We start from the raw sequence: 57,671 nt of genomic DNA, 5'->3' as shown, positions 1-57,671 counted from the left end.
GCCTTGTGGGGCGGTCTGGATCCGGTAAATCTACCATTACGCGCCTGTTGCAGGGGGTGAGTCGTAATTATCAAGGGTATCTCCGTCTCGATGGGGTCGATTTGCGCGAGATTAACTTGCATTATTTGCGGCGGTCTTTTGGTGTTGTGTTGCAGGATAACTTCCTCTTTCGCGGCACGATTCACGATAATATCACCGCCGGGCGACCGGGTTTGACGTTGGATGATGTTATCCGTGCAGCCCGCCTAGCTGGAGCGGAGGAGTTTATTGAGCGTATGCCTGCGGGCTATGAGACGTGGATTGAGGAAGGCTCTACCAATATTTCCGGTGGGCAGCGGCAGCGTTTGGCGATTGCGCGTGCTGTGATTTCCGACCCTAAATTGATGATTTTGGATGAAGCAACCTCCGCTCTGGACCCGGAATCAGAAGCTTTGGTGAATGCGAATTTGCAAAATCTGGCAAAGGGGCGGACGATGGTGATTGTTTCCCATCGCCTCTCCTCTTTGGTGAAATGTGACCAAATTGCTGTTCTTGACCAAGGGCGTGTTGTGGATATTGCTCCACATGAAACCTTGTTGGAGCGTTGTGATGTGTATCGAACACTCTGGTTACAGCAAAATCGGCATTTAGAAGCAGCAGAATCGTCCCCCTCACGCGGGGCGGCGCGAGACGATAATCACCCCGCAGGAGGGCAGGACTGATGAGTAATCATAAATCGACCAGCCCCGCCCCCCAGCGCGATGGAGGCACGCGGGAAGATGTGTCTGATACCTCTATGGAGGCAGTAAGCGTAAAGGGCCCGCGTAAGGCAGATGATCCGTACGCTCCGCATGACATGCCCGTTGCGTTGTTGGAGTTCCACTCCCCAACGCTAGGGCTTGTTAATATGCCCATGACGGCTTCGGCTCGTTATATCATTTGGATTGTTGGCTCGTTGGTCTTGGCCTCTATTGCAGCGATGGGGTTGTTCCCGGTTAATAAGGTGGTTACGGCGACTGGGCGGCTTATTTCGACAGAGCCTATTGCGATTATTCAGCCCTCAGCTATGGGGCGTGTAAAGACGATCAATGTCAGTGTGGGGCAATATGTCCGTAAAGGGCAGGTTATGGCGCGGCTGGACCCTACATTGAGCGATGCGGATATGGAGAATCTTTCCGCTCAGATGCTCTCTCTCCAAGCAGAGGTGGTACGGCTTAAAGCGCAGGCGAGCAATCAGACATATCATGTGGATATGAATGTCCCTGCCTCCCTCCAGCAGCAGGAAGTCTTCCTTAAAATGCAGGCTGATTATCAAGCGCATTTGCAGGATTATGATCGCCGCATTGCAGGGATGCAGAATGATTTGCAGGCCGCTAAGGGCAATGTCGCGATGTATAGCAGCAAGCTGCGTGTAACGCGTGCTGTGCTGGATATGCGCCAACGTGAACAGAAGGAGGCTGTAGGCTCTCGCTTATCTACCCTTGGGGCGCAAGATGCTGTGATGGATACAGAGCGGCTTCTCATTGCTGCTCAGCAGGAAGTGGGGGGAACACAAAACCGCCTTATAGCTCTCCAAGCTCAGCGTGATAGCTATGTCCACTCATGGATGGTGAGCATTTATAACCAGCTTGTGACAGATGAGCGAAAACTGGACCAGTTGAGAAGCCAATATCGTAAGGGCCGTGAAGCCCAAAAGGATATTGACCTTCGTGCGCCAGCAAATGGAATTGTCCTTACCATTGCGCCGATTTCTGTTGGGTCTATGGTTTCGCCCACTGTGCGGGTGATGACGTTGGAGCCAACCGATACAGGGATGGAAGTTGAGGCGATTATGAGCCCGCAGGATAGTGCCTATGTGCGGGAGGGGCATCATGCGATTATTAAATTCGCGAGCTTTCCTTATGTGCAATATGGCGGGGCTAAAGGGACGGTTCGGCTTATTAGTGCCGATACGTTCTTGCCGCCGGAGATGGTGGAGGGGAATATCCGCGCAGGGATAGACCCATCTGCGTTGATGAAGTCAGGCGGAGCAGCGATTTTCTATCGTGTTCGGTTGAAGATTGATAAATATACGTTGCATGGTCAGCCGTCCTTCTTCCATCCAAGCCCTGGTATGCCCATTACGGCGGATATTGATGTTGGTAAGCGGACGATTCTGGAATATCTGTTTAGTCGTGCTGTGCCGATTGCAACAGATGGTATGAAGGAACCCTCATAAAGGGAGGGTATAGTCATGGCGGGCCGTTTTGAATTTTTTAACTCCGTTCCCCGTAAGCTGAATCGTGCTCAGCGGTTGCAAGAGCGGGGGAAGGCCACGCAAGCCTTCTCCCTCCTAGCGCGGCTGGCAGGCTCTGGTGTGCCAGAGGCAGCGTATAAGGTCGGGCAATGCTATCTTGCTGGGCAAGGCACGCCGCCTTCGTTGGAGGAAGGAGCCCGATGGACGTATCGCGCGGCAGCAGCAGGGTTGGTAGAGGCCTGCTTTACCTTGGCGACCTTATGCGCCATGGGGTTACCGTCTGATTTTGACCCTACAACCCCTGCTGCTGTGGAGAGAGGGCTTTATGACCCCGCTCAGGAAGGTGAGGAGGAAGGATACGCGCCTAACTTTACGCAGGCCCGTTTTTGGGCGGAGCGTGGGGCTGAGGCAGGGCATGTCGAATCCCAAGCTTTATTAGGGCATATTTTTAATCATGGCCCTGAAGATGTGCGGGATAATGAGGCTGCACGGCATTGGTATGGGCAAGCTGTGCGGGGCGGGTCCTTACAAGCAGCTTTGGGGCTAGGGCTTATCCTGCTGGATGAAGCTGTAGATGATGCTCAGCGTGCTTATGCGATGGCTTTGGTGCAGCGGGCAGCAGATGGTGGTGTGGGAATCGCCAATGCGGCGATGGGCTGGCTGTATGAGCATGGTGTTGGCGGGCAGAAGCGTGATGCCGAAAAAGCAGCAGCCTATTATAAGCAAGCCGCAGAGTTAGAGATTCCGTCAGCCCAAGCACGTTATGGCTTGATGTTGCTGAAAGGTGTTGGGGTTACGCCTAACCCTGTGCAAGCGGAAACATGGTTGCGCCGGGCTGCTTATGGGGGAGACCCGGAGGCCGCGGCCTTATTAGGGGATTTATATATCCGTGGGGAGGATTTTCTTCATCGCCCTATGGAGGCCGCCCGGTGGTATGAGCTTGCTGCTGAGCAAAATCATACATCAGCGGCGCGTGTTCTAGCGGTGTTATATCTTACCGGGACAGGCGTTGTGCGGGATGAGGCCAAAGCGGCGCATTGGTTTAATTTTGCGGCCATGCGGGGTGATAAGCATGCCGATGCAGATTTTGGGAATCTTGTACTCGCAGGTGTTGTGCGTCCTGATGAGGAGCGAGCGGACCTTCATAAACGGTTGCGGCAGCAAGCAGAGGGGGGTGACCTTTTAGGGGCGTTTAATTTGGGCGTCTGTTTAGCCCAAGGGATTGGGGCGACAGCGGATGAGCGGCATGCCTTCCATTGGTTTGGGCTTGCGCGGGAAGGTGTGGTGAATGCTCAATATTGGTATGGCCGTATGTTATTTGAGGGGCGCGGTGTAACCAAAAATCAGCGTTATGGGCTGATGTGGATGGAGAAAGCCGCGCGGCAGGGTATGCCAGAAGCTTGCGCGAGTGTGGCGCAGATTTTTGTGACGGGGCAGGTGAATGGCATAAAGGATCATGCCCGCGCGTTGGAGCTGTATCATCAAGCGGCAGAGGGTGGCTTGGTAGAGGCGTATTTCTCCCTTGGGGCGATGTATGGGGGTGGGCATAATGTCCCTGCCGACCTGCCCCGTGCGCGGCATTATTTTGAGGAAGCCGCACAACGGGGTCATGGTTTAGGGCAGATGATGTTGGGGCGTTATTGGCTTAAAGGCCTAGGCGGTGAGCAAGATGTAGAGCAAGCCCGCTACTGGTTGACACAGGCCGCTCAACAAGGGGTTGAACGTGCGAAAGCCTTGTTGGAGGAGATGCCGTCATCGTCTTCTGCCCCCGCGGTATCGTGAAGACACCTGTTACGTTTATTCCCGGTTATGGGCGGTTTTGTACCCCGCAGGAGGAAGCGCGTTGGGAGGCGCAGCATCTCCAAGAGTTGCACAAGATGTTCACCAAAGGGATGGCGTGCATCAAGCAGGGGGAGTTGGAGGATGGGTTATTCTGGCTAGGGCGGGCTGAGCGTCTCTCTGGTCGGGCTGCTACGCTTAGCTTCACATACGCTATGGCGTTATGGGAGGGAGGGTTTTTGGCCAAGGCCCTTCCTCGGTTAGAGGATTTATGGGGTCAATCTGGGGTGAGAGAAACGGGATTGGCCCTTGCAGGCGTGTTATCGCAGCAAGGACGTGCGGTGGATGCTGCGCGCGTTATGGCGCAGCTTTTAGCGCGTAATAGCCTTGGGGACGGGCATGATGTGCTCATGGATGGCATTGTAGCCTCTATAAAGGCTGTTGGATGGGCATCATTGTCGTGCGCGGGGGTGTTATGGCTGCGCGTTAGAAAACTGGTGACGGTGTTTTTAGATGATGTCCCTTTAGGGCCGTTCTCTAGTGGTATGTATGACCTCGCAGAGCATGTCCCTCAACAGAAAGGCCCGTGGTGGCGTGGGGAACGCCTCCGTATTATTTGTGATGGCCATACTATGTTAGGAGGCCAGATTGACCTTCAGGCCGTGATACGCTGCCATTCCCTCATCACGCCAGAGGCCCAAGGGGTACGCGGATGGTTATGGTACCCCGGAGAGCCGGGGGCTGTGCCCACTATTAGGGTGGATGGTCATGAAGTACCGATAAAGATAGAGGGGCTAGCGGAGGGCTTTAGCAGCACGGCTCTTTTGCAGCGTCCTTATGGGTTTTACCTTCCCTATGAAGCATGGCCAGATTTAGCGGTAAAGCGGACGGGCTTTTATGATGGTTATGGCAGGTTGTTACAGGGCGCGCCGTTAGACCCGGCCCTTGTGCAGTTGATGCAATCGCCCTCATCTACCGGGAATAAGCGGAAAGGCTGGACGCGGGAAGGTTGCCGGAAGGCGCGTAAGTATGTGGGCAAGGGGCAGCAAAGCACGGTAGCAGCGGGATGCGCGGTGATTATCCCTGTTTATCGGGATAAAGCTATGGTGCAAGCTTGTGTAGAAAGCGTGTTAGCGACCATTCCCCCTTCATGCCGGGTTATTATTATTGATGATGCGTCCCCAGAGGTAGCTTTGCGTACGTATCTCCTCTCTCTCGCACAAGAGGGGCGTGTGCGGATTAAGCGTCATGAGCGTAATCAAGGGTTTGTGGAGAGCATTAATACCGGCCTTGCTTTGGTGCCAGAGGGGTGGGATGTCATTTGGCTTAATAGCGATACGCTTGTCTTTGGCCCGTGGGTAGAACGATTGCGCCGTTGGTTGGGCCAAGCGGGGGTGGGGACGGTCACGCCGCTCTCTAATGCAGGCGGGTTGACCTCTTACCCGGTGCCGAATCGTGACAATCCCGCTCCATCTGTGCAAGAAGCCGCCGCGCTAGATGCGCTGTGCCAACAACAAGCGGAGGCCATGCCACTTCATGTGAGCTTACCGACAGCAAATGGGTTTTGCATGGCTGTTTCGGCTGCGTGTCTTAAAGCGGTAGGACGATTACGAGGGGCGTATTTTGCGCAAGGTTATGGGGAGGAAAATGATTTCTGCCTAAGGGCTAGTGAGGCAGGTTTTACGCATCTTGTGGGGGCGGATGTGTATGTTCTGCATTATGGTCATGGCTCTTTCGGGGCCGAAGGCAGCCCGCTTTTGCAGCGGAATCTTACGATTCTGAATCGCCTTTATCCCGGTTATGATGCCGCGATCCAGCGGTGGAAGCAGGCGGAGCCGCTGCGTGTTTTCTGGCGGCAGTTGGATTGGCAGCGCATGGCCCAGCATCGGGTGCGTTTCTCCAGCGCGGTGGTGTTGCTCCAACATCGGGGCGGTGGGGGTGTCGCGCGCGCCGTGCGTGAACATGCGGTGCGTTTATGTAAAGCGGGGCTTTTACCGTTCATTATCGAGCCTACGATGGAGGGGTGCCGGGTTGTAAGCCCGGTTGAGGGGCTTGTGGTCCCTAATCTTCGTTTCGCTTTGCCAGAGGACTATCCCATTTTGGTGGCCTTTTTGCAGGAGATGGGGGTGGAATGTGTCATTTGGCATCATTTATTAGGGCATGAGCCGGGGATGCGGCAGCTGCATCATAAATTGGGTGTGCCATATGAGGTCTATGTGCATGATCATATATGGTTCTGCCCCCGTATCGCTTTGTGTAATGAGGAAGGGCGTTATTGTGGGGAGCCGTCTCTCACCGGGTGTGAGGCGTGCTTGGCAGAGGGCAATGTCCCGTTGGATGAGGCGATAAGTCTGCCCGCTTTAATTGCTCGCTCAACAAAGGAATTAAACGCAGCGCGCCGGATTGTAGCCCCTAGTGAGGATGCAGCAAAACGCTTGGCACGTCATGTGTCGCTTACAAGGTCCATTATCTGTGAAGCTTTGGAGGATGACCAAACGATACATGCTCGCTCCGCGCTGTTAGTAAAGGATTACTTTTTAGTACGGGGGCGGCCAAGACGGATTGTGATTCTCGGCGGTATTAGCCGGTGGAAAGGATATGACGTTATTTTGACATTAGGGCAGTATATCCAAAAGCATGCTTTGCCTCTGCATTTGATATTGATTGGGGGCACACATGATGACGATGCTCTTTTGCAAGCGGGGGTAAGCGTGACAGGTGCGTATGAGGAAGCTGATACAATGGCGTTGTTGCGAGATGCGGATGCAGATATCGGCTTTATTGCCTCAATCGCGCCAGAAACATGGTGTTATACGTTGGGATGGTTATGGCAGGCTGGTTTGGCTGTGGTGGGGTTTGATATTGGGGCTTCTGCTGCGCGGATTAAGCAAGCTGGGCCGCAATGGGGGCAGATCATCCCTTTGGGGATGCCAGTGGAGCGGTTAGCAGCGTTTTTTATGACGCACGGATAGCATAACAACCTTTTGAAATATAATGATTTTGCAGAAAGGGTTAAAATAAGGTATTCTGGAGGTGACATACCAACTTGTTCTGTGCGAATAAAGATTTCGTATTTTGTAGTCTCGGCCTATTGGAGAAAACATGCCCGACAAAGAGAAAGACCAACCCCGTCATCATATTACGGACCTCAAGGCCGGTGCGCATGTGATGACGTTGGATGCGGGGGTGTTTTGCGTGTTCCATGCGCCGGGGCAGACAGAGGCCGGACCAAGCGGTCTGCCGGGGATTCGCATCTCCCGTGCGCCGGGCTCCCCGGCTGATGCTGTAGAGGTTGTCACCTTTGCAGAGGATGGCTGGATGGGAGCGGCTAATAGTGCGGCATTGGTGCGCATCCGCCGTGGTCCAGCGGGGATTATGGTCACAACATATCAAGATGGTCAGGCAGGTGGGGAGGCCCCGCGCTTGCAGGTGATTCGTTTGATTGGTGGTGTACCAGCTGGGCAAGTGAGTGGTGAGGCTGTTGCTCCCGTTGCTGGGGAAGGGGGGCAGAGCCAAGCGTCTGTCTCTGGTGCAGCCGGGGCGAGTAAGCATGAGGTTGTAGCTCATGTGCAGCGGCATGGTGATGTTGGCTGTGCCGTGGGGGAATGGGTTGGTAAAAAAGGCAGCAAACGGTGGATTGAGGGCTTCTCCATCACTCCATCTGAGGAAGGGGTTGCTGCAGAAGATATAGAATATCAGGCTGTTCTTGGGCGTGGCTGGTTGTCGCCATGGGCTGAAGGCGGGCAGTTTTGTGGCTCTCGTGGGATGTCCTTGCCGATTCTAGGGTTGCGTGTACGCTTAAAGGGTGAGGCTGCACAAAAATGGTCGCTTGATCTTGTAGCGTGCTTTACCGATGGAACAGAAGTAAGCCTCGCAGATAGTGATGATGATGCCCTCCAGGCAGAGAGCCTTGCTCCGCTGGAGGCTTTTTGTGTCAAGTTGGTGCCTGCGCGGCGGCGGTCTGCTAAAGCAAGCGGTACGCAGGGTCGGGCGCGGTCTGCTAAAGCGTGATGGCCTAAGGTTGGCTGGGGGAACGGGTGCGTTTTCTTTTTGTTCATCAGAGTTTCCCCGCGCAATATGCTCATATTGTCGCACGGCTAGGGCGTAACCCTGAGCATGATGTCGTGTTTCTTACCGCTGGTAAAGGGCCAGACATTCCCGGTGTCAGGCGGGTTTTGTACCGCCTACCGGAGTTGGAGCGCGGTAAGAGCCATCCTTTTGTAGGGGAGTTTGATTACGCGATTCGCCGTGCTGAGGCAGTGGCGGCGGTAGCACGCTCCTTAAAGACGCTTGGTTTCCAGCCTGATATTATCATCGGTCATCATGGCTGGGGTGAGTTGTTGAATCTAGAGTCTGTGTTTCCAGACGTGCCCTTGTTGGGATATTTTGAGTTCTATTATGGTCTGACAGGGCGGGATACGGGGTTTGACCCTGAGTTCCCTCCTCCAGAGAATGTAGAGCTGCTGATTCGCTGTAAGAATACGGTCAATCTTCAGGCTTTAGCAGGGCCAGGATTAGGGCAAACGCCAACGCGTTTTCAGCGGGATACTTATCCGCAATGGGCGCATGATAAGCTTACTTTGTTAGATGAAGGGGTGGACCTTACGCGCTATCGTCCGGACCCTATGATAAAGCGGGAGCCTTTTCAGCTTGGTGAGATAGTGGTCGCGCCTTATGAAACATTGGTGACGTACGCCGCGCGCAATTTGGAGCCTTATCGTGGCTTTCATAGTATGATGCGCGCCTTGCCTGCTTTGTTAAAGGCTCGGCCTGATTGCCGGGTCATCCTCATGGGGGGGGATGATGTAAGTTATGGTGTGCCCCCTGTAGGTGGCGGGACGTGGCGTGAGCAGATGTTAAAGGAGCTTGAGGGCCAGCTAGACCTCTCACGGATTCATTTTGTAGGGTGGTTGGAGCGTGAGCAGATGATTCGTGTGTTGCAACGCTCTGATGCTCATATTTATCTAACATATCCTTTTGTTCTATCATGGTCTTTGCGAGAGGCTATGGCGTTAGGGTGCCCTCTGGTTGTGAGTGATACAGCCCCCGTGCAAGAATATCTTACCCATGGGGAAACGGCTCTGATGGTACCTTTTTTAAAACCGCATGCTTTAAGCGAGGCTATTTTGAATCTTTTGGAACATCGTACATTAGGGGCGCAGTTGAGCCATAATGTGCGCCAAAGAGCCGAGAAGACCTTGGATATGCAGCAGTATCTGGCCCAATATGAGGCCCTGATAAGTAAAATGACAGGCCGGGAGGCGATATAAGATGCCAGAGATGGATAAAGCGGCTTTAATAGGGTTGGTAGGGGGATGGATTGTTAAAAAATCGCCATCATCCCCGCCGCAGAAACTTACTGAGGATGATTGTACCCAATTAGCAGAGGCTGCTTATGCGAGTTGGTCAGATGCACATGGGCCGGGGAAAGATACTCTTAGGGAGCTAACGCGAGAGTGGATTGCACAGCGTGAGCGTGGGACTGTTCCCGGCCGTTTGTTAGAGAATGATTTTCGCGCGATTATGGCGTCTCTAGGGCTTGATAAGCCAAAAGCCTCTCCTCAAGCTGCTTCCCCAGAGCCAGAGCCAGAGCCAGAGCCAGAGCCAGAGCCAGAGCCAGAGCCACTTTTCCCAAGCTTATTAGCCGAGACAACGGTGAGTGAATGGCGTAAGGATTTCATGCCCGCGGATTCGGTGCAGGAGAATGAGGTGTTGCCTGATGGCCGGCGTGTGCGGGATGTTTTGCAGGAAGATCCCTTCTATTTTGCGCGACTCCATTTAGCGTTATCGTTGTAAAGCGGAAGGTAAAGAAAAAGGCGTGTCCTCCGTGGGGGGCACGCCTTTTTTATAAAAGAGGGAGCTAGCTTGACGAGCGGCTCCCTCTTTTTATACGCCTTAGGAGCGCGGGCCAGCTTCAGCCTGAAGATGAGCCTCTAGGAACCAGAGGTTCTTATCCAAACCGCGGGAAATCTCTGTAAAGAGGTCCGCTGTATCATCATCGCCAGCCTCGGCCGTTGTTTTAATGGCCTCACGGATTTTGTTGGCCACTACGCCATAGCGTTCTGCCAAGGCTTTGATGTGGTCGAGAACAGTGAAGATGTTTGTGGGGTAAGGGGCGCAGTTTGTGTGGTCATGCACTGTCTGCACTGTGCCGAGGGCAACGCCACCAAGCTGTACCGCACGTTCAGCAGCGGTGTCGATAAAGCCATCAAGCCCGCCACGGAAGCCATCGAGCATTTCATGTACGCCGATGAAGTTTGTCCCCTTGAGGTTCCAATGGGCCTGCTTGGTGACCAACGCGAGGTCGATCAGGTCTGCCAGACGGGCATTAAGTGTCTCGATAGAGACGCTCTTTGTGTTGTCTGGGGTGTTGTTGCTTGTGTGAAAATGGTGAATCTTGCTCATTATATCGCTCCTCTATGATATTGGCCTCCCCCCTTAAATGGGGGAAGGCACTCAGAAACCGGGCGGGACGTCTCCCAGGCTTCTTCCTCACGCCCTTGGATTATATATCCTCAGGGTTGCGGAGGTCAAAGAAGGTCCGCAGGTCCTGTCTGAAGTAATGTGGGTATGCTGGATCATTTTTAAAGAGTAAATTTTCTTTCCATCGTTCAAACATGACTTGTTTTTCGTGAAAGAAGCGCGCCTCATGTTCGGGGCGATCATCGCTCCCGCGGGAGTAACTCTCATGATGGATGGCTTCGGCTGTGGCACAATAGATGATGGTATGTCCGCTTGAGCGGATTTTTAAGCAGAGATCGACATCATTATAAGCCACAGCGAGGGAGGTTTCATCAAACCCGCCGATTTCATCAAACAGGGTCCGTGGGACCATGAGAGCTGCACCGGTTACCGCTGTGACCTCATGGGTGAGGCGAATACGCCCAATATAGCCGAAATCCGTATTGGGTTGGAGGCGATGAACATGTACCCCAATGACCTCCGGCCCGACAGCGACCCCAGCATGTTGAATTGTTCCGTTAGGGTATAAAAGCCGTGCCCCTACAGCCCCAATTTTTGGTGAGGCGAGGGCCTCATGAACCATATTTGTGAGGAAGTCTGGCTGAGTGATGATAACATCATTATTGAGGAAAAGGAGCTGGTCACTTGTGCTTTGAGAGGCTGCACGGTTGTTGAGACGTGCATAATTGAAAGGTTCCTCCACCCGCAGGACAGAGACCTTTTTATGATTCTGGACGCTCTCCAACCAAGCGAGTGTATCTTTTTCTACAGAGAAATTATCGACCAAAATAATTTCAAATTGCCGATATTTTTGCGAGGCGAGCAAAGACTCGACACAATTACGCGTCATCTCTAGCTGATCACGGAAGGGGATGATGATGCTCACAGAGGGCTGCTTGCGGAAGGGCCATTGGATGGCATATAGGCTTAGCCGATCGATAGAGCTAACAGTGGCTTTAATCTTTTGGCGGTGGAGATGGGCTGTCACACACTCAACCCCCGCTTTTACAGCATAGCTCTTATTGCCGATATTGCTGGCGGTGGAGTTAGGCGTTTTGCGCCAATGATACAAAATCTCCGGTACATGATGGATGGCCTCGCGCGAGATGAGTTCCACCGCGCGGAGGAGGAAGTCATGGTCTTGTGCGCCATTATACTGCCCTTCTAGCGGGCCAATTTTGCGGACAAGATCGGCCTCCATAACAGTGAGATGGCAAATATAGTTACAGCCTAACAAATAGCGGTAATCGTAATCGGGCTTGAGGTTAGGCTCTAGGAAATGGCCTGCGGCATCCACTTTATCTTCATCACAATAAAGCAGTTTAGCCCCTGTTGTTAGGGCAGCGCGGACCATGCGCTCCAAAGCGACATCAACAAGGAGGTCGTCATGGTCAAAAAAGGCGATATATGCCCCACGGGCCGCTTTGATGGCCGCATTGGTAGCCCCAGCAATGCCTTGATTCTTCGGCAGGACGACAGAGCGAATGCGTTTATCGCTCTTGCAATAATCTTGGATGAGCTTTGTCGTGCGGGGGCATTCGCTGCCATCATCAACAAGGATGAGTTCCCAATGGGGGTAGGTTTGCCCAATAACGGACTCTACCGCAGCCCGGAAATCATCTTCATCAGGCCGCCATGTGGGGCAGAGGACGGAGATAAGAGGAGTTTCTTTGAGGGGATGAGCTTGCCGTTGGAGGGCGGTTTGCTCGCTAAGATGGGCATAATAACGGCGCGCCCAACGGTCATAATGTTGGAGGTTGAGAGGCCGTTTGGGGATGAGGTTATGTGTCTCTCGCCGTAAGGTAGTGAGTTGGCGATGGAGGTTAGCGATGGTGTTCTCAATCTGTACCAACTTGGCGGTGAGCTGGTCATCCACTAAGGCTGTGATAAAGGGGCTGCCTGCAAGGGGGGTGTGGTCTGGCAGGGTGGTAACGGTGAATGTGTGGGGGATACCATCGTGGAATTGTTGAGGGATGGGTACCTCAAAACCGCAATTTGGCTCACAATGAAGGGCTTCTGTAACATCGCCACGATAATGATTGGCGCGGAATGTTCCTAGAGAGATGCCATCTGCCTGAACAGAGATAACAACATTGCCCTCCCATGCTTCAGTGGGGCGATGTTGGGCAATGACCCAGCCGCGCAAAAACCCTTCATGCAACCCATCAATACAACTTTTGTAATCTGTACGGGGGCATTGGGTAAAGGTGATGACCTCATGAGGGGTTAGGGGGTCCTCCTCATTAGGGAAGGGCAGAGCCGAGCGGTCCTCAAAGCGGATAGAGATTTCATGCGGCTCTTCATCAAAAGCGGCCTGAGGGAGTGTGAATTGAAAGCCCAGCTTCTCGCTCGGTGTGTGTAATGTCATGCGGACATCTTCGCGCGGGAGGTCGCATAATACTTGCATGACTTCCTGACCATCCATGATGACATGGATCTGAGCAGGTCGGAATGGGTTGCGTAAATTGATGGCCCATCCGCGGATAATGCCGCTATGGGTGTCTATGACGTCAACATAACCTCGGAATTGGCTGACAGGCAAAGACCCCTCCTATTTAAAGGTGTAAAACACAAAGTTTGTCATCAAGTTGCAATATAAGTGTGGCAGATGGATGACCGTCTCACCTAAATTATAGGGAAGTTAATAAAAAAACCAGCCATGATGCGTGAAACTGGCTTAATTGCTGCTCAGAGCGGTTGTTCTTTGCCAATGAGGGCGTTAATGCACGAAATGGGGCGGCACTAATGGTGGTGGTCGCCGTTGATGTTAAAATGGCCAAGGCTTCAGATAGATGCGCATGACGCCTGTAACGCGTTCCTCTCACCATAGAGTTGGGTTTGACACGGTCTTCCACGGGTTGCTCTGGCTATGTGCGATGCTTGTATTAGCCTCGCTAGGGGGTCTCATCCTGTTGATGGCAACAGGGGGATGGCAGGCTTTCACCGCTTTTGGGCTTGATTTCTTTACACGAACGTCTTGGAATCCCGTTAAGGATATATATGGGGTTCTAGCCCCGTTATTGGGCACTGTTGTTAGTACAGTCATTGCGATGTTAATTGCCGTCCCTCTGGCGTTTGGGACGGCTTTTTGGTTGGTTTATATTGCCTCCTCACGTTTTGCCTCAATTGTTGGGACAACCATCCAGCTTTTGGCGGCTGTGCCATCTATTATCTTCGGCATGTGGGGCTTCCAGACGATTGTCCCCTTCATTGCGCGTGATGTTCAGCCTTTTTTAAATCATCATTTTCGCCATACATCCATATTAGGGCCGATTCTCTCAGGCCCGCCCGTGGGGACGGGGCTTGTCACAGCGGGTATTATCCTTGCGATGATGATTGCGCCTTTCATCACCGCTGTGATGGTGGATGTGTTTGGGGCTGTACCGCCCATGCTGCGGGAGAGTGCTTATGGTCTTGGGGCCACACGCTGGGAGATGATGCGCAAGATTGTCGTGCCATGGTCGCGTAATGGGATGATTGGCGCGATTGTGCTGGGGATGGGGCGTGCCTTAGGTGAAACGATGGCGGTGACCTTCATCATCGGTAATGTGACGAGTGTTGGCTGGTCGCTCTTTGCCCCACGCAGTACGGTGGCCTCTTTGATTGCCCTACAGTTCCCAGAAAGTCCGGCGGGGTCTTTACGGCTTTCCTCACTGATGGCGTTGGGATTCATTCTTATGGTTTTGTCCTGTGTTAGCCTCGTGTTGGCGCGCTTGCTACGGGGGAAACGCTCATGAAGACGGGGAAGTCCGCTCTTATGCCCGCGCGTGATGATTGGCGGCCTAGTCGCAAGGCTGTGCGGCGGCGTGTTTGTAATAATCTCGCTACAGGGGCGAGTGTTATGGCAGGGTGTATCCTGCTCTTGGTGCTGGTCTCTATTTTATGGACGCTCTTACGCCATGGGCTAGAGGGTCTCTCTTGGGCGACATTGACGCGTACAATGGGACCGCCCGGATCTGGCGGGGGGTTAGCCAATGCGATTATCGGCAGCGTGATCCAAACGGGCTTGGCCTTATTGATGGCGGCCCCTGTTGGGTTGATGTGTGGGATTTACCTCTCCGAATATGGGCGGAAGGGGAATTATTTCGCCAGTGGGGTGCGGTTTGTAGCGGATGTGTTGATGTCTGCCCCGTCCATTTTGATAGGCTTGTTCATCTATCAGCTCTTGGTCGTGCCGATGGGCCATTTCTCTGGCCTAGCAGGGGCATTAGCCTTGGCGGTTTTGGCTCTGCCCCTGATTGTACGCACGACAGAAGATATGCTCCGACTCGTCCCTACAGCGATGAGGGAAGCTGGAGCGGCCTTAGGGGCGGCACGGTGGCGTGTTATTATCTTCCTTTGTTTACGCTCCGCGCGGAAGGGTGTGCTGACGGGGATTCTTCTCGCACTTGCGCGGATGGGTGGGGAGACGGCACCGCTTTTATTTACATCCTTGGGCAATCAAACCATGTCCACAGCGATGAATCGCCCTATGGCGAGCTTGCCAATAGCTATCTACCAATATGCTGGGGCCTCTTATGAAGACTGGGTGCAGCTGGCATGGACGGGGGCTTTGTTGGTGACCTTTGGCGTGCTTCTTATCAATATCACTGTGCGGCTTTCATCCCGTCACTGATGTCTAGGAGAGAGAGTTTCATGATGTCTGCTTCGATGCCATTTACCGAGCATCTCACCGGGTCATCAGGCGATGGGCCTGTTCAGGAGGTCGCCCTTTCTGTGCGGGGGGTTAATTTTTATTACGGCTCCCACCATGCTTTGCATGATATTTCGTTAGACTTCCCCGCACGTTGCGTTACCGCCATGATAGGCCCGAGCGGCTGCGGAAAATCCACCTTGTTGCGGATTTTTAACAAGATGTACGATCTCTATCCCGGCCAACGGGCAACGGGGGAGGTGATGTTTGATGGGCGCAATATCTTAGACGATTCGATTAGTCTTGATATGTTGCGTGCGCGTATTGGGATGGTCTTTCAAAAACCCACGCCTTTTCCGATGTCGATTTACGAGAACATTGCCTTTGGTGTGCGTCTGCATGAAAAATTGAGCCGTACGGAGATGGATGCGCGCGTGCAGGATGTTCTTACACGCGTGGCCTTGTGGAATGAGGTGCGTGATCGCCTCCATGCGCCAGCAACGGGGTTATCAGGCGGGCAGCAGCAGCGTTTATGCATTGCGCGTAGTATTGCCACCCGGCCTGAGGTTCTTTTGTTAGATGAGCCAACCTCTGCCTTGGACCCTATCTCCACCGCCCGGATTGAAGAATTGCTGGATGAGCTTAAAGAGGAGTTCACGATTGTTATTGTGACGCACAATATGCAGCAAGCAGCACGCTGTGCGGACCAAGTGGCATTCTTTTATCTAGGCCGTTTGATTGAGATGGACACGGCGGATCGTATTTTCACCAACCCGCGTCAGAAGCAGACGCAGGATTATATTACCGGTCGATTCGGTTAAGCGGGGAAGGGAGAAAGATTATGCCACATGAGCGTTCTCACATTGTTTCAAGCTACGAGCAGGAGCTAGACCAGCTGCGTACTATGATGGGGCAGATGGGACATATTGTGGAGGAACAAGTTACGCTTGCTCTCTCTGCCATAGCCGAGCATGACGAAGCCGCCGCTGACGAGGCAACGCGCCGCGACCCGGAGGTGGATGAGCTAGAGCGTGAGGTAGAAAGCCTTGTGATTCGCCTCTTAGCGTTGCGTAGTCCTATGGGGGCGGATTTGCGCGAGATTGTCGCCGCGTTGAAAATCACCGGAGATTTGGAGCGCATTGGTGATTATGCGGCCTCTATTGCGCGGAAGGCGATTAAAGCGGCTTCTAGTGAGGCGCAGATTTCATTTTCTGGCTTGCGGAGTATGTGCCGCCTTGTGCGGGATAATCTGAGCCGCACGGTAGAGGCTGTCATCCAACATGACCCGATTATGGCGATGGAGGTGTGGCACGCGGACCGTGGGGTGGATGAGCATTATGTGGCTCTTTTTCGTGAGCTTGTCACATATATGATGGAAGATGCGCGCAATATTCGCGCCTGCACGGAGCTGCTCTTTATTGCTAAAAATCTGGAGCGCATTGGTGACCACGCAACCAATGTAGCAGAGCGTGTTTTCTATGCTGTCACAGGGGAGAATTTACCACCAGAGCGGCCCCGTGGGGAAAACCCAATCCGTGCTGTGAGCAAAGAGGTGTAAGCTTTTCTCTTTAAGTTTTGTATCACGTTATGAAAATCCCCGGTCAGCTTATGGGCTAACCGGGGATTTTTTAATTAAAATGGTATGGCGGCCTCGTTAGGAGGGCTCTGTAGAGCCATCCTCCTCGTCTTCATCTGTCTGGTTGCGTTTGAGCAAGACCCACCCGCCATAGAAAATGAGAGCGAGAATGGGGATAGAGCCAACAGTGATGGTGCCAGAGGGATAATCAAATGCCATCATCACCAGTACGAGCAAGAGAAAGGCGAGTGTAAGCCAACCTGTATAAGGGGCACCGGGCATAGAGAAGCTGGTAGTGGCAATCCGTCCCCGTTTAATGGCCCGATGCAGGCGGAGTTGGCAGAGCAGAATGGTCGCCCATGTACCCAAAATACCAAGAGAGGAGATGCTCAATACAATCTCAAAGATTTGCGTGGGGTATAGGTAGTTCATCAAAACACCCACGAGATAGATAAAGAGCGTCACACCAATGCCGACATAAGGCACAGCATTACGGTTGAGCTTGCTCATGGCACTAGGGGCAGACCCGCCGAGGGCTAAGGCGCGTAAAATGCGGCCTGTAGAATATAAGCCGGAATTAAGGCTGGAAAGAGCTGCCGTGAGGACCACAAAGTTCATGATGCTGTCAGAGGCAGGTAGGCCAAGCTTGTGGAAGAAGGTCACAAAAGGGCTTTCCCCAGCATGATAGGCTGACCAAGGCATGAGGCAGACGAGCAGGGTGACAGAGCCTACATAGAAGAAAATAATACGCCAAATGACGCTGTTCACAGCATTGGGGACGACCTTGCGGGGGTTATCGCACTCCCCAGCAGCAATGCCGATGAGTTCTGTTGCGGCATAAGCGAAGATCACACCTTGGATGAGCATTAATGAGGCGACAACCCCATGGGGGAATAACCCGCCGGACTGTGTGATGAGGTGAATCCCCGGGGTGTAAGGCCCAACATGGGTGCCGCTAAGAAGGATGTAGCCGCCTACTGTGAGGAAGATGACTAAGGTGAGAACTTTAACAAGAGAGAACCAGAACTCAATCTCACCAAAATAACGCACACCGGTAAGGTTTACCGCCCCGACAACAACAAGCGCACCGAGGGCAATCAACCATTGAGGGATGGCCCCAAAAATGGGCCAGTAATGGATGTAAAGCGCAATGGCGGTAATATCGACAATGCCCGTCATCGCCCAGTTGAGGAAGAAGAACCACCCCGCAGCATAGGCGGCTCCTTCCCCAAGGAACTCACGAGCATAGGTGACAAAACTCCCACTGCTTGGGCGGTACATTACAAGCTCGCCCATAGCGCGGAGAATCATAAAGGCGCAGAGACCGCAAATAGCATATGTGATGGCCAAAGATGGACCAGCGACCTGAAGGCGCGAGCCTGCCCCAAGGAACAAGCCTGTACCAATCGCCCCCCCAATGGCGATCATTTGGACATGCCGCCGGCTTAAATCTTTTTGATACCCCTCATCACTGGTGGAGGCTGGGTCTGGGGTGGTTTGATCAGAGGAGGGTGTAGTCATGCGTTCATCCTGCGATAGGGCTGTGTGCGGAGAAGGGCGCGGGTTAGTATTTCGCTCCTGTATGGTCTGCTATGTGTTATACGAATAGATTCTATAACTAACCCTTGGGACTTTGCCAATGGATGATGAGTTTAAAGCGAGATTTTAATAACCAATTACAGAGGCGTAATAATAAGCTGTTTTTATGACAGGGGGAGAGGGGTGCAGCCATGTAGGAAAATGCGTAATCCTTCTTCTAAATAACGCTGCAAATCGGCCTTGTTGCGTGCTGCTCCGCAATGGGCAAGGCGGGAGAGCATTGGCCCGCCAATGGTCAAGCCAAAGAGATGATCGGCGGCATCGGTGGCATTAGCGAAGGTGAGGGTGCCTGCCTCCTTTTGGGCTTGTAGCCAGTTTTGTACGTTCGTTTTACTGCCTGCGAGGTGAAAAAGCTCTGTCATGAGTTGTTGGATGGAGGGGGAGCGGTTTGTCTCCCCAATAATCGTGCGGAGAAGGCTGAGGCGTTTTTCACAGAGGAAAATATCAGCCATCTGAAAAATCATAAGGCGTAATTGGGATTCAAGGCTCTCATGAGGGTGAGGGGCAGGTGTAAAGGGGGGAAATAATTCTTCCAGAATGAGTTGTTCTATGAGATTCCGTTTGGACGGGAAAAAGAGATAGAGTGTTTTTTTAGACATGCCCGCTTGGTGGGCAATATGGTCCATTGTGGTATGGTGATAGCCTTGCTCCTGTAATAGAGTGCAGGCCACTTTGAGGATGGTGCTACGGCGGTCTAAATCCTGAGGGGTAGAAATGGCACCATACTCCTATTGACAGATGAGATAGAGGCTATAGTGGTCCTTTCATTATAGGAAAAGAGCTTGACCTGACAGATGGAAACTTATTAGTTTCCTCGCACTGCATGGTTTGTGTATAAAAGTATGAGAGACCCTGATGCAGGTAGCGTTATTTGCCTGTAGGTATAGTTTTCGGTTTTGCTAATCCTAAGAGAGCCAGTGTCATTTATGTCCATATGTCGCGTGTTTCCGGCTGTTTGTTTGTCCCGTATGGCTCTTTTGGGCGGGACAATGTTACTAGGCACCACCTTTTTAGCGGGCTGTCAGAAAAAGGCCCCGCATAAGGCTGCCGTGCAAGAGGTCGCTGTGGTGACCTTGCATAAGCAAAATGTCCCGATGGAGACCTCCCTCCCCGGCCGTGTGGAAGCTTATGAGCAAGCACAGATTCGCCCGCAGGTTGGTGGCGTGTTGGTCGAGCGTATGTTTGAGGAGGGGAAAGACGTTAAAGCTGGGCAGCAATTATTCCAGATTTACATTGCTCCCTTCCAAGCGGCGTATGACCAAGCGCGTGGACGGTTGATGGAAGCGCAGGCGAGTGCCATTCGTGCCCATGCGCAGTTGCGGCGGTATAAATCCCTTGTGGGCGCGCGGGCGGTAAGTCGGCAGGAATATGATGATGCCTTGGCGACAGCACGGCAAGCGGATGCAGAGGTTGTGCAGAGCCAAGCTGCGGTGGAGAGTGCGCAGGTTAATCTTAACTATACGCATGTTTATGCCCCGATTGATGGGCGCATTGGTCGGACGCTTTACACAGCAGGGATGCTGGTAACGGCGAATCAGAGTGATGCGATTGCGGTTGTGACCCGGTTAGACCCTATCTATGTGGATGTGAATCTCGCTGCAGAAGATATGATACGTCTGCGGCGGGAGCTGGCCTCTGGTCAGTTAGAGCGTAAAGGTAATGATGCTGCTGTAACGGTAGAGCTGCCTGATGGCTCCCTTTATGGGCATACAGGCCAGCTAGAACTTTCTGAAGTCACGGTGGACCCAGCAACAGGGACATTGGTCCTACGCGGGGTGATGCCTAACCCTGATAAATTGCTTTTGCCGGGGATGTTTGTGCATGCCCATATTAAGGAGGGCAGCGACCCTAACGCGCTCCTTGTGCCTCAATTAGCAGTGCAGAGGACCCATAAAGCAGAGCCTTATGTCATGGTGGTGGATAAACAAAATCATGTTCATTTGCGGATGGTGACGGTGGGGCAGACCATAGGGGCTAATTGGCACGTTTTACATGGGCTGAGTGAGGGAGAGGCTGTGGTTATCTCTGGGCTACAGAAGATACGGGCCGAAGGTACAGTAAAGCCTCATGAAGCCGATAAAGCCGAGTTGGGGCTGGAGTAAGAGCGTATGTCTTTATCGCGTTTCTTTATCGACCGCCCTGTTTTTGCGTGGGTGGTTGGGCTGATTATTATGCTTGTGGGTGGTGTCTCCATCACCCGTATGCCGATTGCCCAATATCCTACGATTGCCCCACCGCAAATTGCCGTTGCGGTGGACGACCCCGGGGCCTCTGCCGATACGGTGAATAACACGGTGGTGCAGCCGATTCTCCAACAAATGTCCGGGTTGGACCATTTGGAGTATCTATCGGCACAGTCTTACGGCAATGGGCATATGGAAATTGACCTAACCTTTGAGCAAGGGACAAACCCCGATATTGCTCAGGTGCAGGTGCAAAATAAATTACAGCTTGCCCAACCGCGCCTTCCGCCGGAAGTGGTCAATCAAGGTTTGAGTGTCACAAAGGCTGCCAAGAACTTTATGATGGTGATTGGCTTTATCTCCACTGATGGCAGCATGAGCGGGAAGGATCTTTCCGATTACGTGGCCTCTAACGTGATGGACCCTCTCTCGCGTATTTCTGGGGTGGGGGACCATACGCTCTTTGGCTCCGAATATGCCATGCGTATTTGGATGGACCCTGATAAGCTGTATAAATATGGCCTGACAGTTGCTGATGTACAGCATGCGGTGCAGAATCAGAATATTCAGGTTGCCTCAGGGGAGCTAGGCGGCTTACCAGCACAAAAATCTGTAGGGTTTGATGCCACTATCATCGGTCCTGTCCGCCTGACAGACCCGGCGCAATTTAGCGATATGCTGCTGAAGGTCCAACAAGATGGCAGCCAAGTGCGGATGCGCGATATTGGGCGTGTGGAGCTAGGCTCACAGAGCTATAATTTCACATCCCGGTATAATAATGAACCCGCCACAGCCCTAGCCCTCAAGCTCGCCCCCGGGGCGAACCAGATGGTGACAGAAGATGCCGTGCGCGCGGAGATTAATCATCTCTCCCAGTTCTTTCCTAAAGGGGTGAAGGTGGTTTACCCGCTGGATACGGAGCCTTTCATCACGCACTCGATTGAGGAAGTGATTGAGACATTGGTGGAAGCCATCATTCTGGTTTTTGTCGTGATGCTCGTCTTTCTTCAAAATTTCCGCGCGACATTAATCCCGACCATCGCCGTGCCGGTGGTGTTGCTGGGGACGTTTGGGTTGCTGTCCATCATGGGGTACAGCATCAACACCTTGACGATGTTGGCTATGGTCCTCGCAGTGGGGCTATTGGTGGATGATGCCATCGTGGTGGTGGAGAATGTCGAACGTGTGATGAGCGAGAAGCATCTCCCCCCGCGTGAGGCTGCGCGTGAATCGATGGATGAAATCTCTGGCGCGTTGGTGGGGATTGTGTTGGTCCTTACAGCGGTCTTTTTACCTATGGCCGCTTTTGGTGGGTCCACCGGGGTGATTTACCGGCAATTCTCTATCACGGTTGTGGCGGCTATGTGGTTGTCCGTCCTCGTAGCGATGATTATGACACCCTCGCTTTGCGCTACGATGTTAAAGCCAACCAATCATGAGGTCCATTTTCGCCCAGCGATCTGGTTTAATAATGGCTTTGAGTGGCTAACGCATCGCTATATAGGCGGGGTGCGGCATTTATTGCGTTTACGGCTCCCGGCGATGTTAGTGTTTTTAGGCCTGACGCTGCTTGTGGGCTATATGTTCCTCAAGGTTCCAACAGGCTTCTTACCTGATGAAGACCAAGCCCTTATTTTTGGGCAGATTAGCACGCCGCCGGGGGCTACTGATGCACAGATGGGGGTGATTAACCATCGCATCACCGATTATGTGATGAAGACGTATAGCCATGATGTCGAATCTGTTTTTACGATGAATGGCTTTAGCTTTGCAGGGCAGGGGCAAAATGCTGGGGCGTTCTTTATCCGGCTGAAGCCATGGGATAAGCGACCGGGCTATAAACATTCCAGTATGGCGATTGCTAGTGAGATCATGAAGCATTTTGCTGGTGACCCTGCGGCGCAGATTTATGCTCTTAATCCTCCTGCGGTGATGGAGCTTGGTAATGCGACTGGCTTTGACTTAGAGCTTGAGGATAATGGTCATATTGGCCATCAAGCCTTCCTTGCGGCGCGTAATAAATTGCTTGATGAAGCGAAGAAGAACCCGTTGCTTGTGGCTGTGCGCCCAATGGGGTTGGAAGATGCGCCGCAATTTGTGTTGGACTTAAACCGTGAGAAAGCTAACGCGCAGGGCATTACCAACGAGGATATTAATACGACCATTCAAGGGGCTTTAGGCTCGATTTATGTGAATCAATTCACCCGGAATGACCGTGTAAAACAGGTATATATCCAAGGTGAATCTTTTGCCCGCATGAGGCCAGAAGACCTCAATCGCTGGTATATCCGCAATAATCTTGGCGAGTTAGTGCCCTTTAATGCTTTTGCCTCTGGCCATTGGATTGTAGGGCCGCAGAAGGTGGAGAATTATAACGGCCTTAATTCTTACGAGATTCAGGGTGTACCTGCGGCAGGGGTAAGTGCTGGTCGTGCCGTTGCGGAGATAGAGGCCATCCTAAAAACGCTGCCCCCCGGCGTCGGGCATGAATGGACAGGTCTCACTTTTGAGCAATTAGCCTCTGGCAATGCTACAGGGCCGCTTTACGCGCTGGCAGTGATTGTGATTTTGCTCTGCCTTGCTGCTTTGTATGAAAGTTGGGCGATTCCTTTCTCCGTATTGCTGGTGCTGCCTTTGGGTGTCTTAGGGGCGATTGCCTCCACCCTATGGCGAGGGCTGAGCAATGATGTGTATTTCCAAGTCGGGTTGCTGACCACTGTTGGGTTGGCTGTCAAAAACGCCATTCTGATTGTTGAATTCGCCAAGGCCTTTTATGAAAGCGGCGATACGTTAGAAGAGGCTGTGTTGAAAGCGGGGCAAGAGCGTTTACGCCCTATTTTGATGACCTCTATCGCCTTTGTATGCGGTGTGTTTCCTTTGGCGATTGCCACCGGGGCCGGGGCTGCGGCGCGTGTAGCGATTGGGACCTGCGTTGTCGGGGGGATGATTACGGCAACGGTGTTGGCTGTGTATTTCGTCCCCATCTTTTTTGTCGTGGTGCTGCGGCTTTTTCGCGTCAAACGTCTTTCAGAGCGGCATGAAGCTGGGCAGGAAGGAGGCCAAGCATGAGCCTTTATAGCACAAAACGGAGCCTCACTTACGGGGTGATGGCTGTGGGCAGTATGCTGCTTGCCTCGTGCAATTTATCCCCGAAATATCACCGCCCAGACCCCGCCGTTGCGCAGAAATACCCAGCCGATGCGGAGTTAAAGCCTGGCCAGCCGGTACATCAGCGTGTCTCCGACCTTGGGTGGGAGGATTTCTTTACAGACCCCCGCTTAAAGGCCCTTATCACTCTGGCTTTGACCAATAACCGAGACCTCGCCGCGCAGATGGCGGCAGTCGCGGCAGAGCGTGGGCAGTATCAAGTACAGAATGCCGCCCTTTTCCCGACCATTTCGGCTGGTGGGGGAGCCCAATATGTGGGGCCATCGGATACGGCGGGCTTTGCCTTTGCGCCGGGTTCTGGTCGCTCAATTTCTACATTGCGTTTTTATCAGACATCCATTGGGTTCTCATCTTACGAGATTGACCTATGGGGGCGTATTCGCAATATGGCGCGCGCCCAGCAGGAGCAAACATTAAGTGCGGCTGAGAATCTGCGTAACCTGTGGCTGACGACAGTTTCGCAGGTGGCAAGCACGTATATTCAATGGTTGGCTGATAAGCGATTGCTAGACCTTGCGCGCAATACAGCGCGGACGCGGGCCGATACATGGCGGTTGAATGACCTTAAGTTTAAGCATGATGAGTTAGATGCGCTCACTCTCGCCCAAAGTGCGGCGGAGTTAGAGCAAGCACGCTCTGATGAGGAGAAAGAGACGCGGGCCGTTGCTGATGATGAACATTCCTTACAACTTTTAGTCGGCACGCCCTTGCCGGCGAATCTGCCCCCGGCTTTGCCGATGGGCCGACAAACGATGATTGCGGAATTACCGGCGGGTTTGCCGTCCGACCTTTTAGAGCAACGGCCTGATATTATGGCTGCAGAGCATCTGCTATTGGGGGCGAATGCCTCCGTTGGTGCGGCGCGGGCGGCCTTTTTCCCACGGGTAACCCTTACAGCGAATGAGGGGACAAGCTCGCTGCAATTTCGCAAGCTCTTTAGCCATTTGGCAGAAACATGGGGTGTCTCCCCTAATATAAGCATCCCCTTGCTCACATGGGGTGTGAATCAGGGGAACTTACGGACAGCAAAAGCACGGCTTGCGCAGAATGTGGCGCAATATCAAAAAGCCGTGCAATCGGCATTTCGAGAAGTATCCGATGCGTTGACAGCGCGGGAGACTTATCGCCGGCAAGATGAACATATGGTTGTTTTAGAGACACAAACCCAACGGGCTTACGACCTCGCCCGGATGCGCTATCATGCGGGGATCGATAATTATCTAACCACCTTGGTGCAGGAGCGTCAGCTTTACCAAGCCCAGCAGAGCCGTATTGTTGTGGAGGCGGCACGGTTCCAAAATATGGTAACCCTCTATCGTGCATTAGGTGGGGGGTGGAGCCGTAAGAGCCAAGGGCAGAAGTAACGTACGCGCCGCATTGCGGTGGGTGAGGAGAGAGGCAATGGGTTTGGTAAAGACGCTCGGTTTAGGGCTAGGGCTGATGGCTCTGATGATAGGCAGTGCGGGGCTTAGTTATGCTGATGATGGGGCTGATGGGCTAGATAGTGTTGTGCGTAAGCCCATGCCCAAAACCAGCTTGCCGCGTGTTCATGCTGATTACAGCATGTTCCATTTTGTCCCACGCGGGGATGAGGTGACGATTCAGCCAGAGCATGGGCGGTTGATTTTTCGTAAAAAGAGTGGCGTGCCTGATGGCTATGCCGAGCGGCGCGGTGCGGCGATTGTCTATTATGATTCCACAGGTAAAGCGGTGCGGATTCAGCGTCTCACCCCTGAGGAGCTGGACCGGATGACCCAATAAAGGGTCGTCGCTTTTTAGGCCTTCCACCGCCAATAGCCATAGAGGCCGAGAAGGGTATAGCCCCCGTAAAGCAAAGCGGTAATGCTGAGCGAACGGCTGAAGAAAAGCCCTGTATAAATTACATCAATCCCTGCCCAGAGCAGCCAGCTTATGCGGTGCCGCCGTGCGGTCCATAATTGGGCGAGTAAGCTGGCCCCGCTTAGGCCGCCATCAAGGAGGGGGGCTGGGTCGTCACTCCAACAGCGCAGGGCTATAACCCATAAGGTGGAGAGGATAAAAAAGCCAAGCGTCTCTATGATGGCTTTTTTGAGGGCCAGCGGCTGGGGCGGGAGGGTGTTTTGCCGTGCTTTATCCCGTGCCCATAAAGCCCAGCCATAAAGGATGGTGAGGCTAAACACCCCTTGCAATATGGTATCGGCATAAAGGCGGGCATGGAAAAAGACCCAGCCATAAAGAAAGGTCGCTAGGAGGGAAATTGGCCAGCCGATGAGGCAGCGTTGGGCGGTTAGCCATACCCCACTTGCACTAAAGCATGCAGCGATAAGCTCCATCATTTAACATGCCTCCAACATGTTTAGGAGGGTACGCCCTGTGGGGGAATGGAACCATTCTGCATGGCCGATGAGATAATCCCGCCAAGAAATCTCTGCCGCTGCTTGGTTATGGAGCGTATGGCCGTAATAAGCCGTTTCAGAGAGGGCAAAGGTCACATGGCAGAGGGGGAGCCAGCGTGCTGTGAGGTGTCGTTCTACGAGGCTTCTTGGGCGTTGGGCATCATAAGCGTGGAGGAAGGCGCGTAGCTGCTCCTCATGCACGGTGGGGGAGCCGTCAGGGGCGAGCCAGCTAATGAAGCTACGCTCTATCGCCACGGCGAGGTCAAAAGCGGCACTGGTTTGGTCACACATGCCGAAATCGAAGATACGCACGGCGGTGAGGTCTTGCCCCTCATTCTGCCATAAGAGATTTGCCCCATGCCAATCACCATGTCCCCAAAGGGGGCGGTCATGCGGTAAGAGGGGGCGTAAGGTCTGATGAAATGGCTCTAAAAGGGGCAGAACGTCAGAGCGTACATCCTCAAGGGAGTAAAGTGATGTAAGGCCCTTTTGCTGTGCTGCCCAAGGGAGGAGTGTATCGTCTAAGGATGGCCCGAGCAGGGGATGGCGGATGGAGGTGAGGGGGGGATTATGGCGCGGGGGCGCGTCATACCCCGCACTAGCGTGATGTAATTGGGCAAGGAGCCGCCCGCTAGAGTCCGCTTGGGGCGTGCTTTTATAAGGCCGCCATGATTCAAGCCCGCGATAAGCATCGTGCTCGGTAAAGAGGGGAAAGGCCTCATAAACATAATGCCCTTCTGCTTTGGCGGTGGTGCCATCCTCCATGGGGAGTGGGGCGCATACGGCTAGCCCTTGCGCTGCGAGATGTTGGGCAAAGCGATGTTCCTCTGTCACTGTGCGGGCGGAGCGCAAAGCCCGCCCATGCCGTTTGAGGAAAATATGCTGGCCATCCTGCAACGCGATGATGGCCGAGGCAGAAAAGGGCCGCTGGCTATGCCAGAGGATAGGATCGTTAGCGGGATGCATGCCCCAATGAGGCAAGAGAGTTGCTACATCAGCGCGCGTAAGGGCGGGCCACACACAGCTATTATAGCCGCTCTCTAAGCCAAGGGGGCGTGCAGACATGCTCAAAACCCCGCTGTAAAGCTTGCAAGGGCGGCAAAGGGACTGCCGATGAAGTAATCAGGGCTGGAGCCTTTAATGCGCGTCCCATGCAGGCCGGTTGTCGTATGAGCGTTAAAAGCGGTGCTGTTAATACCAGAGAGGTAACGTTGATTGCTTAAATTGCTCAGGTTCAGGCGCAAGGTGGGTTTTTGGAGTACGCCGATATTGTTAAAGCGGTACCCCAAAGCAAGGTCTGCCGTCATGATGGCAGGGATGCGCTCATCATTCATAAAGGTGGCATATTGGTGGCTCATATAATGCATCGTCACCATGCTGAAGAAGTGTCCATCATCATAGCGTAACCCCGCTCCCGCTTGGAAATGAGGGCTACGGATAGCCGTTTTGCCTGCTGTAGGGAGGAGGTCCCCCCTAGCGGCAATGTTACTATCGATGGTGGCATGGAGATATTCAAAAGAGGCATAGGGGCTGAGATGATGCCAAGGGCGTGTGCCAATCTCTACATCTACCCCGCGTGAGGTTTGTTTCCCCGCATTGATGGAGGTGGAGATATTGGGGTTATTGGGCTCCCCTGTTTTAATCTGCCGATTGCGGAAATTGTAGTTAAAGAAGGTCACGCTCGCAGTAATCCATTCCCCCGTACGGCGATAGCCGAACTCCTCTGCGATGGAATATTCATTTTTAAGATGGTTTGTCCCCGCTTTGCTGAGGGAGCCATTGGCGTTGCCATTCGCATCTGTCCCAGCATATTGGTTGTAATAGCTGGAGGCTGTTGGGGCGCGGAAATTGGTGTTGACGTTGAGGAAGATCTGGTCCTGCTTGGTAAAGTTCCACCTCATGCCAAAGCGCGGCAGTGGTTCGGCTTTATTACTAGAGATGGTCCGCTGAGGGCCGGGGACGTCATTTGTTCCCCAACGATGCATCATGACCTCTTTAAAGCCAATATCCATCGCTAATCTATCCTGCATGAGGGAGATATGGTCGCCTATATACAGCGCATTGACCTGCGACATAGTATGAAAGGCCCCCGCAAGGTAAGGGTTACCATTGGGCATTAGCACACGGTCACGCCGTTTATCGCCCCAAATATTGGCCGAACTTCCATCATCATTAACGGTGGTAAAGGGCTGGCGTTGGTTATCATCGGAGTAGTCATACCAATAACCCATGACGAAATCATTCCATTTATACCGGGCATGGAAGGCCATATTCACCCCAGCGCGATAGCTACGCTGCGTGTATTCGGAACGGACGGTTTGATTATCGGTTAAAGGGAGGGAAGAGACAGGCAGGGTGCCATAATAATTGCCTGTACCAGAGAGCTGGGAGCCGTACGGGAAGTTACCATAAGCACTTTGAGCATAAGGGGTGATGTCAAAACTATAACGCTGGTTAAAGCGCAGATGCACAGGCGCACCGACATAGAGCGTTTCCTCTGGGTCGCGGGAAAGCCGCCAGTAATTATAGCTATTATCGCCGGGTTCATAATGGTGGGTAAGGGCACCGCTATGGGTGCCGTATGTTTTCCAATCCTTGAGGGACGTGAAGGGATAATAGCTGGTGATGGCCCTGTTCCATGACCCAACAAGGCTTGCGCGATTGTCCTGCCCCCATTCTTTAAGGAGCTTGAAGTCAATATGCTGGCGGGTATCGTACCCGCCGCTGCGCCAATTATCAGTATGGGTGTTGGAGTAAGAGGCAAAGCCGCGGACGCCACTATGACCAATCTCGCCTGTCTCAAGCCGGAGGAAGCCGCGCCGCGTGTTAAAAGAGCCATATGAGAAAGAGGCAAACCCGCCGGGTTTAAAGGCCGGGTCTAGGAAGGAGAGTTTCATCACCCCCCCAGCGGCATTGAGGACGGGGCTATCCAGGTCGGAGGAGCCTTGTTGCAGCCCAGCAGTGCTGTAATTCTCTGTATCAGCAAATTGGTTGGGATACCCACCATAAGAGGCAATATCATTGAGGGGCATACCCTCTAAGACATAGCCAATAGCATCCCCATTTAGCCCACGGACACTGATATTCGTATTAGGGGAAATGCCAAAAGGGTCGGAGGTAGCAACATTTGCACCGGGTAAAATGGAGACAAGCTGAAAAGCCGAAGCCGTAGGGGCTTGTACATCCATATAGCTACGGCCCACCTCACTGATGGATTGCGTGCCATGTTGAGGGCGGATTAACCCCCCACCGCGTTGGGTGACCTCCGTTGTGGCATGGGTGGTGATATATTCCACCTCTTTTGCCTGCACATCATGGGGATGTGAGGTGGTGGGATGTGTTGGTGTGTGCGTGTGCGTCTGTTGGCCTTTTGTTTGCTCCTCAGCCAAGGCTAAGCTGGGGCAACATAAGGGGAGTAAGAGGAGGGCCCGCAAGCCAGAAAAAGATAAGCGCATAGAATCTTCACCTTCGAGAGGTCGATAGGGAAGGTTCGCTGGGCTGGCGTTAGTTCAGGGGAAGATGGGGGTGTTCCATCCATGCTATTTTCCTGTCCCTTCGCCGGTACGAACCGGATCAGGTTCAAAGGGTTGGATGGCCTTGCCCATCCTCTCAGCCTTGCAGATGAAGGCACCCCTCGGAACATGTGCTCTTCGTTAGCAGAGAAAGGCCCTTTTGTTCAAGTGCAAGGCTCTCTTGTAAAAATGCCTATTTCTGCCAATATCAAGCCTATGCGTTTTGTCCTTTTTATAATGGGGGTCTTATGCCCATAATTGCACCGAGCCTGCTTGCTGCTGATTTCTCTAATCTGCGTCAGGAAATGAGCGCGGTGGTGGAGGCCCCGTGGTTGCATCTTGATGTGATGGATGGGCATTTTGTGCCTAATATCTCTTTTGGGATGCCCGTCATTAAAGCCTTGCGGCCACATAGTCAGGCCAAGTTTGATGTTCATTTGATGATTGACCCTGTGGACCCGTATTTAGAAGCCACAGCCAAAGCGGGAGCAGACCATATTACGGTGCATGTGGAGGGGAATGCTCACCTGCATCGGACGTTGCAAACCATCCATGCCTTAGGCTGTAAAGCAGGGGTGGCGATTTGTCCTGCAACCCCACCAGAGGCTTTGTCCGAAGTGATGGATATGGTTGATATTATTTTGGTTATGACGGTTAATCCCGGTTTTGGGGGGCAGAAGTTCCTGCATGGTCAGCTTGCTAAAATCCGCACCCTTGCAGAGATGATCCGTAGGAGCGGGCGGGATATTACACTAGGCGTTGATGGTGGGATTGATGAAACCACAACCCCGTTGGTGACGGAGGCCGGGGCGACTATGCTCGTGGCAGGCTCTGCTATTTTTGGTAAGGGTGACCGCAAAGCCGCTATAGAGGGGATGCGCGCTGTAGCCCGCCCCGCACGCCGCGCTTGATGGAAGGGGAGCGGCTTGTTTAGGTCCTGCTGGCGGTATATTCGGCTATTATGTGCCTCTCTGCCAGCCCGTCAGCGGGACGAAGTTGGCCCTGTTTGTTTGTATCAAGACCGTGAAGAAGGGGACATTGACCAAGCCGCTTTATTGACGGGTGGTGTGTTCCGTTTTGCACAAAAGACCTATCGCTTGCCAATGCGGGATGTTTGGCAAAAGAATAATTGGCCTGAAGATGTACGCCGGTGGGTGTATAGCTTTGAGTGGCTGAAAGACCTTCGTACATTCGGCACAAATGGAGGGCGGTTATTAGCGCGCTCCATGGTCACTTCATGGGCAGACCGTCCTCCTAATGACCCCATCGCGCGGGAAGGTGGGGTGATAGGCCGCCGTTTAGCAAATTGGTTTGGGCATTATGAGTTCTGCCTCTCCACCGCTACAGCGAACACACAGCATATTGTGTTAGAGGCTGCGGTTAAAGATGGACGGCGGCTCTCGGCAATGTTGCCTCTTTCCTCATTAGGCTGGGAGGAGCTTGCGGCTCTGCGTGGGTTGTTAGCTGTCTATATGGCGGTGCCTGATTATGATGGCTTTCTCAAACGCTTTGAGGAGCAACTCCCCCATGTGCTGACCCGCTTGTTGGGGGAGGAGGGTATTGCGGCAGAGCGCAGCCCGGAGGCCCAATATCGCTGCGTGCAGGAACTTACTGCGATTCAAGGGATGTTCGGTGTTTTGCAATGGTTGCCACCGGAGTGCGTCTCTGTCGCTCTAGGGCGGGCTTGTGCAGTATTGCGGGCTTTCTGCCATGGCGATGGGGGGCTAGCTCTCTTTAATGGCGCGCAGGAACATGGCGCAAAAGCCATTACCGCTTTGTTAGAGCAAGCTGAACGTTACCGCATTGTTGCCTCGAGTTTGAGCCAAGGTGGTTTTGTGCGGCTTACAGCAGGGCGGGCCCTTTTATTGGTGGATGCAGCCCCACCCCCACCGCGCGGGTTGGACCGTATGGCCCATGCGGGGACATTGTCTTTTGAGTTCTCCCATCATCGGCAGCGATTATTTGTAAATTGTGGCTCTGCTATGGGCGGGGGATGGCAACGCGCCTTGCGCTCGTCTGCTGCCCATACAGCCCTGATTGTTGAAGGAGAGTCCTCATCAGGGTTTGGGGCGGGTGGTCATATAACACATCGGCCTTCACAAGTGCGCTGCCAGCAAGAGCGAGAGGGCCGAGCAGACGCCGTGCATCTCTCTCATAATGGCTATTATCCCTCTCATGGGGTGATATGGTCCCGCTCGCTTTTCTTAGACCCTTCAGGGGAGGAGTTACGCGGCTGCGAGCGTGTGGAAGGGGAGCGTGATGTGCCTTTTGCGTTGCGCTTCCATATTCATCCTGATGTGCGGGTAGAGCGCGAGGATGAGGAGATTATCCTCCATACAGCCTCCGAGATATGGCGTTTTCATCAAACAGGTGGAGAGATAGCCGTGGAGGACGACCTTTATATGGGCCGCGGCACACCGGAGGAAACGCGCCAGATTGTCGTTTATTCCCGTCCCGGTCGGACGTTAACGTCACCTACAACGGAGAAGGAGGGGGCCGAGACACGCCCCCGCTGCCAGCAAAAGGTGGAATGGGTGCTGGAATATGTGCCCCTTTAGGGGCTACCCTGCTACCCTACCCGGATGAGGATATGTTTCTTCTTGCCGGAGGAGAGCTTTAGCGTGCCGTCTGTTAGGTCGGCAGATGTGATGGTTTGATTCTCATCTTTGATGACGACATCATTCAGCCGGGCACCACCTCCGCGGATGAGGCGGCGTGCCTCGCCCCCGCTGGCGGCTAAGCCTGCCTCTGCAAAGAGCTTAAAGGCAGGCACACCCTCGGCAAATAGGCTAGCAGGCAGGGTGACTTCTGGCAGGGCGGCTTGTGTGCTGCCTTGCTCAAACACGGTGCGGGCAGTTGCAGCGGCTTCCTCAGCGGCAGCACGGCCGTGGCAGATGGCTGTGGCCTCTGTAGCCAGAATCTTCTTAGCTTCGTTAATCTCTGCTCCTTCCAGCGCGCCGAGGCGTTCACATTCCTTCACGGGGAGGTCGGTAAACATTTTGAGGAAGCGGCCTACATCCGCATCTTCCGTATTGCGCCAGAACTGCCAGTAATCAAATACAGGCCGCCGCTCCTTGCGGACCCACACCGCCCCATTGGCGGACTTGCCCATCTTAGCCCCGGAGGAGGTGGTAACAAGCGGTGTTGTCAGCCCAAATAGCCGCGCTCCATCGGTACGGCGAGCGAGGTCAATGCCGGAGACGATATTGCCCCATTGGTCAGAGCCCCCCATCTGAAGGATGGCCCCATGACGGCGATAGAGCTCCCGGAAGTCGAATGCTTGAAGAATGGAGTAGTTGAATTCTAAGAAGGTCAGCCCCTGTTCACGCTCAAGACGTTGCTTCACACTCTCAAAAGAGAGCATCCGACTGACAGAGAATTGCACCCCAACATCTTGCAATAGGCTGATGTAAGAGAGCTTATCCAACCAATCCGCATTATTGACGAGGCGACATTTACCATCATCAAAATCCAAAAATTGCCCCAGTGAGGCGCGCAACCCTGCGAGATTATGGGTGATGGTCTCGTTGCTCATCAGCGAGCGGGCTTCATCGCGGAAGGACGGGTCACCAATTTTCGCCGTCCCCCCACCGATGAGCGCAATAGGGTGATGGCCGTGCTTTTGTAAGAGCCGCAACATCATAATCGACATCGCATTACCCACATGCAGGGAATCAGCTGTAGGGTCAAAGCCGATATAAGCCGTAATGGGGCCTTCCTGCATAAGAGCATCCAACGCCTCATAATCAGTGCATTGGAAAATCATCCCACGGGCCTGAGCTTCTTGCAGGAAGGGGCTTTTAAGTGTGATGTCGGTCATGGAAAAGCTCTTTTCTGAAGTCTATAGCAAGGGGGATCGCTTAGCCGATGGCTTCTGCCTCATGCTCTGGCTCTGCATCATGTTCTAGCGCGGGGGCGGCGATAGAGGCAGGCTCTGGTGCAAAGAGGTTTCTCTGCCGGGTGGTGACATGGTCCTCCAACGCATCGGCAATCAGCTCCGCTTGCTGGGAGAAGATGTGGTCTGCCTCTGGGAAGAGGCGATAATCCACCGTCACATTCTTTTGTGTGTTGAGTTTCTCAACCAGTTTACGGATGACAGGCTCTGGGGCCATGTTATCTCGCCCACCAGCAATCATTAACCCGCTACAGGGGCAGGGGGCGAGGAAGTTGAAGTCATAATCATCAGCAGGGGGGGCAACGCTAATCCAACCGCGGATTTCTGGCCGGCGCATCAGCAGCTGCATCCCTACAAAGGCCCCGAAGGAATATCCAGCAATCCACAACTCCGAGGAGTTGGGGTTAATCATCTGCATCCAGTCCAGAGCAGCTGCTGCATCGGAGATTTCCCCAATACCGCCATCATAACGGCCTTGAGAGCGACCAACCCCGCGGGAATTATAACGCAGGACGGAAAACCCCATCATCTGAAAACGCCGATACATGGTGTAAGTGATGCGGTTGTTCATTGTCCCGCCATGGAGCGGGTGGGGGTGGATGACAAGGGCGAGAGGAGCGTTAGGGTCTTCGGAATGGTGATAATGGCCTTCGAGCCGCCCATCAGGGCCAGCGAACATGACTTCAGGCATGCGTCTCTCATCTTTATTGTCCACCCTGACCATCCCTAAAATATGGAGGGTAAGGTGATGTACGAACCGATTATGCCCGGCCTTTGTGGGACCGGGCATGATTTTGCGCCCCTCGCAGATGGATGGACACCAAGCCGGGAGAGGTATATCGGCGTTGTATATCGGTTTTGCTTTACTAATTTCTAGTAAAATCGACTCTCACATGCCGGTTTTTTCAAAAAAGTAAATCAGATTATGTTTGTCTCTTTATAGGGGTCAGGTTTATCAGAGGCAGCAGAAAGAGGAGGAGTCTCCATGCTTCATGCCCCGCCTTCACAGCACAACCTGCTTTATTTGGATGCTAATGCGACAGAGCCGTTACGCCCCATAGCCCAACAGGCGTTGAATGAGGGGCTTGCCCAGCTGGGTAATCCTGCCTCTGTGCATACAGCAGGGCGTAAGGCCCGTGTGATGTTAGAGCAAGCACGCAAACAGCTTGCTGGGACCTTTGGGCGAGAGGCGGATAGCTTTGTGTTCACCTCCGGTGGGACAGAGGCGAATACGCTTGCCGTGCATGGTTTTGGCCATGCGATAGGGCGGCCTATCCTCATCGGTGCGACCGAGCATGACGCCATTCGTAAAGCCGCGCCGGGGGCATGCGTGATTCCGGTGGATCAAAATGGTCTCATAGAATGTGCAGCTTTGGAAACACAGCTTGCCTCTCATGCAGCAGAGGCAGGTGCGCTCGTATGTATTATGGCGGCGAATAATGAGACGGGTGTGTATGCACCGTTGGAGGATATTGCCGCTTTATGCCGCCAATACGGAGCGCATTTGCATATTGATGCGGTGCAAGCAGCGGGGCGGATGAGCGGGACAGACCCTTTCTCTCAAGCCGTGGCGTCAGGGGCGTTAGTAGGGGCGAGCCTTGCTTTATCTGCCCATAAGATGGGTGGGGTAATGGGGGCGGGGGCTCTTCTTCTGCCAGAGGACCGGCCCTTACCCCCCCTTCTTCCCGGTGGGGGGCAAGAGCGTGGACGGCGCGGGGGTACCCCCGCCCTTGCAGCGCATCTCAGCATGGCCGCTGCGTTGGTGGAAAGCCAGCAGCAAGAATGGAGTCGCCTGCAGATATTGCGTGATGAGCTAGAGGCCATCTGCTGCCATGCAGGGGCGGTCATTATGGGCCGTGACGTCCCGCGCTTGCCGAATACGGTGAGTGCCCTTCTACCCGGTGTAGCGGCGCAGATGCAGCTTATGGCCTTGGATATCGAGGGTTATTGCGTCTCTGCTGGCTCGGCCTGTTCATCCGGCAAAGTGGCGCGCTCCCATGTGTTGGAGGCTATGGGGCAAGGCGAAGGCGCGGGGCAGGCGATTCGCATCTCTCTGCCATGGAATGTGCAAGCAGAGCATGTGCGTGCCTTTGGGCAGGCTTATAGCCGTATGGCGCAGCGATTTGCCGAGCGTGGCCTCTTACAAAATAATCGTACTACGTCATGAAGGCGGATAAGCAGGAGGTTATCTATTTAGATTACCTCGCGACAACCCCCTGTGACCCGCGTGTTATAGAGGCCATGTTGCCTTATTTTACGGCGTCCTTTGGCAATGCTGGGAGTGTGCATCAGCTTGGCCGTGCGGCGGAGGAGGCCGTAGAGGAGGCCCGCCAAGAGATGGCGCAGCTTTTGCAGGTGAGTCCTCATGAGGTGATATGGACTTCGGGGGCGACTGAATCCAATAATCTGGCCATAAAAGGGGCGGTGCGGTTCTTAAAGACGCAGGGCGATACAAGACGGCGTGTTATTACAGCCGCAACGGAACATAAATGCGTGTTGGAGGCTGTGCGCTCCCTCGCAGATGAAGGGTTTGAGCCTATTATCCTCCCCGTAGGGCCTGATGGGCGTGTAGAGCCAAACCGATTAGCCGAGGCCTTAAAAACACCAACCGCGCTTGTAAGCCTCATGGCAGCGAATAACGAGACAGGTATCGTCCACGACATCCCCCAGCTTATGCCGCTTATCAAGCAAGCAGGGACGTTGTTGCATGTTGATATGGCCCAGATGTTCGGCAAATTGCCATGCAGTTTAGAGGGGATCGACCTCGCCTCATTCTCGGCCCATAAGCTATACGGCCCTAAAGGGGTCGGAGCGTTATATATAAGGCGGCGGCCTCGTGTGCGGCTATTGCCTTTAATCTCTGGTGGAGGGCAGGAGCGTGGTATGCGCTCTGGCACATTGCCTGTCCCGCTCATTGTGGGGATGGCTGTCGCTGCACGTCTTGCCCTAGCCGCCCAGCCGGAGGAGGTGCCGCGCCTTATGGCATTGCGCGGCCAGCTTTGGCAGGCTATGCAGAGGCTTTGCCCAACAGCGCGGCTTAATGGCGGCCAAGCTCCGCATCTGCCGGGTGTGCTGAATTGCTGCTTACCTGAGGGGCCGGAGGCTCAAGACTTGATGAAATCCCTGCCGGGGCTGGCTTTTTCGGCTGGTTCAGCATGTTCGGCAGCGTCTGGTGCGCCGTCTTATGTATTGCAGGCAATGGGCTTGACCGATAGAGAAGCACGCAGGAGCTTGCGTCTTTCGGTCGGACGCTTTACCTCAGCAGATGACGTGGAGCGCGCAGTGGCTCAATTTAGGCAGGTTTTAACAGGTGGTTAACCACGCCTGCGTGGATTTCAGAGGGAGTGAGGGTTTATGCCACGGATGGTTTTTGTTGAGCGTGATGGTAGCCGCCATGAGGTGGAGGCACAGGCAGGTCTCTCCGTCTTGGAGATTGCCCATGAGCATAATATCGACCTTGAAGGAGCCTGTGAGGGCTCCCTAGCATGTGCGACATGCCATGTTATCGTGGACCCAGCATGGGCCGATAAACTCACCAGCCCAACCGATGATGAAGAAGATATGCTCGACCTTGCCTTTGGGCTGGAGAAAACATCGCGCCTTGGCTGCCAAATCATCATGACAGATGAGCTGGATGGCCTTGTCGTTCATCTTCCCAAAGCGGGGTAAGGTAAGCGTTATGCGCATCCTTGTAGCTATGTCTGGTGGGGTCGATAGTTCTGTTGTGGCAGCGTTGCTCAAGCAGCAAGGCCACGAGGTCATCGGGGCCACCTTACAGCTTTACGACCATAGCGGCCCCGCCAAGCCGGGGGCTTGCTGTGCAGGGCGGGACATTATGGATGCGCGTTTAGTGGCGGAGAAAATCGGTTTTCCTCATTACGTTATTGATGCGGAGAGCCGCTTCCGCGATAGCGTTATTGAGAGTTTTGCCGATTCTTACGCCCGGGGAGAAACCCCTGTCCCTTGTGTGGCTTGTAATCAGGGCGTTAAGTTTACGGACCTCCTGACAATGGCGCGGGATTTAGGCTGCGAGGCTATGGCGACTGGCCATTATGTCCGCCGGGTTGAGGGCCCTACTGGGGTGGAGATGCACCGCCCTGTGGATCGGGATAGAGACCAAAGTTGGTTTCTCTTTGCCACAACGCGGGAACAGTTGGAGTTCCTCCGCTTCCCCCTTGGTGAGATGCCCGATAAAGCTCATGTCCGTGCCTTAGCGGAGGAGCTAGGGCTGGATGTGGCGACAAAGCGCGATAGTCAGGATATTTGCTTTGTGACGAATGGCTCTTACGCCACATTGGTGGAGAAGATGCGACCAGAGATTGGTGGGCCGGGCGATATTGTAGATGAGCACGGCAATGTGCTGGGCCAGCATGAGGGGATTGCGCGTTACACTGTGGGGCAGAGCCGCCGGTTGGGGGATATTCATACCGGTACGGGGGAACGTCAGATGGTCACGGCGATTGATGTGCCTTCCCGCCGCATTATTGTTGGCCCGCGTCAGAAGGTCATTCATGATGAGAGCCGCCGCATCGTCCAGCTAAGGGATATGAATTGGCTGATTGATGCCCCAGCAGACGGCGTGCGCTGCGGAGTGCAGCTACGCGCGCGTGAGGGGTTGCGTCAAGCCCTTATACGCCCCTTAGAGGGGAATCGGGCAGAGGTTCAGCTCGAAGAGCCCGCTTTGCCCGCACCGGGGCAAGCATGTGTGATGTATGAGGGGGAGCGTGTTCTGGGTGGTGGGTTTATTCTCGCCTAAACGCTCTCTATATGAATCACATCTTATTGATTTTATGGGAGGAAAAGAGTCGCTTTTGCGAAAGAGGGGCGCAAAAGTGGGCTCTGAAGGTGTTATTTGGCCTCTTAGAGGGGGCCACGCTTTAGGAATGTTTCGATTTTAAAATATATTTTGCACAAATCTTCCTTTTGGATATGGACAACCCCCTATGTTTCATGGTCTGGCTGGAGGTAGAGAAGTTCTTTCTCCACCAACAACGGGAAGTGATTATCACGCTATCAGCTTGAGGGTTTGGTATGGCTTATTTTGTACGTCATTTTGGTTCATTACCGGAACGTTCCGCTCTGCGGAAGGCCATTGCCGAGAAAATCCGGTACCCAGAGCAAGCCTGCGTTGAGGCTTTGATTCCAGCCGCTGAGATGAGCGTTGATGAGGAAGCAATCGCCAGCAAAGTTGGGCTTTCTCTAGCGCGTGCGCTGCGCGATCATCGCCAGCCAGGCCTTGTTGAGACCTTGGTGCAAGAGTTCAGCCTTGCCTCATCGGAGGGTGTGGCTCTGATGAGCATGGCCGAGGCTTTGCTGCGTACACCAGACTATGCCACGCGTGATGCGTTGATTCGGGACCAAGTTGGTGTGGGGGACTGGCTCTCTCATATGGGGCGTGATCGTGGCTTGATCATCAATGCAGCCTCATGGGGGTTGGACATTACCGGCCGTCTCGTTGCGCCTAAGCGGCGTATGGGCGTGATTCACCGTCTGCTGCGTGATCGTGGGGAGCCGATTGTCCGCCGGGCCGTGCAATTTGCAATGCAGATGATGGGCCAGCAATTCGTCCTCGGCCAGACTATTGAAGGCGCATTGAAGGATTCCCGCAAGCGTGAGGCGCAAGGCTTTACCTATTCCTACGATATGTTGGGTGAGGCTGCGTTGGACCATGCCGATGCCGAGCGGTATCAGGCGTCTTACCATGCAGCGTTGGAGGCTATCGGTAGCCGGGCTAAGGGTGAGAATGTCTATGAGCGTCCCGGCCTATCCATTAAGCTTTCTGCCCTGCATCCGCGTTATGAGCGGGCAAAGCGTGAGCGCGTGTTGGAGGAGCTGCTGCCAACTGTAAAAGCCCTCGCTGTGCGGGCGAAGCATTACAATATCGGCTTGAATATTGATGCTGAAGAAAGCGAACGGCTGGATATTTCGCTCGATATTCTGGAAGCTTTGTGCCGCGACCCAGAGTTGGCGGATTGGGATGGCATCGGCTTTGTTGTGCAGGCTTATGGGCGGCGCGCTTCAGCTGTGTTGGATTACATCATCGCCCTTGGCCGTGAGACGCATCACCGTGTGATGATTCGCCTCGTAAAAGGGGCGTATTGGGATAGCGAGCTGAAGAAGGCTCAAATTGATGGTGTTTCGGACTTCCCCGTCTTTACGCGTAAATGCCATACGGATGTTAGCTATATTGCATGTGCGCGTAAGCTCTTAGGGGCAATGGATGCGATTTTCCCACAATTTGCGACACATAATGCGCGGACAGTGGCCACGATTTACGCAATGGCTGGTCAGGACTTCCAACCGGGGCAATTTGAGTTCCAATGTCTGCATGGCATGGGTGAGGCCCTTTTTGAGCGCGTTGTGGGGGCAAAGAACCTCAACCGGCCTTGTCGGATTTACGCCCCGGTGGGGACATATGACACGCTGTTGGCCTATCTCGTCCGCCGCCTATTGGAGAACGGAGCGAACTCCTCCTTCATCAATCTGCTTGGTGACCCCAACATTCCGCTAGAAAAATTGGTGGAGGACCCTGTTAAGGTTACGCGCTCTTACAGCCCTGTGGGAGCCCCTCACCCTGAGATTAAAAAACCGCTCGATATGTTCGCGCCAGAGCGGCAAAACTCTAAGGGTATGGACCTGAACCATGAGCCTGTTTTGAGCCATCTTGGCGAGGTGCTTTACAGCCTGCCAGAGCAGTATGAGGCTTATCCGCTAGTGCCCGGTTTGGATGAGGCGACGCGTCCGGTTCATCCCGTTACAAACCCTGCGGAGCGTAAGGATCAGGTCGGCCAAGTGACCTTTGCGGTGCCTGAGGATATTCGCCACGCTGTAGATGTTGCAGAAGCAGCTTTTGCAGGCTGGGCCGCACGTCCAGCTGAGGAACGTGGTGCGATTTTGGAGCGCGCTGCTGATTTGCTGGAGGAACGCTACATTGCCTATATGGGGTTGGCCGTGCGTGAGGCAGGGAAGTCCTACCCCAATGCTGTGGCTGAGGTCCGTGAGGCGATCGACTTCTTGCGTTATTATGGCGGGGCAGTCCGGCGGGAGTTTAATAATGAGACGCACCGCCCCCTAGGCACTGTGGTGTGCATTAGCCCGTGGAACTTCCCGTTAGCGATCTTCCTTGGTCAGGTGTCCGCTGCTTTGGCTGCGGGGAATACCGTCATCGCCAAACCGGCTGAGGAAACCCCATTGATTGCTATGGAAGCTGTAAAGCTTCTGCATGAGGCAGGTGTACCAGAGGAGGTTGTGCAGTTCCTTCCCGGTGAAGGGGATGTCGGGGAGGCCATGGTGGCAGACCAGCGCATCGGTGGTGTGATGTTTACGGGCTCTACCATTGTTGCGCAGATTATTGCACGTCAGTTGAATGGCCGTTTAGGCCGCAATGGTCAGCCTGTTCCACTTGTGGCGGAAACTGGCGGGTTGAATGCGATGATTGTCGATTCCTCCGCTTTGCCAGAGCAGGTGGTGAAGGATATCGTCTCCTCCGCTTTTGATAGTGCGGGGCAACGCTGTTCGGCTCTGCGCGTGCTATGCGTGCAGGAAGATGCTGCGGATCGTATCATCTCCTTGCTGAAAGGCGCGATGGAGGAGTTACGGATTGGGATTCCCGCCAAGTTGCCAACTGATGTTGGGCCTGTCATTAGTGAGGTCGCTCGCAAAGGGATTAACGATCACATCGAGGCTCTACGCCGCCGGAATCACCCTGTCTTCCAAGCTCCAACCGTGGAGGAGGAAACACAAGGGGGGACGTTTGTGCCACCAACCTTGATTGAGGTGAGTTCCATCGCTGATGTTGGCGGGGAGATTTTCGGCCCTGTGCTGCATGTCCTACGCTATAAACGTGATGAGCTAGAAGCCCTTATCACACGCAGCAATGCAGGGGGGTATGGCCTCACCTTTGGTGTGCATAGCCGTGTTGCCTCTCGCATTGACTTCCTTGTGGAGCGGGTTGAAGCAGGGAATATCTACGTTAATCGCAATATTGTTGGGGCGATTGTGGGTGTGCAACCCTTTGGTGGGCATGGCCTCTCTGGCACAGGGCCAAAGGCTGGGGGGCCGTTGGCCTTGCGCCGCCAGTTGGCAGATGCTCCACGGACGCCACTCGCACAACCGGGGGCAATGCCGGCTATGGCACGCTCATGGTTGCTATGGCTGGGCACGAATGATCGTGATTTAGCTCATGAGGTCACACCTTGGATGGATCATGGCTTGCTTTCCTGCAAGCTTGCGCTGCCATCCCCGGTTGGGGAGAGCAATACTTACACGTTGGAGCCACGGGGCCGCGTCCTCGCTGTGGCAGAGACGGAGCAGGGCCTAAAGCGCATGATCAGCTATGCCATTAGCTGTGGCAATGAGGTCATCGCTCTTGCTGCTCCTGCGGTGATTAAGACGTTGGAGACCATGCCAGATGTCCTACGGGAGGCAATTCATCCTGCTGATTCGTTAGAAGATGTTGAGGCATGCTCTGTCATTCTCGCTGAGAGTGCGCATGAGGGGCTGTGGCAGATTGTGGCGGACCAGCTTAAAAATCCTGATGCCCCTGTACCGTTGGTCTATTGGGCAGATGGCTCCACCCTTCAGCCGGAAGCTTTGGTGCAAGAGAAGCTAGTGAGCGTTAATACGGCGGCTGCTGGTGGTAATGCGGAGCTGATGGCTCTGAGCTAAGAGGGGCTTCCGCTTTATAGATGAAGAAGGCCGGGTGAATCATAATCCACCCGGCCTTCTTCGTGCTATATGCAGGGTATGGATAAGAAAAAGGGGGGAAGAAGCCATGGCTCTTTCCCCCCTTTTTATGATGATATGTCCTGTTCTGCTTTTAGGTGGTAGGGATTTTTGTTTTGGGCAGGGGGAGGCATCCTTCTGGCGTGGCAACGCGGAGGAAGTTGGCTAACTCACGGAAGGAGGTTGCTCGTGGGTCGGATGGACGCCAGACAAGGCTAATTGTCCGCCGGGCTTCAGCCTCGTTAAGTTCACGAATCGTAACAAGCCCCTCAAACTCATGCCGATTATTAAGAGCAAGGCGCGGTATGAGGGAGAAACCTTCTCCTGCGCCAATCATGTGCCATAACATTTCCAAGCTAGTTGCAAGACGCTGGTCTTGGGCGCGGAAATTGCTGGGGCAGAGGGAGAGAGCTTGGTCACGCAAGCAATGGCCATCCTCCAACAAGAGCAAATCAGGGCGTGCTAGGTCATTGATGGAGAGATTCTTCTTATGGGCAAGCTCGTGGTCTTTTGGGAACACAGCTAAGAATGGCTCTTGAAAGAGCGGCGCATGCTCTAGCGATTCGGTCGCGGTGGTTGGTGCCATAAAGGCAACATCAAGGCTACCTTGGCGGAGAAGCTGAACAAGGTTTGGCGTTGTATTTTCGCTTAACCGCAAACCGAGCTGAGGGTATTTTTGCCGCAACCGTGGGAGAAGGCCGGGAATATAATAAGGCCCTAAGGTTGGGATAACGCCGATATGCAGCAAGCCATCCAGCGGCCCCGTATGAGCGCGAGCGACTTCTAGCAGATTGCGAGCAGAAGCGAGGACGTCGCGCCCTAAGGCGATGAGTCGTTCACCTTCTGGCGTGGGGGCAACATGCCGGCGGGAGCGTTCGAACAAAGTAACGTTAAGAAGCTGCTCTAGCTTGCGTACTTGCTCAGAAAGCCCCGCCTGACTGACGCCACAACGCTCAGCCGCGCGGGAAAAATTACGCAGATCATCAACTGCGACAACATATTCGATGTCCCGTAGGGACAAACCGGAGAGAGGAACGTAGGACATAGAGTCTATCCATAAGCGGAGTTGGAGGCAGAGCCAAGAGGGAAAGATGGAAAGGAATGAAAGATTGATAATGATTCTTAATTATACTCATAATAACTCTCAATTAGACGTTACCCTTAGGGTGGGGTACCAATAAACTTGCTTGACTTTCTCGCGCTTCGGTTGCTCCCATGAGGGGCTCCACAAGTTCGGTGGAAGTTTACACTTTGTTAGTAAATGAGGAGGTCTCCATGCCTGCTATTGGTTCCGAAATTAAGCCTTTTACCGCTCAGGCTTTCCGTGATGGTAAGTTCCTTCAGGTCTCCGATGCGGACCTACGCGGCAAATGGTCTGTCGTCTTCTTCTATCCGGCTGACTTCACCTTTGTTTGTCCGACAGAGCTGGAAGACCTCGCTGAGAATTATGCTACATTCCAGAAGCTGGGTGTAGAGATCTTCGGTGTCTCCACCGATAAGCACTTCACACATAAAGCATGGCACGACACATCCCCAGCTATTGGGAAGGTGCAGTACACCATGATCGGCGATCCTTCTGGTGATATTGCACGTAACTTCGATGCTCTGCGTGCTGATGGTAGCCACACAGCTGACCGTGCGACCTTCCTGATCGACCCAGAAGGGAAGATCCAGTACATGGAGATCACTTCCGAGGGCGTAGGCCGTAGTGCTGCGGAGCTGCTCGATAAGATCCGTGCCGCTCAGTATGTTGCAGCTCACCCTGGTGAGGTCTGCCCTGCTAAGTGGAAAGAGGGCGGCGATACAGCTACTCTGAACCCTTCTTTGGACCTAGTCGGCAAGATCTGATCACATCCTATTAAGGGATATTGGTGGGGGCCTCTCCCCACCTTTTTGGGGAGGCGTGCTGTGCTGTGGCGCGCCTCCTTTTTCATAGGGCTTATGGCCTTAACAGAGTGTTTTTGAGCACCAGAGCTTCTGGAGAGAATCATGCTGAACGATGATCTTAAAGGCCAGCTGAGAGGGTACCTCCAGCATCTGCGCCATAATATTGTGCTTGTTGCCTCCCTCGATGAGGGCGACAAGTCCCGTGAGATGAAGGAGTTTCTGACAGAAATTTCCGAACTTTCTGATAAAGTTTCCTATCAAGATAATGGCACGGACTCTCGCCGTCCTTCCTTTGTGATTCGTGCTGCGGATTCTGATGTTCAGGTCTGTTTTGCCGGTATCCCAATGGGGCATGAGTTCACCTCTCTGGTGCTGGCTCTGCTACAGGTGGGTGGTCATCCCCCAAAAGTTGAGGCTGAGCAGATTGCGCAGATTAAGGCTCTAAAGGGTGAGTTCCACTTCGAGACCTATTTTTCCCTTTCCTGCCATAACTGCCCAGATGTTGTGCAGGCTCTCAATACGCTGAGCGTGATTAACCCGAACATCCATCATACCGCTATTGATGGGGCGTTGTTCCAAGATGAGGTGAATGAGCGTGATGTACGCTCTGTGCCGCAAGTCTTCCTCAATGGGGAGCGTTTCTCCACCGGGCGGATGGAACTGCCGGAGATTCTGGCTAAGATTGATACAGAGGGTGCTGCAAAAGCCTCTGAGAAGCTGAATGATGAAGCCCCGTTTGATACGTTGGTGATTGGCTCCGGCCCAGCAGGCTGTGCTGCGGCGATTTATACCGCGCGTAAAGGTGTGCGGACCGGTATCCTGGCTGAACGCTTTGGTGGTCAGGTCATGGATACAGCTGGGATTGAGAACTTTATCTCTGTACCGGAGACGGAAGGCCCCGCTCTGGCGAAGAATCTGGAGCAGCATGTTCGTAGCTATGATGTCCGTGTCATTACGGCGCAGCGTGCAGCAAAGCTCATCCCTGCTGAGAAGGAAGGTGGGCTGCATGAGATCGTGCTGGAGAGCGGCGCGCATCTTAAGGCGCGTACCATCATTGTGGCAACGGGTGCTCGCTGGCGTCAGCTGAACGTACCGGGCGAGGAAGAATATCGTACACGCGGTGTGGCGTACTGCCCGCATTGTGATGGCCCATTCTTTAAGGGACGTCCGGTGGCTGTGGCTGGCGGTGGTAATAGCGGTGTGGAAGCGGCTATTGACCTCGCCGGTATCGTCTCCCGTGTGACGCTGCTCCAATATGACCCGGTCTTAACAGCCGATGAGGTGCTGCAAAATAAGCTCCGTAGCTTGCCGAATGTCGATATTGTGGTGAATGCACGCACAACCGAGATTCGTGGTGATGGCCGTAAGATGACGGGCCTAAGCTGGCAGGATGTGAAGGATAATAGCGAGCATAGCATCGATGTTGACGGCATCTTTGTGCAGATTGGCTTGTTGCCGAACACAGACTGGCTGAAAGGTGGCAGCATCGAGATGTCCCGCATCGGTGAGATTGGCATTGATGAACGCTGCCGTACCTCCATCCCCGGCGTGTTCGCCGCTGGTGATGCGACCACGGTGCCTTATAAGCAGATCATCATCGCTATGGGTGAAGGGGCAAAAGCCGCTCTCTCCGCCTTTGACCATTTGATCCGCGTCCCAGCAGCCTCCTAAAGCTTAGCGGCTCTGAAGGGAGAAAAGGCCGGTGTAAGAGCCGGCCTTTTCTATGTCTGGTATTAGGCTAAGGCGGGCTGGAGGTCCTCAAGACTCAGGGTTGTAAGCTGGCTGTGATGCAGTAAATGCACACCCGTTGCGTGGGCTAATTGCCGAGCGGAGCGTGTGTAACCGGCATTAGAGACCACAGCAGCATAATGAGCATGACGATGCTGGCGTGCTGTAAAAATCTCCTGCACGGCCTTATTGCCGACTGGTCGTGTATAAAGCTTGCATTGAACAACAAAATGAATACCCGCTTGCTCGGCAAGAATATCCACCCCTTGGTCACTCCCCGGTGGGGTTGCTACGGCTTTCCAGCCTGCTTTACAGAGCAACCCTGCACAAAAACGCTCATAATCTAGCGGGTCCATAGCAGTCGTGAACTGTTCTGGGGGAAGGTCTGACGCGCTATCTTGGAGTTGGCTAAGGGCGTTTTGTTGGCGTTTGAGGAGAGTTTTTGTAACCCGATGAATACGCCGCATGATAGGCTTTTGGAGGATAGGCCAAAATTGCCCGAGTGTCTGCTGGTTTAAAGCCGGACATAAAATAGCGCGGCAAAAATAGTCCAGCTCCGTATTCCAACGTTTTTTATGGATGATACCGTAATGATCCTTCGTCAAACATGTCTGGCGGCGTTGTGCGAGCGTATTTTGGTGTTGGACAATCAGGCGGCATAACACAAGCCATGCTTTGCGCTTGCGTTTGACGTAACGGCGATATTGCAAAAAGAGGATAGCGAAGAAGCAGACTAGCCCAAAATCTGCTGGGAGGATGGCGATAGCGTGTCCGGGCAAAAATGACGGCACGGTCGCAATCATATAGCGCGTTGCTCCTATAAGGAACATGGTGCCGACACTCGGAATTGAACCGAGGACCTACTGATTACGAATCAGTTGCTCTACCCCTGAGCTATGTCGGCGTCCGGTCGAGCCTATACAAAAAATTACAAAGGGGGGCAATGGTATGGGTAAAATTATTTCTTGTTAAGAGGGCGAAGGAGGCTTGCAGAGAGGCGCGCAACAGAGCATGAGAAGATGATGCTTAGAAAAGACCATTTTCATAAGGGGTTGTGGATCCAAGGCGGGTCCTTGAGTTTCACACGGCAGGAGAGCGAGCAGCCACATCTTAAAATTGTGGAAGGCGTGCATGAATGTGCTGGCTGTGGCCTGTTTCAGCATTTTCCACCGTTAAAGCCCGGTCATGTGCTGACTTGTGCACGGTGTGGGGAGACAATGGCCCGCCGCCGTAAAACTGATGAGATTGGCGGGCCGTTAATTTTCTGCCTTGCCTCTTTGGCTCTGTACATTGTGTTATTGGTCAGCCCGCTTTTGACGATCAATGTCTATGGGCGGGAGAGCACGGTATCGCTTTATCGCGGCCCGATGGAGCTGGCCCGACAAGGCTTTGGTGGAATTAGTATTCTAGTATTGCTTGCAAGCGTGCTGATGCCTGGCATTGTTCTATGTCTTATGGCGGTGATTTTATACGGAGCGTCACGCCGTGAGATGCCCTTATGGGTGCGCCCGCTTATGGCATGGTATGAGCGGTTACGCCCATGGTCCATGATAGAGGTCTTCGTTATTGGGGTTTTGGTGGCTTATACCAAATTGGTGGACCTCGCTCTTGTTACACTCCAGCCGGGGGTGTTTTTGCTGGGCGGATTGATGCTGTTGATGGCGGCGATGGATTCTACATTCGATGTAGAGATGATCTGGCATCATCGCTCTGTCCAGCAGCGGCGTAAATTAGGTGTGTATCAGATAGAAAACCGCATCATCCCACCGGAGAAGCATATGCTCTCCTGCCATGCGTGCGGTATGAGCTTTGTAGCACGGCATGTTGTGGATGATGAGCGCGATATGGGAGATTGCCCTCGTTGTGGGCAGATATTACGGCGGCGGAAGCGCAACGGATTACGCGCTGCTTTGTCATTTTTATTGGCAGCGTTAATTTTTTACATTCCCGCTAATTTATTGCCTGTTATGGCCTTTATCAGGATGGGCCACGGCCATCCCAGCACAATTATCTCTGGCGTGATACAGCTTTGGCAATCCGACCTTTATTTTCTAGCCTTACTTGTCTTATTTGCGAGTATCACCGTGCCCGTTTTAAAGATTGTCCTGCTGGGCTTGATGATTATCTGCCAATATCGTGGGAAGGCGAGCCTTGCAGGGCTGAGGCGACTTACCCGGCTTTATAAACTCGTTGTTGTTATTGGCCGTTGGTCGATGATTGATGTGTTCATGATTTCCATTTTGGCGGCTGTTGTGCGCTTTGGCATTATGGCAAGTGTTGAGGCCGAGCCCGGTGTGGTCTTTTTTGCCATGGTGGTGGTATTAACTATTTTCGCAGCGGATTTGTATGACCCACGCTGCATGTGGGATGCCGCAGGGTATAATCAAGAATCGTTTGATCGCGCCTCGCAAAAAGGGGAAAGCGATAAACCGGCATTACAGGATATGGAGCCCGAAAAAGCGTGAGTGACGAGCAGCATAAGAAACATCCGGGCCATTGGCGTGATGTAGCCGGGGAGACCCGCCCAGCCCGCTTTTCCGTTCTTTGGATTATTCCTGTCATTGCGTTGGGCATATCAGGTTGGTTGGCATGGCAGCATTTTGCCACGATGGGCCCGCGTATTGTTATTTCCTTTGATGCCGCTGATGGCATTATCCCCGGCCAAACACAGGTGAAAAACAAGGCCGTCACCTTGGGGGTTGTGCAGTCTGTCACGCTAAGCCCAGACATGACCCATGCTGATGTTACCGTCCAAATGAGCGGTATCGATTCCCGCGCGTTAAATGAGCATACGCGCTTTTGGGTTGTAAGCCCGCGTATTAATGGGACGAGCATTACTGGGTTGGATACGCTCTTTTCCGGGGCTTATATTGCGATGGACCCCGGCGATCCAAAAGGGGGGCGGTATCAAAGCCATTTTCAGGGGTTGAAGAACCCTCCAGGTGTGCGGTCTGATCAGCCGGGGAGCATGTATTGGTTGGTCTCCTCCAAGCTGGACTCTCTTGGGCCGGGTGCGCCTATCTTCTACCGTGATATGCAGGTAGGTGAGGTGCTGGGATATACTGTACCTCCCGGGGGTGAAGGTCCCTTGCTGTTGCGCGTGTTTGTTAAAGCCCCGTATGACCGTTATTTGCGGACCGATAGCCGTTTTTGGAATGTCTCTGGGATGCAGATTGGTTTTGGCCCCGGTGGGTTGAAGATTCGTTTGCAATCCATTCAAGCGTTGCTGTCTGGCGGTGTTGCCTTTGGGCGGCCTGATAAAGTGCAGGATGAGGATACACCTGTAGCGGCGTCTAATTCCGTGTTTCATCTTTATGAGACGCAGGATGACGCTGATAATGCCCGGTATCGGCACCGTGTACGGGTAGTTACTTATGTTGATGCAGCCGTTGGTGGGCTAACAGAAGGGAGCAAGGTCACCATGTTTGGCCTGCAAATTGGCCAAGTAACAGGTGTCCATCTGGAGCTGGGTAATAAATCCCATAATCCTCGCGTGCGTGTTGAGATGCAGTTAGAACCCGAACGTGTTGTTGGGGAAAGCGATGGCGACCCGAAGAATATGTCCCAATTATTGGGCGATTTTGTTGCAGAAGGGATGCGGGCTTCGGTCCAGAATGTCAGCTTCCTGACAGGGGAATCGATGATTGCCTTCACTTTTGTTCATGAGGCCGCCGGGAAGCCTGCCACTCTCTCTTTTGAAGGGGGAGTGGCTGTTATCCCCAGCGAACCGGGTGGTATGGATGGTATCCTTCAGTCTGTCTCCACGATTACGAATAAGATTTCTGCCATGCCGCTGACGCAAATAGGCGAGCATTTGAGCGACCTCTTAGCCCATAGTGATGAGCGAATCAGTAGCCCTGATACGGCGCGCTCTCTTACAGCTTTGCGGGCCTCTTTAGAGTCGTTGAATCATTTGCTGAGCCATGCAGACCAGAATCTCCCTGCGATTATGGAGAATCTCAATGGGGCTTTGGGCCAAGCAAAGACCCTGCTTGGGGCTTATGGAGGGGATACAGATGCCCGCCGAAATATTGAGGCCCTTATTGTACAACTGACGCGGATGTCCCATTCCTTCCAGATGCTAGCAGATTATCTGGACCGTCATCCTTCGTCCCTTATCGTTGGCCGGAAGCATTGATTTATGATGAAGTTTTCTCATATCCCCTCGCTCTTTTTGCGTAAGAAGGGGGGGCGTTTGGCCCTCCTCGGTGCGGTCTGCGTGGGAAGTGGTGTTATGCTTACCGCATGTAGTAGTGGGCCAACCGCCTATTATGTGCTGGCCCCTCAGGAGGGGGTGGTTGCACCCTCCCTTGTGGGGATGACAGTGCCGCAAGTGGTTGAGGTGCGGACGCCATCAGTAACGGCGCGGCTGGATAAAGATGGCATTGTGCAAGTAACACGCAACGCGCAGGACCACATCATCCCCGGTGCCGCATGGAGCGAGCCGCTTAATGAGATGATAGGCCATACGTTAGTTGCGAATCTGCGCCAACGCTTGCCGGGTCATATCGTGTTTTCACAAAATGAATCGGTAGCGGTAGGGCCAGGAGCCTTTGTGGAGTTAAGCCTCTCCCGGTTTGAGGAAGATGATGCAAACCATGCTATTATTAAAGGCGTGTTGTCAGCGCATCGCGTAGGGGCATCACCGGCAGAGGCGCGTGCGGTCCCAGTGCAATGGGTATCGTCTCAACCTGTAATGGGAGGGCAGACTGCGTTGGTAGCTCGATTGGCAGAAGGGCTAGGGGCACTGTCAGACCAAACGATCCAGCTGTTATCTAGCTTGCCGCCTTCCACACGGTAAAAACTAACAGATCTAGCTTGGTATGTGATGAACCCTCTATGAATCATCTCGATTCGTAGAGGGTTTTAGGTAGATAGCTTAATAAAAAAGCCACCGCCCTTTAGGAGAAAGTGCAGGTGGCTTTTATAATGAGAAGAAAGACGGGTAAGCTTTCTTAGAGCTTCTCAACCTGATTATAATCAAGATCAACTGGGGTGGAGCGTCCAAAGATGGAGACGCTCACCTTCAAGCGTTGATTCTCTGTATCAATATCTTCAACACTGCCATTGAAGGAGGTGAAAGGCCCATCAGAGACGCGGACTTGTTCACCAATTTCAAAGCTGAGGCTGGAGCGTGGACGTTCCACACCTTCCTGTGCCTGCTGGAGGATGCGCTTAGCTTCTGCATTGCTAATCGGCGTTGGCTGATTATTACGCGTCCCCAAGAAGCCCGTTACTTTGGGCGTGTTCTTGACGAGATGCCACGCTTGGTCCGTCAGCTCCATTTTCACCAGCACATAGCCGGGGAAGAACTTCCGTTCCGCATTCACCTTGCGCCCACGGCGCACCTCCGTAACCTCCTCAGAAGGTACAAGAACCTCCTCAAACTGGTCACTCAAGCCCTTTTTATCGGCTTGCTCACGGATATGCTCGGCAATCTTTTTCTCGAAGCCTGAATAAACATGCACAACATACCAACGCTTTGCCATGATGTTTCTTTAGCCTCCGATACCCAAGATTTTACTGATTCCCAGACCAATCACTTGGTCCACGATAAAGAAGAAAATGCAGGTCGCAACGACCATTGCCAACACGGCACCCGTCGTCACAATAGTGTTGCGCCGTGTGGGCCATGTTACACGTTTGGCCTCGGCACGAACATCTGCAAAATATCTGCGAAGGCTGAATCCTTGGCCTTTCTGGGCCGGGGGCCTTTTCGGCGAAGTGCCTTTCGGCTTTGTGACCGACACCATTATCCTCAAATCGACTGCGGCCATCACAGCTTGCCTCATTGTAAGGCAAGCGGTTCAGGCAGGGTATGACGTGGCAGGGGTGGAGGGTCTCGAACCCGCAACCTCCGGTTTTGGAGACCGGCGCTCTAGCCAATTGAGCTACACCCCTTCAGGGTCGAATCGACCTTAACCATCCTTCCATGCGGTTGGATGATGGGCAGGAAAAGATAACGAGAACGCTATAAAGTCAAGAGCTATCTCCATGAAAATTAGCATGAAAATAGAAAAACTTTATTATTTCCTTCTTATGGGAGAATCTCTTGCATAGAAGAAGCGGGATGAGCTATAAGCCCCAGCGCATCGAGCGGGCGTAGCATAATGGCTAATGCAGTAGCCTTCCAAGCTTCTGATGAGGGTTCGATTCCCTTCGCCCGCTCCAGCATTTCCTCATAAACTATAAATTCAGTGCCGCTATGCTTCCTGTGCAAGGGCAGCTTTTGCAGCAAGATGATATGGCCTTCTCTCAGCAGGGTTTTGAGGGGGGCTGTTTTCCTATTTATCTACGCTTTTCCTTCTGGGTTGTACGCAGGCCTTATTGTTGCAATAACAGCTTTATTTCAGGGGGTTGTTAGGCCGTATTGCCTTTTTGCGTTCCCTTAAAAGGATAGATTTTTTCTCTCATAAGATGAGGCGATAAAGAGGGGGTAAATCGCTGTGTCCTAGAGGGTATCTTACCCCTTCATGAGGGGGCATAGCGGGGTAGGGCGCGTAGTTGCGTTGGCGGTAAAGGCCGTGTTAGTGGTTATGAACGAAACGCTGACCGGGTTCCGGTTCTAGGAGGGGTCATATCGTATGGCATCGTCTTGGGGCGTACCGGTCAGGGGGCTGGGAAACTGGCCAACAAGCAGAACCTCATGAAGACGGAATGAGCCCGTGACGGTTGCACAGGATAAGCAGGTCAGAACGCCCGGAGAAGTGGCGCAGCGTTATGCAAAGGCCTTTGAGGATTATCTCTCGGACAGCAGACAAGATACAGCGGATGTCCTGAAGCAGGTGGGCTTATTGCGTGATGCAATTGCTCAATGTGAGGATCTCCGTATCGCGTTGGCTGACCCTCGGCTTGACCTTAGGCAGGCAGAAGGTGTGGTGAAGGCCCTTGTCTCAGCTTTAGGGTTGGGGGACGCGGTACGCCGCTTTGTCGGTTTTATCGCACGGCAACGCCGTCTTGCGGGCTTAGATGAGATTCTCTACGCCGTTCTTCTCTTAGACGCACAACAGCGCGGAGAAGTACCCGTAGAAGTAACGACAGCACAACCTCTGGATGATGGCCAACGCGAAGCTCTTCGCGCCGGTCTCCAGCAGGCTGGCTATAACAATGTCGCTATAACCGAGCGTGTCGATCAATCCCTTTTAGGGGGTATGACGGTGCGTGTTGGTTCTGTTCTTTTTGATACATCGATCGCCGGGCGTCTGGCCCGTCTGCAGAACGCCATGAAGGGAGCCGCGTGATGGATATCCGTCCCGCCGAGATTTCAGAAATCCTCAAGCAGCAAATCGCGTCTTTCGATCAGCCTGAAGCCGTGTCAGAGACGGGTACCGTTCTCTCCATTGGGGATGGTATTGCTCGTGTCTATGGTCTGACCAATGTGCAGGCCGGTGAGATGGTTGAGTTTGAGGGGAGTGGCGTGCGCGGCATGGCCCTCAACCTTGAGAATGATAGCGTGGGTGTCGTTGTTTTTGGTGATGGCGATGACATCAGCGAGGGTGATACCGTCCTGCGGACGGGTAAAGTGGTGGAGGTCCCCGTTGGTAAGGGGCTTCTAGGGCGTGTTGTGGATGCGTTGGGGAACCCGATTGATGGTCGTGGCCCCATTAAGGATGATATTGAATATCGCCGCGCTGATGTCCGCGCCCCAGGCATTATGCCTCGTCAGTCTGTTAGCGAGCCTATGCAGACAGGGATTAAAGCCATTGATGCGCTTGTGCCTATCGGGCGTGGCCAGCGTGAGCTTGTGATTGGTGACCGCCAGACAGGTAAAACCGCCATTCTGGTTGATACAATCATCGCTCAGAAAGCTGTAAACTCCGAGGGTGACCCTAAAAAGACGCTCTATTGTATTTATGTTGCTATCGGGCAGAAGCGTTCCACAGTGGCAAACCTCGTGCGTAAGCTGACAGAAGCCGGGGCGATGGAATACTCCATCGTTGTGGCCGCGACAGCCTCCGATGCCGCACCAATGCAGTATCTCGCCCCTTATTCTGCCTCGGCTATGGGTGAGTATTTCCGCGATAATGGCATGCACTCCCTGCTTTGCTATGATGACCTTTCCAAGCAGGCTGTTGCTTATCGTCAAATGTCCTTGCTTCTGCGCCGTCCGCCGGGGCGTGAGGCGTTCCCCGGGGATGTGTTCTATCTCCATTCCCGCCTTTTGGAGCGTTCCGCCAAGATGTCCGATAAATGCGGTGGCGGTTCCATGACAGGTCTGCCGGTGATTGAGACGCAAGCCGGTGATACATCTGCTTACATTCCTACCAATGTGATTTCCATCACCGATGGGCAGATCTTCTTGGAGACAGACCTGTTCTATAAAGGGATTCGTCCTGCTGTGAATGTTGGTGGGTCCGTGTCCCGTGTGGGATCGGCAGCGCAAATTAAGGCGATGAAGCAGGTTGCTGGGAGCATCAAGCTAGAGCTAGCTCAGTATCGTGAGATGGCCTCTTTTGCTCAGTTTGCTTCTGACCTCGACCCTGCTACGCGCCGTCAGCTAGACCGTGGTGCCCGATTGGTGGAGCTGCTCAAACAGCCAGAAACTGCGCCACTCTCCGCTGCTGAGCAAGTGGTGGTGTTGTACGCTGGTACGCATGGTTATTTGGACTCTGTTGCCGTGAACCAAGTGACTTCTTATGAGGCTTCCCTTCTGGAGGAAGTCCGCCGTAGCGGTAAGGACCTCTTGGAGAAGATTCATACAGAGAAGCAGCTCACACCGGAGAGCGAGGGCGCGTTGAAGTCCTTGCTAGACGCTTTCGGCAAACGGTTTACGGCCTGAGGATTTAGGTCATGGCTTCAATGAAGGAACTGCGCGGGAGGATTGCCGGGGTTAAATCAACCCGGAAGATTACCAGCGCAATGAAAATGGTCGCCGCCTCGAAATTGAGGCGCGTCCAGAATCAAACCGAAGCAGCCCGCCCTTATGCCGATACAATGCGGCGTATGATGGGTGAGTTAGCCGCGGCCTCTCAGGGGATGGACCCCTCTACTCTGCCTCCGCTACTAGCGGGGACAGGTAAGGATAATGTGCATCTCCTCGTGGTTGTGACGTCCGATCGTGGTTTGGCGGGTGGCTTTAATGCCAATATCATCCGTCTCGCCCGGCAGGAGATTGCAGCTTTGCAAGCTGAGGGGCGCACAGTGCGTTTGCTCACAGTCGGGCGTAAGGGGACGGATGTTTTTCAGCGTTACTACCCCGACCTCATTGTAGAGTCGCTTCATAACGATGCCAGCACTCAAAAAACGGCCTATGCCTTGGCTCAGAAATTGGCCAACAAGGTTACGGAGATGGTCGAGGCTGGGGAGATTGACGCCTGCGCACTCATGCGGAATCGCTTTGTGAATGCGATGACACAAGATGCGGAGAAGCTTGGTCTCGTTCCGCTTCCCGTGGTGGAAAATGATGGTGCCGCCGCTAATAAGCGGGAGGATGGTGCCATTTATGAGTTTGAGCCTGATGGCCACGGGTTGCTTGCGCAGCTTCTACCGCGCAATCTGGAAGTACAGTTCTATTCTGGACTTTTAGAGAGTGCCGCTGGCGAGCAAGGGGCTCGTATGACGGCTATGGATAATGCTAGCCGTAATGCGAGCAAGGCTATCGAGCGTCTGTCACTTACATATAACCGTACGCGGCAGGCCAACATTACTAATGAGCTGATCGAAATTATTTCCGGCGCGGAAGCCGTCTGAGATCATGCAGGAGAGAAATCTGATGTCTGAGGGAATCAACCGCTCTGCTGACCATGCCGGCGTAGGTGTCGGACGGATCACCCAGATTCGTGGACCTGTGGTGGATGTTCAGTTTACGGACAAGCTACCCCATATTCTGAATGCACTTCATGTGAAGAATGGTGACCAAACCATTATTCTGGAAGTCGCGCAGGAAATTGGTGAGCATCAAGTTCGCTGTATCGCTATGGAGGGGACCGATGGTCTCACCCGCGGGGCAGAGGTAACCGATACAGGGGAGCAGATTACTGTTCCTGTTGGGCCAGCAACATTAGGCCGTATCCTGAACGTTGTTGGTGAGCCTGTCGATGAGCGCGGCCCGGTTAAGACGGACCAACGCTTTCCGATTCATCGTCCTGCCCCATCTTTTGAGGAGCAAGCCGCCAATACGGAGATTCTCGTAACGGGGATTAAAGTGATCGATCTTCTCTGCCCTTATCTGAAGGGTGGTAAGATTGGCCTTTTCGGTGGTGCTGGTGTTGGTAAGACCGTTATTATTCAGGAGCTTATCAATAACATTGCTAAGGCGCATGGTGGTGTGTCTGTGTTCGCCGGTGTGGGTGAGCGCACGCGTGAAGGGAACGACCTGTATTACGAGATGCAGGGTGCAGGCGTTATCAAGCTTGATAAAAATGGCGGTGATGGCGGCTCCAAAGTGGCCCTTGTCTATGGGCAGATGAATGAGCCACCCGGTGCCCGTGCGCGCGTTGCTTTGACGGGCCTTTCTGTCGCGGAATATTTCCGTGATGTGGAAGGGCAAGATGTTCTCTTCTTCGTGGATAATATCTTCCGTTTCACACAGGCCGGTTCTGAGGTGTCTGCTCTGTTAGGGCGTATTCCTTCCGCCGTGGGGTATCAGCCTACCTTGGCAACAGAGATGGGCGCATTGCAGGAGCGCATTACCTCTACAAAGAAGGGATCCATTACGTCCGTTCAGGCTGTGTACGTCCCTGCGGATGACTTGACTGACCCGGCTCCTGCCGCGACCTTCGCCCACTTGGATGCAACAACGGTGCTTAACCGTTCCATCGCTGAGATGGGGATTTATCCAGCTGTTGATCCTCTGGATTCCACCTCTCGCTCTTTGGATCCTAAGATTGTGGGGGAAGAGCATTACGAAGTCGCACGCGCTGTGCAAAGCACGCTTCAGAACTACAAAGAATTGCAAGATATTATTGCAATTTTGGGTATGGATGAGCTTTCTGAAGAAGATAAGCTTATCGTTGGTCGCGCACGGCGTATCCAGCGTTTCTTGTCTCAGCCCTTCCATGTTGCTGAGGTCTTTACGGGCTCTCCGGGGAAGCTGGTCGCTCTGGAAGATACAGTGCGGTCCTTTAAGGCTGTTGTGAATGGTGAGTGTGACGATTTGCCAGAAGGTGCCTTCTACATGGTTGGTTCCATCGAGGAAGCTAAGCTTAAAGCCGAGAAGATGAAGCAGGAGGGTTGATCCATGCCGCTTCGCACCGAGATTGTGAGTCCGGAGAAACGCTATACCGACCGTGAGGTCGATATGGTGGTTGTTCCGGGGACTGAGGGGGACATTGCGGCCATGCCAGGCCGCGCCCCATTGATGTTGCAGCTCCGCGGTGGGGTTGTCACCTTGTATCAGGATGGCAAGGTTCTGGAGCGTTGCTTCGTTGGGGGTGGTTTTGTCGATATGACAGCAGACCACTGCACGATTCTCGCCGATTCGGTGCGCGCTTTGGAGGACCTCTCCATTGATGATGCTCGTCAGACGCTTAATGAGCTAAAAAGCCAATGGACAAGCGTTGGGCCTGATGAAATCGAGCTTCGCGAGAGCTTGAGTCGCCAGATTCAGATTGTCCGTGCTGAGATTGAAGTGGCTCAAAAAGTCCAACAACATGACCTCATGGCTCTTTAAGCTTAGAGAGTGCATGATTTAAGAGAATGCCGTCTCCTGTGAAGGAGGCGGCTTTTTTTTATGTTCAGGCTCACAGGGATTTTGTTTTTAGGAATGGCATTGGGTGATTTGTGAGGGGGAGTGATTTTTTAATAATTGGCTGTTTTCTGCGTTTTTTGAAGGTTATGTGAAGAAACTTTGAGAAAGTTTAAGGAATCGGGTTGCGTGGGTTTTGTGGTGTGGGTATAAGGCGCTCTACCGGCGGCGCTGGGGCGGGAGTTCTGGGGTTGTTTGGGTGGTCATTGAGAATTGAATATTGGTTAATAAGTAGAGACTGGAAGGGAT

The 57,671-nt window shown here is 53.5% G+C and carries 45 protein-coding genes, 3 tRNA genes and 1 riboswitch (1 of these 49 running past the window's edge); of the genes, 33 read left to right on the top strand and 15 right to left on the bottom strand.

The genetic code is table 11. The features are described 5' to 3' along the window. The 7 genes from GM557_RS08755 to GM557_RS08725 all read left to right on the top strand — a co-directional run. Positions 1-701, top strand: the end of a protein-coding gene (locus GM557_RS08755; protein WP_155573980.1) for a peptidase domain-containing ABC transporter. The gene continues 1,471 nt to the left of window position 1, outside the view; 701 of the gene's 2,172 nt are visible here — the last part of the coding sequence; the start codon falls outside the window, past its left edge; its stop codon occupies positions 699-701. After that, the gene (locus GM557_RS08750) at positions 701-2,197 is read left to right on the top strand and encodes an HlyD family type I secretion periplasmic adaptor subunit (protein WP_155573960.1); all 1,497 of its coding nucleotides are present in this window, start codon (positions 701-703) and stop codon (positions 2,195-2,197) included. Before GM557_RS08755 ends, GM557_RS08750 begins: the two co-directional genes overlap by 1 nt. Positions 2,198-2,212: 15 nt before the next feature. Beyond that, positions 2,213-3,997, top strand: a complete 1,785-nt coding sequence (locus GM557_RS08745) for a tetratricopeptide repeat protein (RefSeq protein ID WP_155573959.1) — start codon at positions 2,213-2,215, stop codon at positions 3,995-3,997. Continuing rightward, a complete protein-coding gene (locus tag GM557_RS08950; protein ID WP_155573958.1) occupies positions 3,994-6,966 on the top strand; it encodes a glycosyltransferase in 2,973 nt (990 codons plus the stop codon). Before GM557_RS08745 ends, GM557_RS08950 begins: the two co-directional genes overlap by 4 nt. Positions 6,967-7,096: 130 nt before the next feature. Next, a complete protein-coding gene (locus GM557_RS08735; RefSeq protein WP_155573957.1) occupies positions 7,097-8,005 on the top strand; it encodes a hypothetical protein in 909 nt (302 codons plus the stop codon). Positions 8,006-8,031: 26 nt separating this feature from the next. Next, a complete protein-coding gene (locus tag GM557_RS08730; protein WP_266137945.1) occupies positions 8,032-9,264 on the top strand; it encodes a glycosyltransferase in 1,233 nt (410 codons plus the stop codon). Position 9,265: 1 nt separating this feature from the next. Continuing rightward, on the top strand, positions 9,266-9,790 hold the full coding sequence (locus GM557_RS08725) for a hypothetical protein (protein WP_155573955.1): 525 nt from the start codon (positions 9,266-9,268) through the stop codon (positions 9,788-9,790). Between the two features lie 99 nt (positions 9,791-9,889). Here the strand turns inward: GM557_RS08725 and dps are convergent, their stop codons facing one another. Together dps and GM557_RS08715 are read right to left on the bottom strand one after the other, a co-directional pair. Then, the gene (dps, locus tag GM557_RS08720) at positions 9,890-10,399 is read right to left on the bottom strand and encodes a DNA starvation/stationary phase protection protein Dps (protein WP_155573954.1); all 510 of its coding nucleotides are present in this window, start codon (positions 10,397-10,399) and stop codon (positions 9,890-9,892) included. Positions 10,400-10,499: 100 nt separating this feature from the next. Next, positions 10,500-12,998 (bottom strand): glycosyltransferase, encoded by a 2,499-nt coding sequence (locus tag GM557_RS08715; protein ID WP_155573953.1) that lies wholly within the window; start codon positions 12,996-12,998, stop codon positions 10,500-10,502. 250 nt (positions 12,999-13,248) lie between these two features. Between GM557_RS08715 and pstC the strand changes: the two genes are divergently transcribed. The 4 genes from pstC to phoU are packed head-to-tail and all read left to right on the top strand — an operon-like array spanning position 13,249 to position 16,647. Further along, complete coding sequence (gene pstC / locus GM557_RS08710; protein WP_155573952.1) at positions 13,249-14,193, top strand: phosphate ABC transporter permease subunit PstC; 945 nt, start codon at positions 13,249-13,251, stop codon at positions 14,191-14,193. Between the two features lie 20 nt (positions 14,194-14,213). Continuing rightward, entirely contained in the window at positions 14,214-15,071 is an 858-nt protein-coding gene (pstA, locus tag GM557_RS08705; RefSeq protein ID WP_155573979.1) for a phosphate ABC transporter permease PstA, read from the top strand. A 35-nt stretch (positions 15,072-15,106) separates the two neighbouring features. Beyond that, the gene (gene pstB / locus GM557_RS08700; protein WP_155573978.1) at positions 15,107-15,910 is read left to right on the top strand and encodes a phosphate ABC transporter ATP-binding protein PstB; all 804 of its coding nucleotides are present in this window, start codon (positions 15,107-15,109) and stop codon (positions 15,908-15,910) included. A 20-nt stretch (positions 15,911-15,930) separates the two neighbouring features. Next, positions 15,931-16,647 carry a phosphate signaling complex protein PhoU gene (gene phoU / locus GM557_RS08695; RefSeq protein WP_155573951.1) on the top strand — a complete coding sequence of 239 codons (717 nt, stop codon included), beginning with the start codon at positions 15,931-15,933 and terminating at the stop codon, positions 16,645-16,647. Positions 16,648-16,743: 96 nt separating this feature from the next. On the opposite strand, the gene GM557_RS08690 is transcribed toward phoU, so the two are convergent. Together GM557_RS08690 and GM557_RS09050 are read right to left on the bottom strand one after the other, a co-directional pair. Next, positions 16,744-18,186, bottom strand: a complete 1,443-nt coding sequence (locus tag GM557_RS08690) for an amino acid permease (protein ID WP_155573950.1) — start codon at positions 18,184-18,186, stop codon at positions 16,744-16,746. 182 nt (positions 18,187-18,368) lie between these two features. Beyond that, complete coding sequence (locus GM557_RS09050; RefSeq protein ID WP_155573949.1) at positions 18,369-18,935, bottom strand: TetR/AcrR family transcriptional regulator; 567 nt, start codon at positions 18,933-18,935, stop codon at positions 18,369-18,371. 297 nt (positions 18,936-19,232) lie between these two features. On the opposite strand from GM557_RS09050, the gene GM557_RS08680 reads away from it, so the two are divergent. Genes GM557_RS08680 through GM557_RS08665 form a run of 4 tightly spaced genes read left to right on the top strand, consistent with a single transcriptional unit; the run spans position 19,233 to position 25,376 of the window. After that, complete coding sequence (locus tag GM557_RS08680; protein ID WP_230880664.1) at positions 19,233-20,366, top strand: efflux RND transporter periplasmic adaptor subunit; 1,134 nt, start codon at positions 19,233-19,235, stop codon at positions 20,364-20,366. Between the two features lie 6 nt (positions 20,367-20,372). Then, positions 20,373-23,516, top strand: coding sequence for an efflux RND transporter permease subunit (locus GM557_RS08675; protein ID WP_155573947.1), 3,144 nt, complete (start codon positions 20,373-20,375; stop codon positions 23,514-23,516). After that, the gene (locus tag GM557_RS08670; RefSeq protein WP_180794251.1) at positions 23,513-24,979 is read left to right on the top strand and encodes an efflux transporter outer membrane subunit; all 1,467 of its coding nucleotides are present in this window, start codon (positions 23,513-23,515) and stop codon (positions 24,977-24,979) included. Before GM557_RS08675 ends, GM557_RS08670 begins: the two co-directional genes overlap by 4 nt. A 37-nt stretch (positions 24,980-25,016) precedes the next feature. After that, on the top strand, positions 25,017-25,376 hold the full coding sequence (locus GM557_RS08665; RefSeq protein ID WP_099027492.1) for a hypothetical protein: 360 nt from the start codon (positions 25,017-25,019) through the stop codon (positions 25,374-25,376). Positions 25,377-25,390: 14 nt separating this feature from the next. Here GM557_RS08665 and pnuC read toward each other — a convergent pair whose 3' ends face one another. From pnuC to GM557_RS08650, 3 genes are read right to left on the bottom strand one after another with little or no spacing between them, the layout of a single operon-like run. After that, positions 25,391-25,930 carry a nicotinamide riboside transporter PnuC gene (gene pnuC, locus GM557_RS08660; protein WP_155573946.1) on the bottom strand — a complete coding sequence of 180 codons (540 nt, stop codon included), beginning with the start codon at positions 25,928-25,930 and terminating at the stop codon, positions 25,391-25,393. After that, on the bottom strand, positions 25,931-27,055 hold the full coding sequence (locus GM557_RS08655; RefSeq protein ID WP_155573945.1) for a phosphotransferase enzyme family protein: 1,125 nt from the start codon (positions 27,053-27,055) through the stop codon (positions 25,931-25,933). Between the two features lie 2 nt (positions 27,056-27,057). Further along, positions 27,058-29,445: a TonB-dependent receptor gene (locus GM557_RS08650; protein ID WP_155573944.1), complete on the bottom strand. Its 2,388-nt coding sequence runs from the start codon at positions 29,443-29,445 to the stop codon at positions 27,058-27,060. Positions 29,446-29,522: 77 nt separating this feature from the next. Further along, positions 29,523-29,635: riboswitch (TPP riboswitch) on the bottom strand. A 115-nt stretch (positions 29,636-29,750) separates the two neighbouring features. On the opposite strand from GM557_RS08650, the gene rpe reads away from it, so the two are divergent. Together rpe and GM557_RS08640 are read left to right on the top strand one after the other, a co-directional pair. Continuing rightward, on the top strand, positions 29,751-30,413 hold the full coding sequence (rpe, locus tag GM557_RS08645; RefSeq protein WP_155573943.1) for a ribulose-phosphate 3-epimerase: 663 nt from the start codon (positions 29,751-29,753) through the stop codon (positions 30,411-30,413). A 15-nt stretch (positions 30,414-30,428) separates the two neighbouring features. Beyond that, positions 30,429-32,060 carry a heparinase II/III family protein gene (locus tag GM557_RS08640; RefSeq protein WP_155573942.1) on the top strand — a complete coding sequence of 544 codons (1,632 nt, stop codon included), beginning with the start codon at positions 30,429-30,431 and terminating at the stop codon, positions 32,058-32,060. Positions 32,061-32,071: 11 nt separating this feature from the next. Here the strand turns inward: GM557_RS08640 and tyrS are convergent, their stop codons facing one another. Next, a complete protein-coding gene (gene tyrS / locus GM557_RS08635; protein WP_155573941.1) occupies positions 32,072-33,322 on the bottom strand; it encodes a tyrosine--tRNA ligase in 1,251 nt (416 codons plus the stop codon). A 40-nt stretch (positions 33,323-33,362) separates the two neighbouring features. Next, the gene (locus tag GM557_RS08630) at positions 33,363-34,088 is read right to left on the bottom strand and encodes an alpha/beta hydrolase (RefSeq protein ID WP_155573977.1); all 726 of its coding nucleotides are present in this window, start codon (positions 34,086-34,088) and stop codon (positions 33,363-33,365) included. 294 nt (positions 34,089-34,382) lie between these two features. On the opposite strand from GM557_RS08630, the gene GM557_RS08625 reads away from it, so the two are divergent. The 5 genes from GM557_RS08625 (at position 34,383) to putA (ending at position 42,064) form a co-directional block, all read left to right on the top strand. After that, the gene (locus GM557_RS08625; RefSeq protein ID WP_155573940.1) at positions 34,383-35,564 is read left to right on the top strand and encodes a cysteine desulfurase family protein; all 1,182 of its coding nucleotides are present in this window, start codon (positions 34,383-34,385) and stop codon (positions 35,562-35,564) included. Continuing rightward, complete coding sequence (locus tag GM557_RS08620) at positions 35,561-36,715, top strand: cysteine desulfurase family protein (RefSeq protein ID WP_155573939.1); 1,155 nt, start codon at positions 35,561-35,563, stop codon at positions 36,713-36,715. The genes GM557_RS08625 and GM557_RS08620 overlap by 4 nt, the downstream gene beginning before the upstream one ends. 36 nt (positions 36,716-36,751) lie before the next feature. Beyond that, positions 36,752-37,066: a ferredoxin family 2Fe-2S iron-sulfur cluster binding protein gene (locus tag GM557_RS08615; RefSeq protein WP_099027482.1), complete on the top strand. Its 315-nt coding sequence runs from the start codon at positions 36,752-36,754 to the stop codon at positions 37,064-37,066. A 10-nt stretch (positions 37,067-37,076) separates the two neighbouring features. Further along, positions 37,077-38,153: a tRNA 2-thiouridine(34) synthase MnmA gene (mnmA, locus tag GM557_RS08610; RefSeq protein ID WP_155573938.1), complete on the top strand. Its 1,077-nt coding sequence runs from the start codon at positions 37,077-37,079 to the stop codon at positions 38,151-38,153. A gap of 275 nt (positions 38,154-38,428) precedes the next feature. Beyond that, positions 38,429-42,064 carry a bifunctional proline dehydrogenase/L-glutamate gamma-semialdehyde dehydrogenase PutA gene (gene putA, locus GM557_RS08605; protein ID WP_155573937.1) on the top strand — a complete coding sequence of 1,212 codons (3,636 nt, stop codon included), beginning with the start codon at positions 38,429-38,431 and terminating at the stop codon, positions 42,062-42,064. Positions 42,065-42,215: 151 nt separating this feature from the next. Here the strand turns inward: putA and GM557_RS08600 are convergent, their stop codons facing one another. Then, positions 42,216-43,166 carry a hydrogen peroxide-inducible genes activator gene (locus GM557_RS08600; RefSeq protein WP_155573936.1) on the bottom strand — a complete coding sequence of 317 codons (951 nt, stop codon included), beginning with the start codon at positions 43,164-43,166 and terminating at the stop codon, positions 42,216-42,218. A gap of 230 nt (positions 43,167-43,396) precedes the next feature. On the opposite strand from GM557_RS08600, the gene ahpC reads away from it, so the two are divergent. Then, positions 43,397-43,969, top strand: coding sequence for an alkyl hydroperoxide reductase subunit C (ahpC, locus tag GM557_RS08595; RefSeq protein ID WP_099027534.1), 573 nt, complete (start codon positions 43,397-43,399; stop codon positions 43,967-43,969). A 141-nt stretch (positions 43,970-44,110) separates the two neighbouring features. Continuing rightward, positions 44,111-45,679 carry an alkyl hydroperoxide reductase subunit F gene (gene ahpF / locus GM557_RS08590; protein ID WP_155573935.1) on the top strand — a complete coding sequence of 523 codons (1,569 nt, stop codon included), beginning with the start codon at positions 44,111-44,113 and terminating at the stop codon, positions 45,677-45,679. A 62-nt stretch (positions 45,680-45,741) separates the two neighbouring features. On the opposite strand, the gene GM557_RS08585 is transcribed toward ahpF, so the two are convergent. Together GM557_RS08585 and GM557_RS08580 are read right to left on the bottom strand one after the other, a co-directional pair. After that, on the bottom strand, positions 45,742-46,539 hold the full coding sequence (locus tag GM557_RS08585; RefSeq protein WP_196424633.1) for a restriction endonuclease: 798 nt from the start codon (positions 46,537-46,539) through the stop codon (positions 45,742-45,744). Positions 46,540-46,565: 26 nt separating this feature from the next. Continuing rightward, positions 46,566-46,640: transfer RNA gene (locus tag GM557_RS08580), tRNA-Thr, on the bottom strand. A gap of 169 nt (positions 46,641-46,809) precedes the next feature. Between GM557_RS08580 and GM557_RS08575 the strand changes: the two genes are divergently transcribed. Genes GM557_RS08575 through GM557_RS08565 form a run of 3 tightly spaced genes read left to right on the top strand, consistent with a single transcriptional unit; the run spans position 46,810 to position 50,537 of the window. After that, positions 46,810-48,201, top strand: coding sequence for a paraquat-inducible protein A (locus GM557_RS08575; RefSeq protein ID WP_230873214.1), 1,392 nt, complete (start codon positions 46,810-46,812; stop codon positions 48,199-48,201). Beyond that, on the top strand, positions 48,198-49,874 hold the full coding sequence (locus GM557_RS08570) for an MlaD family protein (RefSeq protein ID WP_266137931.1): 1,677 nt from the start codon (positions 48,198-48,200) through the stop codon (positions 49,872-49,874). Before GM557_RS08575 ends, GM557_RS08570 begins: the two co-directional genes overlap by 4 nt. Positions 49,875-49,877: 3 nt before the next feature. Then, the gene (locus GM557_RS08565; RefSeq protein ID WP_155573933.1) at positions 49,878-50,537 is read left to right on the top strand and encodes a membrane integrity-associated transporter subunit PqiC; all 660 of its coding nucleotides are present in this window, start codon (positions 49,878-49,880) and stop codon (positions 50,535-50,537) included. Positions 50,538-50,691: 154 nt separating this feature from the next. Here the strand turns inward: GM557_RS08565 and nusG are convergent, their stop codons facing one another. From nusG to GM557_RS08550, 3 genes are all read right to left on the bottom strand, one after another. Continuing rightward, on the bottom strand, positions 50,692-51,225 hold the full coding sequence (gene nusG, locus GM557_RS08560; RefSeq protein WP_155573932.1) for a transcription termination/antitermination protein NusG: 534 nt from the start codon (positions 51,223-51,225) through the stop codon (positions 50,692-50,694). Positions 51,226-51,234: 9 nt separating this feature from the next. Next, the gene (secE, locus tag GM557_RS08555) at positions 51,235-51,489 is read right to left on the bottom strand and encodes a preprotein translocase subunit SecE (RefSeq protein ID WP_155573974.1); all 255 of its coding nucleotides are present in this window, start codon (positions 51,487-51,489) and stop codon (positions 51,235-51,237) included. Between the two features lie 71 nt (positions 51,490-51,560). Then, positions 51,561-51,637, bottom strand: a tRNA-Trp gene (locus GM557_RS08550). Between the two features lie 195 nt (positions 51,638-51,832). Between GM557_RS08550 and GM557_RS08545 the strand changes: the two genes are divergently transcribed. The 6 genes from GM557_RS08545 to atpC all read left to right on the top strand — a co-directional run bounded on the left by GM557_RS08545 (position 51,833) and on the right by atpC (position 57,347). Further along, positions 51,833-51,907 (top strand) — tRNA-Gly (locus GM557_RS08545). Positions 51,908-52,401: 494 nt separating this feature from the next. Next, positions 52,402-52,977 (top strand): ATP synthase F1 subunit delta, encoded by a 576-nt coding sequence (gene atpH / locus GM557_RS08540; RefSeq protein WP_266137929.1) that lies wholly within the window; start codon positions 52,402-52,404, stop codon positions 52,975-52,977. Then, positions 52,977-54,515, top strand: a complete 1,539-nt coding sequence (gene atpA / locus GM557_RS08535) for a F0F1 ATP synthase subunit alpha (RefSeq protein ID WP_155573931.1) — start codon at positions 52,977-52,979, stop codon at positions 54,513-54,515. The genes atpH and atpA overlap by 1 nt, the downstream gene beginning before the upstream one ends. A gap of 11 nt (positions 54,516-54,526) precedes the next feature. Next, positions 54,527-55,426 carry a F0F1 ATP synthase subunit gamma gene (locus GM557_RS08530; RefSeq protein ID WP_155573930.1) on the top strand — a complete coding sequence of 300 codons (900 nt, stop codon included), beginning with the start codon at positions 54,527-54,529 and terminating at the stop codon, positions 55,424-55,426. Positions 55,427-55,448: 22 nt separating this feature from the next. Next, a complete protein-coding gene (atpD, locus tag GM557_RS08525; protein ID WP_155573929.1) occupies positions 55,449-56,912 on the top strand; it encodes a F0F1 ATP synthase subunit beta in 1,464 nt (487 codons plus the stop codon). A gap of 3 nt (positions 56,913-56,915) precedes the next feature. After that, positions 56,916-57,347: an ATP synthase F1 subunit epsilon gene (atpC, locus tag GM557_RS08520; RefSeq protein WP_155573928.1), complete on the top strand. Its 432-nt coding sequence runs from the start codon at positions 56,916-56,918 to the stop codon at positions 57,345-57,347. Positions 57,348-57,671: the final 324 nt, after the last annotated feature.

The organism is Bombella sp. ESL0385, assembly GCF_009725755.1.
GTDB lineage: Bacteria > Pseudomonadota > Alphaproteobacteria > Acetobacterales > Acetobacteraceae > Bombella > Bombella pollinis.
Note: the sequence above shows the minus strand (reverse complement) of the source record. Positions and strands in the feature narration are given on the sequence as shown.

Bases quoted from the DNA above. Each gene is read 5' to 3' on its own strand.
- GM557_RS08670 (WP_180794251.1), top strand. From the start codon at position 23,513: ATGAGCCTTTATAGCACAAAACGGAGCCTCACTTACGGGGTGATGGCT.
- secE (WP_155573974.1), bottom strand. From the start codon at position 51,489: ATGGTGTCGGTCACAAAGCCGAAAGGCACTTCGCCGAAAAGGCCCCCG.
- GM557_RS08625 (WP_155573940.1), top strand. From the start codon at position 34,383: ATGCTTCATGCCCCGCCTTCACAGCACAACCTGCTTTATTTGGATGCT.
- pstC (WP_155573952.1), top strand. From the start codon at position 13,249: ATGCGCATGACGCCTGTAACGCGTTCCTCTCACCATAGAGTTGGGTTT.
- GM557_RS08750 (WP_155573960.1), top strand. From the start codon at position 701: ATGAGTAATCATAAATCGACCAGCCCCGCCCCCCAGCGCGATGGAGGC.
- rpe (WP_155573943.1), top strand. From the start codon at position 29,751: ATGCCCATAATTGCACCGAGCCTGCTTGCTGCTGATTTCTCTAATCTG.
- GM557_RS08565 (WP_155573933.1), top strand. From the start codon at position 49,878: ATGATGAAGTTTTCTCATATCCCCTCGCTCTTTTTGCGTAAGAAGGGG.
- GM557_RS08745 (WP_155573959.1), top strand. From the start codon at position 2,213: ATGGCGGGCCGTTTTGAATTTTTTAACTCCGTTCCCCGTAAGCTGAAT.
- mnmA (WP_155573938.1), top strand. From the start codon at position 37,077: ATGCGCATCCTTGTAGCTATGTCTGGTGGGGTCGATAGTTCTGTTGTG.
- GM557_RS08530 (WP_155573930.1), top strand. From the start codon at position 54,527: ATGGCTTCAATGAAGGAACTGCGCGGGAGGATTGCCGGGGTTAAATCA.
- putA (WP_155573937.1), top strand. From the start codon at position 38,429: ATGGCTTATTTTGTACGTCATTTTGGTTCATTACCGGAACGTTCCGCT.
- GM557_RS08585 (WP_196424633.1), bottom strand. From the start codon at position 46,539: ATGATTGCGACCGTGCCGTCATTTTTGCCCGGACACGCTATCGCCATC.
- GM557_RS08615 (WP_099027482.1), top strand. From the start codon at position 36,752: ATGCCACGGATGGTTTTTGTTGAGCGTGATGGTAGCCGCCATGAGGTG.
- GM557_RS08665 (WP_099027492.1), top strand. From the start codon at position 25,017: ATGGGTTTGGTAAAGACGCTCGGTTTAGGGCTAGGGCTGATGGCTCTG.
- GM557_RS08655 (WP_155573945.1), bottom strand. From the start codon at position 27,055: ATGTCTGCACGCCCCCTTGGCTTAGAGAGCGGCTATAATAGCTGTGTG.
- dps (WP_155573954.1), bottom strand. From the start codon at position 10,399: ATGAGCAAGATTCACCATTTTCACACAAGCAACAACACCCCAGACAAC.
- phoU (WP_155573951.1), top strand. From the start codon at position 15,931: ATGCCACATGAGCGTTCTCACATTGTTTCAAGCTACGAGCAGGAGCTA.
- ahpF (WP_155573935.1), top strand. From the start codon at position 44,111: ATGCTGAACGATGATCTTAAAGGCCAGCTGAGAGGGTACCTCCAGCAT.
- atpA (WP_155573931.1), top strand. From the start codon at position 52,977: ATGGATATCCGTCCCGCCGAGATTTCAGAAATCCTCAAGCAGCAAATC.
- atpD (WP_155573929.1), top strand. From the start codon at position 55,449: ATGTCTGAGGGAATCAACCGCTCTGCTGACCATGCCGGCGTAGGTGTC.
- GM557_RS08675 (WP_155573947.1), top strand. From the start codon at position 20,373: ATGTCTTTATCGCGTTTCTTTATCGACCGCCCTGTTTTTGCGTGGGTG.
- GM557_RS08630 (WP_155573977.1), bottom strand. From the start codon at position 34,088: ATGCCTGAAGTCATGTTCGCTGGCCCTGATGGGCGGCTCGAAGGCCAT.
- ahpC (WP_099027534.1), top strand. From the start codon at position 43,397: ATGCCTGCTATTGGTTCCGAAATTAAGCCTTTTACCGCTCAGGCTTTC.
- nusG (WP_155573932.1), bottom strand. From the start codon at position 51,225: ATGGCAAAGCGTTGGTATGTTGTGCATGTTTATTCAGGCTTCGAGAAA.
- GM557_RS08650 (WP_155573944.1), bottom strand. From the start codon at position 29,445: ATGCGCTTATCTTTTTCTGGCTTGCGGGCCCTCCTCTTACTCCCCTTA.
- GM557_RS08620 (WP_155573939.1), top strand. From the start codon at position 35,561: ATGAAGGCGGATAAGCAGGAGGTTATCTATTTAGATTACCTCGCGACA.
- GM557_RS08600 (WP_155573936.1), bottom strand. From the start codon at position 43,166: ATGTCCTACGTTCCTCTCTCCGGTTTGTCCCTACGGGACATCGAATAT.
- GM557_RS08735 (WP_155573957.1), top strand. From the start codon at position 7,097: ATGCCCGACAAAGAGAAAGACCAACCCCGTCATCATATTACGGACCTC.
- tyrS (WP_155573941.1), bottom strand. From the start codon at position 33,322: ATGACCGACATCACACTTAAAAGCCCCTTCCTGCAAGAAGCTCAGGCC.
- GM557_RS08680 (WP_230880664.1), top strand. From the start codon at position 19,233: ATGGCTCTTTTGGGCGGGACAATGTTACTAGGCACCACCTTTTTAGCG.
- pstB (WP_155573978.1), top strand. From the start codon at position 15,107: ATGCCATTTACCGAGCATCTCACCGGGTCATCAGGCGATGGGCCTGTT.
- pnuC (WP_155573946.1), bottom strand. From the start codon at position 25,930: ATGATGGAGCTTATCGCTGCATGCTTTAGTGCAAGTGGGGTATGGCTA.
- GM557_RS08725 (WP_155573955.1), top strand. From the start codon at position 9,266: ATGCCAGAGATGGATAAAGCGGCTTTAATAGGGTTGGTAGGGGGATGG.
- GM557_RS08690 (WP_155573950.1), bottom strand. From the start codon at position 18,186: ATGACTACACCCTCCTCTGATCAAACCACCCCAGACCCAGCCTCCACC.
- pstA (WP_155573979.1), top strand. From the start codon at position 14,214: ATGCCCGCGCGTGATGATTGGCGGCCTAGTCGCAAGGCTGTGCGGCGG.
- atpC (WP_155573928.1), top strand. From the start codon at position 56,916: ATGCCGCTTCGCACCGAGATTGTGAGTCCGGAGAAACGCTATACCGAC.